This is a genomic window from Ruegeria sp. CDSB029 (assembly GCF_059611125.1).
The window spans coordinates 57,672-112,657 of the sequence record NZ_JBXWOX010000009.1; the positions used below are offsets into that span (position 1 = coordinate 57,672).

The window sequence follows — 54,986 nt, forward strand, 5'->3', positions numbered from 1 at the left end:
TATGTTCGCCTAAGGCGATCACAATTTAGGAGACAGTAAATGCTCAAAGGACTCGGCGGTCTGGGCGATATGGCCAAGATGATGAAATCCGCACAGGATTTGCAGACCAAGATGACGGATATGCAGGAAGAGCTGAACAACATGATGGTTGTGGGCGAATCCGGTGCGGGGCTGGTGAAGGCTACCGCCACCGCAAAAGGCGAGCTGAAGGGTTTGGACATCGATCCGTCGATCTTCAACGGCGACGATAAGGAGGTTGTCGAAGATCTGATTCTGGCCGCTATCAAGGACGCGCAAACCAAAGCGGCCGAGCGTTCTCAGGCCGAGATGGCAAGGCTGACCGAAAGCATGGGTCTGCCCGCAGACATCAAGCTGCCGTTCTGATAGACACTCCTGACGACCCAAAGGCCGGGCACCCCTGTCCGGCCCTTTTGCAGGAGCACACGCCGTGAGTTCGAACAGCGATATCGACAATCTGATCGACCTGATGGCCAAACTGCCCGGCCTCGGCCCCCGCTCGGCCCGCCGCGCAGTGCTGCACCTGATCCGAAAGCGCGCCCTGCTGCTGACGCCCCTGTCGGACGTAATGCAGCAGGTGGCTGCCACCGCCCGCGAATGCCTGAATTGCGGCAACGTAGGCACGACAGATATCTGTGACATTTGCGATAGCGAGGATCGTGCAACCGGAGAGTTGTGCGTGGTCGAAGATGTGGCTGATCTCTGGGCGATGGAACGCGCTGCAGTTTTCAAGGGTCGCTATCACGTTTTGGGCGGCACATTGTCGGCTCTGGATGGGGTCGGACCGGACGAACTGCGCATTCCCCGACTCAAGGATCGGGTGATGGCCGAAGGGATTTCTGAGGTCATTCTGGCCCTAAATGCCACTGTCGATGGCCAGACCACCGCCCACTACATCGCGGATCAGTTGGAGGGACAGGTCCGCCTGACCTCACTGGCGCAGGGTGTTCCGATTGGGGGCGAGCTTGATTATCTGGACGACGGGACGATTACGGCGGCGCTGAGGGCACGAAAAGAACTCTGAGTCTTGCGATACGGCGACAACCGGAAAGGATTCGCCTCTTCCGGTTGCACACCAAGGTCTGTTCCGATTGTCAGGTGTAAGCACCCGACGAATACGTCAATTCATAGGAATGGCTGTATATCTCGAAGACGATACCAAATGGGTCTTCGACGTAGACCATGCGATAGGGTTTCTCACCGGGATAATAGTATCGGATCGGCATCCGTTGTTTGCCGCCAGCCGCCACGATTTTTTCTACCAAGCCTTCGACATCCGGGTCCTGGACGCAAAAATGAAACGTACCGTTCTGGCGAAAGTCGATATTGTTTTCAGGCACATAGTTCCCGTGAAACTCGAAAAGTTCAAAACCAACGCGATCAGCGGTCGCGAGATGCGCAATACGCAGTTTTTTCCATTCCGGACCAAACACATCAGTGCACATGACACCGATATCCGTGTCATCCTCTACCACGTCCGTTGGCGGCATGATTACGTAAAAACCAAGGACTTCAGAGTAGAACTTTACAGCCTCGTCAACGTTTGGGACGGACAATCCGATGTGAGAAAATGTTCTTGGATGTTGCGGCATGGCACGCTCCTTAATTTTATGGGGCGAAAACTATTGTGCCACAGCCGAGTTTCAAGCGTTTGCCCTGTGAGGCATAGCCGGGTTCCGCTGTGCACATAGGTCTTTGTTCGCGGCCGCATTAATCAAGAATGGCCTTTGCCTCTTGCACGCGGCGTGTACTATGGCTGCGACCTTATCCATTTGATATTGGAAACTGTTATGAAACGCCTATTTGCCCTCGCGCTTGCCACCTTTACAGCCACCGCCGCGTTTTCGCAGGAACTGATTGACAAAGGCTTTGTCGAGGGCTGGAACATTATGATGGACCCAGCGCTCGGAAACGGCTGTCTGATTCAAACGATCTACCAAGACCTCTCGGTCGTGCGGTTGGGCTATGATGCGCTGGATAATCGCGGGTATTTCGCCGTCTACAACAAGGCGTGGGGCGATATCAAACAGGGCGAGAGTTATCCGATCCGGTTCGATCTGGACGGCAAAAGCTATGACGCCACGGCCATCGGCTTCAATCAGCGTGACGTGCCTGGCGCGACTGTGTTTTTCACCGACCGCAGCTTCGTCAACGCAATTGCCCAGAACAAGACCATGACGGTTTACAACCCTGCGGGTGAGACGGTGATGGCGATTGATCTGAAAGGTACGGCCAAAGCGCTGGAATATGCGCGAGAGTGCCAGAACAGGAAACTCTAACGAATCGGATCGAAAAGCGCGTCTTTGGCCGTACAATCGCGGATCACGTCACGACCACAGGGAACGGGTTCAAGGTCGCGCGACAGGCACAGTCGGACCTCTTCTATATAGCCCTGCTTGCAGGTCACTGTGATCATATCGCGCTCAAGGCCGGGGTTGGCTTTCAGAAAGGCTTCTTCCACGACCGATGCAGGCAGTTTGACCGAGGCGTCCAGCTTGCGGAATACCTGAGGACGCTCAACCGCCTCATACGCCTGCCGGGACAGCGCATAATAGTCGGACGCACTGAGGCCCGAGCAGGTTCCATGCTTTTTCCATTGATGCCACGCCAGACCGGAACTGCCCTGAATATCGGTCATTTTGCGTGACATAGCCCGCGATGGCGGCGCCTCGGGCGTACGGCAGAAGGCGGGCCAGCCCTGATGGTACTGAGGCCACAGACCATGCAGGATCCAGCCATGGTCATGCCGGGTGTCGCATTGATCCGATCCGCGCGCGTCGCCTTCGCGGGCGCACCAGTTTGGCGACCAGCTAAGCGACAAGACGTAGTAGTCAAACTCGCCTGCCTTTTCGCCATCGCCCAGCGCCGCCATTGCACCGAAAATCCACGAAACCAGCCCCAAAACAACCCAGCGCATTCGCCTCTTCCCTTCTTGCCTTGGCGCGACTATATACGGACCAAGTTCCCCGACAACGGAAACCTGCCCCAAAAAAAGGGGCCGCCGAATTCCGGCGACGGGAAAGATGTATTTATAGGAGACGGGCTGATGGCAAAACCGCTTATGGCCAAGGCAACAGCCGTATGGCTGGTGGACAACACCACGATCAGCTTCAAGCAGATCGCGGATTTCGTAGGCATGCACGAGCTTGAGGTGCAGGGCATCGCAGACGGCGATGTGGCCGCTGGCGTGAAAGGCTTTGACCCCATCGCCAACAACCAGCTGACCCAGGACGAGATCGACACCGCGCAGAACAACCCGCTGCACAAGCTGAAGCTCAAGTTCAACCCCGCTGCAAGCGGCGAGGAAAAGCGTCGCGGTCCGCGCTATACCCCGCTGTCCAAGCGTCAGGACCGTCCGAACTCGATCCTGTGGCTGGTCAAGTTCCACCCGGAACTCAGCGACGGTCAGATCGCCAAGCTGGTGGGCACCACTAAGCCGACCATCCAGTCGATCCGTGAACGGACCCACTGGAACATTTCCAACATGCAGCCGATCGACCCCGTTGCCCTGGGCCTGTGCAAACAGTCCGAGTTGGACGCGATCGTGCAGAAGGCCGCAGCCAAGAAAGCTGCCGAAGGTGGCGTCATGAGCGATGACGAGCGCCGCAAGCTGGTCTCGACCGAACAGTCGCTGGAAATGGACGCGGCGCCGAAGATCCCGACTGCCATCGAAGGTCTGGAAACCTTCTCGCTGTCGGACGAGCCTGCGGAAGAGAAAGAAGAAGAACCAATCCTCGACGCGGACAGCTTCTTCAACCTGCCCAAAGGCGGTGCCGACGACGAAGACGAAGACGATCCGCGCCCCTAAAGCACAGACAGCCCCGGCCTGAACGGACCGGGGCTTTTTTACGAGAAAACCATGCTGAACGTTCTTTCCAAACTATTTGGACCGCATCGCGCCGTTTCGATCTATGCCTTCCTGAAGACCTGGGGTTTGCCCATGGCAGGCGGTGTTGGTCTTGTTGCCGTCGCTGCTGGTTTGCTGATCTTCAACGACAGCGGCGAGCACGAGCATGAGGCATTCATGACCGTCAACGTCTTGTCAGCGACACCCATCAACGGGGACCTCAAGAACGGCGTCATTGCTTCGGTCCGGCTGCCGGACGGGTCTGCGACCTCGGTCACTTCGACCGAAGCTCCGATCTCACAAACCGTTGGCACGACAGCCTGCATCGAGAAACGTGTGTACGTGGACAGTGGCGAGGCCCGGTATCGGTTCAAACTGCCACGCCACTGCGAAGCAGGATAAGAAAAGCCGCCCGATAAGAACACCGGACGGCTTTGGTTTCAGATCATCTGGAACAGGATGCCGGCGGTGATGGCCCCGATAATCCCCAGTCCCAAATAGGTCGCAAAAACCCTCGGTTTGACCAATGACCAGACGGCGGCCATCGCTGGGATCGAACTGACGGCACCCGCGACCATGAATGACATCGCGGCCCCAGCGCTCATCCCCTGTTCCATCAGGCCTGCCAGCAGCGGCGGCGCGACGTAGGAGTTCAGGTAAGCGGGCATCCCGACCAACGCGGCAATGACAATGGGTACAACACCGTCACCGCCGACAACGCGCGCGATCAGATCGGCGGGCACATAGCTGACCAACAGCGCCTCAAGCACATAGGCCAGAGCCAACCATTTCAACAGAAACAGGCTGTTGTGAATGAACTCGGACCGGAAGCGCTGACGGCGCTCTGGCTCCTGCCAGAACTTCCAGACAGGTTTGTCCTCTGTCTTAGGTCCACAGCCGCAGCCAGTCGGTTTATATTCGCGCAGAGGCTGGGCGAACGCACCACGTCGCATCAGGGCACGGACGGCAAAGCCACCAAACAGACCCAATGCGACCGCTGCAATGGCCTTGCCGATTGCAAATGGCCAACCCAATGCGCCTGCCGTGATCAACAAGGTCGGTGGGTCAATCAGTGGCGAGCTGAGCCAGAACGCCATGACAGCCGACAATGGCGCACCAAGCGCCAGCAGACCAGCAATGAACGGAATGACTTCGCAAGAACAGAACGGTGCGAGGCCGCCGAAGACTGCGGCCAAAAAGATCATCCGCGTTTCGCGCCCCTCAAAGGCGCGCGCAACCATCACTTCGGCACCGGTCGCCTTGAGGTAAGACAGCAGCAAGACGGCGAACAGAATATACTGGCCGGTATGTGCAAGGGCTTTGCCCGCAAAGGTTACAACCTCTCCCCAATTGCCGGGGTCAAGGACGGCCACAAGCGCCAAAATGGCCACGATCACCGCCCATGGGGTTTTGATCAGATCAACGGCCACCTTTGCCGGTGCCTTTGGGTTTTGTGTCAGCTCAGCCATCGTTCGCAGCCTTTCCCACTTCGTCCGCGCAGCATTCGCTAAGAATGAACTGCGCGAGGTCTCTCAATTCTTCGTAATTTGCGCGGTTGATGGTGGCGCGCCCGATTTTCTCTTGCTCGACGACCCCGCCGGCCGCGAGGAACCGCAGGTGATGGGCCAATGTCGAAGGGGCAATGCCTGTGCGGTTCTGGATTTCCCCAACGGTCAACCCAGCCTCACCAGCCCGAACCAATGTCTTGAGAACCTTCAGTCGCGCTTCAGAGCCCATGGCCGAGAATCCTGCTGCAGCTGTTTCCCACATTTGACTTCTCCATTAAACTAGATTTCTAGTTATTTAGGTGAGTCGTTCTTTTTCGTCAAGCGCCTTGTTCACGAATTCTCGAGACGAGATTAAGTCCAGATTGCCCTCACCTTAAGTCCACCCTATAAGGCGCTATGGGAATATCGGTCGACACATTCTTTCTGGAATTGAACGGACAGGGCACGCTGCAGGCGCAGATCCAGCAGATGATTGCCGAAGGCATCTTGTCTGGCCGGTTCCACGTTGGGGAAAAGCTGCCCTCGTCTCGCAAATTGGCGGCGCATCTGGGTGTTAGCCGGATCACGGTGACATTGGCGTATACGGAACTTCTGGCCAATGACTACCTGACTGCCAAAGGCCGGTCGGGGTATTTCGTCTCGCAAAACGCGCCCGTGCCACCCAAGTATTCGCCTGTGCAAAAACGCGATGAAAATGTCGACTGGGACACGGCACTCGCACGCAGGTTCTCGGACGGGGACGTGCTGCCCAAGCCCAGTAATTGGCGCGATTACAAATACCCTTTCATCTATGGTCAGGCAGATCGGAAATTATTCGACCACGCCAATTGGCGTCTCTGCGCGGTCCGTGCACTGGGTCACAAGGATTTTGCATCCCTGACCGGGGACTACATGGATCAGGATGATCCGCTGTTGATTGAATTTATCGCCCGTCACACGTTGCCGCGCCGTGGAATCGCCGCCCGTCCCGAAGAGATCTTGATCACTATGGGCGCGCAAAACGCACTGTGGCTGGCCTCACGCATCCTGTTGAACCACAACCGCACAGCGGTGATTGAAGACCCCTGTTACTATGCGCTGCGGGATCTGTTGAATCACTCCGATTGCAAGGTGTCGCCACTGGCCGTCGACAGCGACGGCCTGACCCCGGATGCGCTACCTGACGAAACAGACGTAGTTTTCACCACCCCCAGCCATCAAAGCCCGACAACGGCAACCATGCCCGTTGAACGCCGCTACGAGCTGCTGAAACGCGCCCGCGAACTGGACGCCATGGTGGTCGAGGACGATTACGAGTTTGAAATGGCCTTTCTGGGATCCCCGTCCCCGGCCCTCAAGTCAATGGATCGCGACGGACGGGTGATCTATGTGGGCAGCTTCTCAAAGTCGCTGTTTCCCGGATTGCGGCTAGGCTACATTGTCGGGTCCGAGCCCTTTATCCGCGAGGCACGAGCCTTGCGTTCTTTGGTGCTGCGCCACCCGCCGGGCCATATCCAGCGCACTGCGGCCTATTTCCTGTCCCTGGGCCATTACGATGCTCAGATTCGGCGTATGTCCAAGACTCTGGCCCGGCGCCGCGAGGCGTTGGATGCTGCAGTCGAACAGTACGGGCTTACCGCTGCCGGACGCGGAATCATGGGCGGCTCGTCTCTTTGGATGTCGGCCCCCGAGCGTGTGGACACGACCAAACTTGCCCAAAAGCTGCAGAGCCAGGGCGTCCATATCGAACCAGGCGCCCCGTTCTTCAATGGGTTGCACCGACCGCACAACTTCTATCGCCTTGGATACTCGTCCATTGGCCGGGACCGCATCGGGCCGGGGGTGAAACTGATCGCGGATGCCATCCGATCCGCCTAGCACGACTCTGGACATATCCCGCCTAACGTTCTGGCCCTAACGCCGCTTCGCCCCTTGCGCCAAAACCGTATCAAAGGCGGGTGCTGTGCCCGAACCTTTCTTCAATTGTGCGGAGAACACTCAGATGAAAATGACCACTGAAGAGGCCTTTGTTAAGGTTCTGCAAATGCACGGTATCGAACATGCGTTCGGTATCATCGGCTCGGCGATGATGCCGATCTCGGATATCTTCCCGGCTGCAGGCATCAATTTCTGGGACTGCGCCCACGAAGGTTCGGGCGGCATGATGGCGGACGGCTACACCCGTGCCACCGGCAAGATGTCGATGATGATCGCGCAGAACGGCCCCGGCATCACCAACTTTGTGACTGCCGTTAAAACCGCATACTGGAACCACACCCCGGTTCTGCTGATCACTCCGCAGGCAGCCAACAAGACCATCGGCCAGGGTGGCTTTCAGGAAATGGAACAGATGCGCATGTTTGCGGACTGTGTTGCCTACCAGGAAGAACTGCGTGACCCCAGCCGTGTCGCCGAAGTTCTGAACCGCGTCATCCTGCAAGCCAAGCGTGCTTCGGCCCCTGCTCAGATGAACATCCCGCGTGATATGTGGACCCAGGTTATCGACATCGAACTGCCTAAGATCGTCGAATTTGCCGCAACTGCTGGCGGCGACGAAGCGCTGGACGAAGCGGCAGCCCTGTTGTCCGACGCCAAATTCCCGGTCATCCTGAACGGTGCTGGTGTTGTTCTGTCCGGCGCGATCCCTGCGTCAGCCGAATTGGCCGAACGTCTGACCGCACCGGTCTGCGTTGGCTATCAGCACAACGACGCCTTCCCCGGCTCGCACCCGCTGTTTGCCGGTCCGCTGGGCTATAACGGCTCGAAAGCCGGTATGGAGCTGATCGCCAAAGCGGACGTTGTTCTGGCTCTGGGCACTCGTCTGAACCCGTTCTCGACCTTGCCTGGTTACGGCATCAACTACTGGCCGACCGATGCCAAGATCATTCAGGTTGACCTGAACCCTGATCGTATCGGCCTGACCAAAGACGTGACCGTTGGCATCGTCGGCGACGCCAAGAAAGTGGCCGAAGGTCTGCTGGAACGTCTGGGCGACAACGCCGGTGAAGCAGGTCGCGAAGACCGCAAGAACCTGATCGCCACAACCAAATCGGCTTGGGCGCAAGAACTGAGCTCGCTGACCCACGAGAACGACGATCCGGGCACCACCTGGAACGAGCGTGCACGTGCCGCTAAGCCAGACTGGATGAGCCCCCGCATGGCATGGCGCGCAATTCAAGCGGCGCTGCCGACCGAGGCAATCATCTCGTCCGATATCGGCAACAACTGCGCCATCGGTAACGCGTACCCGTCCTTCGAAGAAGGCCGCAAGTACCTGGCACCTGGTCTGTTTGGCCCCTGTGGTTACGGCCTGCCTGCCGTTGTTGGCGCGAAAATTGGTTGCCCGGACGTTCCGGTTGTCGGTTTCTCGGGTGACGGCGCATTTGGTATCGCTGTGAACGAACTGACCGCGATTGGCCGCGAAGAATGGCCCGCCGTGACCCAGATCGTTTTCCGCAACTACCAGTGGGGCGCTGAAAAGCGTAACTCGACCCTGTGGTTCGACGACAACTTCGTTGGCACCGAACTGGACCAACAGGTCTCTTATGCCGGTATCGCAACCGCATGTGGTCTGAAAGGCGTCGTTGCACGCACTCAGGACGAGCTGACCGCGGCCCTGAACCAGGCGATCATCGACCAGAAAAATGGCATCACCACTCTGATCGAAGCCATGATCAACCAGGAACTGGGCGATCCCTTCCGTCGCGACGCCATGAAAAAGCCGGTCCGTGTTGCCGGTATCGACGCGGCTGACATGAATACGTCGGCCGGGGCATAATCGCGTGAAGCCACTACGCACAATTCTCGGAGCTGCTAGCAGCTCCGACAAGATCATCGCCCTCGCTGAGGGCGATGATCCACGTGTTGTTGAAGGTGCTTTGAAGGCCCGCAAGGAAGGTGTCGCGCGCATCATTCTGGTTGGTGACAAAGCCAAAGTAACTGCCCTGCTGGCCGAACAGGCTGGTCAGGATGTCGACGGCATCGAAATCCACGATCCATCGGACTCTCCCCTTGCCGAAGCGTTTGCAGCTGAGCTTTTCGAGCGGCGCAAGCACAAGGGCATGACGCCTGAAAAGGCCGCTGACGAAATCAAACGCCGCCTGAACTATGCCGCGATGCTGGTTCATACCGGTAATGCCGACGGAACTGTCGGCGGAGCTGTTGAGACCACGTCGGCCACAGTGCGCGCCGCTTTGCAGATCATCGGCAAAGCCCCCGACGCGGCCATGGTTTCCAGCTTTTTCCTGATGCTCTACTGCCGCGATCACCACACGGTCCGCGGAGCGCACATCTTTGCCGATTGCGGCCTGGTTGTTGATCCGAACGAACAGGAATTGGCCGAAATCGCCCGGGCATCTGCCGCGTCTTTCAAGGCGCTGACGCATGAGACACCCCGCGTTGCGATGCTGTCCTTTTCCACCGGCGGCAGCGCCAATCATCCGAAAGTCACGAAGGTCAGCGAAGCCACGCAGATTGCAAAATCGGCTGACCCCGATCTGTTGATCGACGGCGAGCTGCAGTTTGACGCCGCATTCGTCCCCGAGGTGGCTGCAAAGAAAGCCAAGGATTCGCCCCTGCGCGGCGAGGCAAATGTCTTTGTGTTCCCGAACCTCGACGCAGGCAACCTTGGCTACAAGATCGCGCAGCGTATTGGGGGTGCCGAAGCAATTGGTCCGGTCCTTCAGGGACTGGCGAAACCGGCCAACGACCTTTCACGCGGATGCTCCGCCGAGGACGTTCTGCACATGATCGCGGTAACGGCCGTGCAAGCAGAAACATCCAAAACCCGGACAGACTCCTCGTAAATCCGGCTAAAGCGAAATACTGTTCCGATTGATCTCTGCTCATGAGAATTATCGGATCAAAAGCCACAGGGACCAGAAATGAACCAGCCAATCATAAATACCTCTCCCAAGGTCTCTGACGAGGTCAGAAAAACAACGTGCTACATGTGCGCCTGCCGCTGCGGCATCAACGTACACATGAAGGACGGCAAGGTTGCCTATATCGAAGGCAACCGCGATCACCCGGTTAACAAGGGCGTCTTGTGCGCCAAGGGTTCGGCAGGGATCATGCAGGTCAATGCCCCGTCCCGCCTGCGCGCGCCACTGAAACGTGTCGGTCCCCGTGGTTCGGGCAAATTCGAAGAGATCAGCTGGGACGAGGCGTTGGACGTCGCCGTTGGCTGGCTCAAGCCGATCCGCGAGGATAATCCCGAAAAACTGGCGTTTTTCACAGGCCGGGACCAGAGCCAGAGCTTTACCAGCTTTTGGGCGCAGAATTTCGGCACCTGTAACTATGCAGCCCATGGTGGATTTTGCTCGGTCAATATGGCCGCAGGCGGCATCTACACGATGGGCGGTGCGTTCTGGGAATTCGGCCAGCCTGACTGGGATCACACCAAGCTGTTCATGCTGTTCGGTGTTGCCGAAGACCACGACAGCAACCCGATCAAGATGGGCATCGGCAAGATCAAAGCCCGTGGCGCACGGGTGATCGGCGTCAACCCGATCCGCTCGGGCTATAACGCGGTTGCTGACGATTGGGTCGGGATCACTCCTGGTACTGATGGGTTGTTCATCCTGTCGATGATCCACGTGCTGATGAAGGCCGGCAAGATCGATCTGGACTATCTCAGCCGTTACACCAACGCGCCGGTTCTGGTCGACGCGTCCGAAGGCCCCACAAAGGGTCTGTTCCTGCGCGATGAGGACGGCAAACCGCTGGTTGTTGATCGCAACACGGGCGAACTGACGGCGTTTGACAAACCGGGCGTCCGCCCTGACCTGTCGGCGACCTTTGAGAAGGATGGCGTCACCCACCGGCCCGTGTTCCATCTGATGGCCGAACGCTACCTCAGCGACGAATACGCGCCCGAGAACATCGCCGAGCAGTGTGGCATCCCCGCCACCCGTATCCGCGCCATCGCGGGCGAGTTGGCCCGCGTTGCCTTTGACGAGGCGTTCGAGTTGGAGCGCGAATGGACTGATTTCCGCGGCGAAAAACACACCAAGATGATCGGTCGCCCGGTTGCAATGCACTCGATGCGCGGTGTCTCGGCTCATGCCAACGGTTTCCAGACCTGCCGCGCACTGCACGTGTTGCAGATCATCCTTGGCACAGTCGAAGTCCCCGGCGGCTTCCGCTTCAAACCGCCCTATCCCAAACCGGTCGAGGCGCACCCGAGACCGCACTGCAAGGTGACCCCGAACACGCCGCTGGACGGCCCGCATCTGGGCTTTGTTCAAGGGCCAGAGGATCTGGCGCTGAAGGCAGACGGCAGCCCGGCGCGGATCGACAAGGCATTTACGTGGGACAACCCGATGTCCAGCCACGGGCTGATGCATATGGTGATCTCGAACGCACATGCGGGCGATCCCTACAAGATCGACACGCTGTTCATGTACATGGCCAACATGTCCTGGAACTCATCCATGAACACCAAAGGTGTCATGGAAATGCTGACGGACAAAGATGAAAACGGCGATTACGTAATCCCGCATATCATCTATTCCGACGCTTATTCGTCGGAGATGGTGGCCTATGCCGACCTGATCCTGCCGGATACCACGTATCTGGAACGGCATGACTGTATCTCGCTGCTTGATCGCCCGATCTGCGAAGCGGATGCCGCAGCCGACGCAATTCGCTGGCCGGTGATTGAGCCCGACCGGGATGTCAAAGGTTTCCAATCAGCGCTGGTCGAACTGGCCAACCGCATGGGCCTGCCGGGCTTCACCAACGAAGACGGCAGCGCCAAATGGACAGATTACGCCGACTATATCGTCAACCACGAGCGCAAGCCCGGCATCGGCCCGCTTGCCGGTTTCCGTGGTGAAAACGGCGACAAGGAAGGCCGCGGCGAGGTCAACCCTGACCAGCTGAACCGCTATATCGAAAACGGCGGCTTCTACGTGGCCCATATCCCCGAAGGCGCGGATTACTACAAACCATGGAACACTGCTTATCAGGATTGGGCGGTCGGCATGGGCATCTATGACAGCCCACAGCCATACCTGTTCCAGCTCTATTCCGAGCCGATGCGCAAGTTCCAGCTTGCCGCCGAAGGCCATGGCGAACGTCAGCCCCCGGAACACCTACGGGAACGCATCAAAGAGACATTGGACCCGATGCCCATCTGGTACGAAACCGACCAGACCGGCAACGAAGGCTTCACTGTCAACGCTCTGACCCAGCGCCCCATGGCAATGTATCACAGCTGGGGAACCCAGAACGCATGGCTGCGCCAGTTGCACGGGCGTAACCCACTTTATGTTCCGACCAAGCTGATGCGCGAGAATGGCCTGAGCGACGGTGATTGGGCCAAGGTGACCTCGCCGCATGGCGAAATCACGGTACCGGTCATGGAAATGGCGGCGCTGAACGAAAACACCGTCTGGACCTGGAACGCGATTGGCAAACGCAAAGGTGCCTGGGCTTTGCAGGACGACGCACCAGAAGCCACCAAGGGCTTCTTGCTGAACCACCTGATTCACGAGCTGCTGCCGCCCAAGGGCGATGGTCTGCGGTGGGCGAACTCTGACCCGATCACCGGTCAGGCCGCATGGTTCGACCTGAAAGTGAAGATCGAAAAAGCTGACCCACCAACGGATGCGGAAAGCCAACCGGAATTCCCACCGATTGAATCTCCGGTCGGAACTGGACCGAAAGATTTGGCGTGGAAGGTAGGCAAATGATCCGATCCCTGCTTCATCTGGCTAAAAATATCCCCGGGTCTGGGGCAGCGCCCCAGCCCGCCATCACCACAAAAGCGGAGGCAAGGTAGTCATGACCCAGCTCCCCACATCCACCGACCGCAAGATGGGTCTGGTCATCGACCTGGACACCTGCGTTGGCTGCCACGCCTGCGTCATCTCATGCAAAGGCTGGAACACGGAAAACTACGGCGCGCCGCTATCCGATCAGGACGCGTACGGCGCCAACCCGTCCGGCACGTTCCTGAACCGGGTGCACTCTTACGAGGTGCAGCCTGCGGAAGGTCATGCCCAGCTGATCCACTTCCCCAAATCCTGCCTGCACTGCGAGGACGCACCTTGCGTCACCGTTTGCCCCACAGGGGCCAGCTACAAGCGGGTCGAGGATGGCATCGTTTTAGTCAATGAAAGCGACTGCATCGGTTGCGGCCTGTGCGCTTGGTCCTGCCCCTACGGCGCACGTGAACTGGATCAAGCCGAAGGTGTGATGAAGAAATGCACCCTCTGCGTTGACCGGATCTATAACGAGAACCTGCCGGAAGTGGACCGAGTCCCATCCTGCGTACGCACCTGCCCCGCAGGCGCGCGCCACTTCGGTGATCTGGGCGATACGGACAGCGATGTCAGCAAACTGGTCGCCGAACGCGGTGGCATGGACCTGATGCCGGAAATGGGCACCAAGCCCGTCAACAAATACCTGCCGCCCCGGCCCAAGGATAATGTCGAAGATCAGATCGACATCCTGGCCCCGCTGCTGGCCCCGGTCGCTGAAGAACCCAAAGGGTTCCTTGGCTGGCTCGACAAGACTTTGGAGAAGCTCTGATGCATCCAGCACCTTCCGTTATCATCTTCACGACACTGTCGGGCCTTGGCTTTGGACTGTTGCTCTTTCTGGGGCTTGGTCTGCCTGACGTCACTGGCTGGGTCGCTTTTGTCTTTTTCGCCATCGCCTACGCCCTGTCCGTTGGCGGCTTGATGGCGTCCACCTTTCACCTTGGCCACCCCGAGCGGGCCTGGAAAGCGTTTACGCAATGGAAGACCAGCTGGCTCAGCCGCGAAGGCTGGTGCGCGGTCATCGCTCTGATCGTCATGGGGCTTTATGCGATTGGCGTGATCTTCCTAGGCCAGCGCTGGAGCCTTCTTGGCTGGATCGGTGCGCTGTTTTCGCTACTGACCGTATTCACCACGTCGATGATCTACACGCAGCTCAAAACCATTCCCCGCTGGAATATGAACCTGACTCCGGCCATGTTCCTCAGCTTCAGCCTGGCAGGCGGTGCCCTGCTGGCCGGACAGGCACGTGTTGCGCTGCCGCTATTGCTGATCGCTGCTTTGGTGCAGATCCTGTACTGGAAAAAGGGCGACAAAGCTCTGGAGGAGTCCGGCACAAATCTGGGCACCGCAACAGGATTGGGCGATCGCGGCACCGTGCGTGCATTTGAGCCTCCTCATACCGGCACCAACTATTTGCTGCGTGAATTCGTTCACGTCGTTGGCCGCAAACATGCCGAAAAGCTGCGCATCATCTCGTTTGTGTTGGCGTTTGTCCTACCGGTTGTCCTGCTGCTGTTGCCATTCGGCCATTTCTTCGCGCTGCTGGCAGTGCTCTCCCATCTGGCCGGTGTAGCGACGTCACGCTGGTTGTTCTTCGCACAGGCCGAGCATGTCGTCGGACTGTATTACGGAAAACGATAGGGGCTCTGCCCCCCGTCGCGACAAGCCGCGACTCCCCCAGGATATTTTGGTCCAGATGAAGCCTGGATCCGGAACAAAAAAAGGCGGCGCTCGAAGTTCGAGGCCGCCTTTTTTCTCTTTTGAATTCTTTCTAGATGAGACCTGCGTGCTGAAGCGCCGCGTCTATCGCGGATTTGGTGCTGTTTTCCAGCCCGGACAGGGGCGAGCGGACTTCTTCGCTGCACAGACCCAATTTGCTGAGCGCGTATTTGGCACCGACGAGGCCGGGCTCGATAAAGATCGCTTCGTGCAGGGGCATCAGTCGATCCTGAAACTCCAGTGCCTTGGCATAATCGCCGTTCAGCGTCGCCTGCTGGAATTCGGCACATAGTTTGGGCGCGACGTTCGCGGTGACCGAAATACAGCCCACACCGCCATGCGCGTTGAACCCTAGCGCAGTCGCGTCCTCGCCAGACAACTGACAGAAGTCCGGGCCGCAGGAGGCACGCTGCTGGCTGACACGTGCCAGATCGCCGGTCGCGTCCTTTACACCGACGATGCGCGGCAGTTTCGCCAACTCACCCATGGTTTCAGGGGTCATGTCGATGATCGAACGGCCGGGAATGTTGTAGATAATGATCGGAATATCCGCGCAATCATGCAGCGCGCGAAAATGCATCAGCAGACCCTTTTGCGTGGGCTTGTTGTAATAAGGCGTCACGACCAGAGCTGCATCCGCACCCACTTTCTGCGCGAATCGCACAAACCGGATGGCCTCAACAGTGTTGTTTGACCCAGCACCTGCGATCACGGGAACACGGCCAGCTGAAGCCCTTACAACCGCATCCACAACAGTTTCATGTTCTTCGTGGCTCAAGGTGGGGCTTTCGCCGGTGGTGCCAACGGGAACCAGTCCGGTGGAGCCTTCCTGAATCTGCCATTCCACCAAGTGTTTGAGCGTCTTCAGGTCCAACTCGCCGTTGCTAAACGGTGTGACGAGGGCTGGCATAGAGCCTTTGAACATGACACGCTCCTTAGGTGCAGTTTGTAATTTTTACGCCTCGGTTTGCCAGAAATCTGTCTTTCTTGAGTTGAACCCGACGGCGCAAGCTTTATCCTGAATGGCTGTATCCTTGGTTGGTTGGGAAATGCAAGGGATGACACGCTTTCTGGCGTTTTTGACGGTCGTAATTCTGATTTCGGGCACACAAGTGCGGGCCGACGCCGCAGGTGATCTGCGGGCCGGTATGAATGAAATGCGCAAGGGGGACTGGAATGAAGCCCTGCGTGTTTCTGGTGCGCGGGGCTCAGTGTCTCGTGACATCATCGTCTGGCATTGGCTTCGCGAAGGGTTTGGCAGTTCGGGTGACGTTCTGGTGTTTTTGGATCGTCGTCCAGACTGGCCTGGTCTGGCTTGGTTGCGGCGTAAAAGTGAGCCCGCCTTTACTGGCGCCGATCCGGACCGCGTTCTTAGATTCTATGCCGAACAGCCACCGCAAACCGCAGAGGGTGCGTTGAACTATGCAGTCGCATTGAAGGCAAAGGGTCGTCAGGGAGATGCCGAGGCCGATATCGTCGCGGCATGGCGGACCATGCCCATGGGGTCTGGTCTGCAGAAGGACTATCTTGAGAACTTTGGCAAGCTGCTGAAACCCCATCACGCCGCACGCCTGGACCGGATGCTATGGGACAATCATCTTGTCAGCGCAGGTCAGATGCTGCCGCTGGTCGGCGCTGATCAGCGCAAACTGGCTGAGGCGCGGATCGGTCTTCAGAAACGGCAACCCGGTGTAGACACCAAGGTGGCGGCAGTTCCGAAATCGCTGATCGATTCTCCGGGACTGGCTTTTGACAGGTTTGTTTGGCGCGACAGGAAAGAGTTGGACGACAGCGCGATAGACTTGATGCTGGCGCGTTCTTCCGGTCCTGATGCGTTGGGGGAGCCTGACAAATGGGCCGAAGGCCGCCGCCGGTTGGCCCGGCTTGAGATGCGAAATGGGGACCAGAATCGCGCTTATCAGATTGCAGCCAATCACCACATGACTCCTGAAATGGGCTATGGCTATGCCGATCTGGAGTGGCTTTCCGGGTTTCTGGCCTTGCGGAAGCTGAATGATCCTGCGACCGCGATCCGGCATTTCCAGAACTTCTCGGACGCGGTGAAATCGCCGATCTCGAAAGGACGCGCCGGGTATTGGTTGGGTCGTGCCTATGCGGCCCATGGTGACGCCGAAAACGCCTATGACGCTTATGCGATGGGTGCAGATTATCAATCCTCTTTCTACGGCTTGCTGGCGGCAGAGCAGATCGGGCGTCCTTTCGATAGTGAGTTGGCCAACCCACGCAGGGCACCCCATTGGAAACAAGCTGAGTTCTCCAATTCAAGCGTACTGGAAGCCGGGCTACTGCTGCTGAAGGCTGACGAAGACACCCTGTCTGAACGGTTCCTGACCCATCTGGTTGAAGGGTTGGACCCGGTTCAGGCCAATCAGTTGGGCGATTTGGTGATCGAGTTAAAGCAGCCGCATCTGGCCGTGATGATCGCCAAACGCGCTGCAACAGTCGGCCTGGTTTTGCCAGCCGCCTATTACCCGGTGCATCCGGTGGCCGACATGGGTTTGCCCATGGCTAAGGAAATGACGCTGGCCATTGCCCGTCGGGAAAGTGAGTTTGACCCCGTTGTGATCAGTGGAGCCGGCGCGCGCGGGCTGATGCAGGTCATGCCGGCCACGGCAAAGCTTGTTGCCAAGGAATTGGGTATCCTAAGCGGCCACAAGACGATCAAGCTGACTTCGGACTGGCAATACAACGCCAAGCTGGGTGCCAATTACCTGTCCGGTCTGGCCGCTGATTTCAACGGAAACGTTGTGATGATGGCTGCAGGATACAACGCAGGTCCACGTCGACCGATGTCGTGGATGGATCGCTATGGCGACCCGCGCGCAGGTGAGATCGACGTGGTCGACTGGATTGAGACGATCCCGTTCAGCGAGACCCGCAACTACGTGATGCGTGTGTCGGAAAGCCTGCCGGTCTATCGCGCCCGTCTTGGCCAACCTGCCTTGCCGATCCCGTTCTCGCAGGAACTGGTCGGGTCAACGCTGGCGTCTTTCGCGCCATAGGGTGAACAGCCCGGCGGCGACAACCAGCGCTGCGCCTATGACCACTTCGGGGCGCAGCGTTTCACCAAAGACCGAGATTCCCAGGATCGCGCTCCAGACCAGGTGGAAATAGGCGAAGGGCTGCACCGCGCTGGCCTCGGCCATCTCATAGCATTTGATCAGCAACCAATGCCCCAGAACGCCGCTCACGCATAGCAGCGCCATCCAGGCCCAGTCCGTCTGGGCCATCGGCTCCCAGAACCACATTCCCACGAGCGTCATGGCGACGGCACCGCTGACGCCTGTCCAGAAAAAGCTGGTGGCGGAATTGTCCCGGCGGGATACGTAACGGGTCAGCAAACCATAGACTGCAAACATGAAAGCCGAGATCAGCGGTACAATGGCCCAAGGGTTAAAGACCCCTACACCGGGCTGCAGGATGATCAGAACACCGATGCACCCAACGCCGATTGCGGCCCAGCGTCGCCAGCCGAACTGTTCGCCCAATACCGGCCCGCTGAGAGCAGCGATCAACAACGGGTAGCAGATGAATACGGCCATCGCGTCAATCAGGCCCAGAACAGTGAAACTGAACACAGCGACGCAGATCTCGGCCGCCAACAGCAGGCCACGAAATATTTGCAGCTTAAGTTGGCTTGTCTGGGTGGTGGGTTTCAATCCGCCGGGCGCACGTGCGGCCAAAGCGATGACAAAGGCCGCAAAGAACCAATACCGGATCATCACTACCATGTAGGTGTTGTAGGTTCCTGCCAGATGGCGCGAGATACCGTCCTGCAGTGCAAAGACGATGGTCGCCCCGATCATCAACGCAATCCCGGCGCGCGTATTGTTCTGTTGCGTCATTATTTGACAGCGCAGGTCATGTGGCGCTTGCGGCCATAACCGGGTGCGCGTGTAACTATGAAACCGGCATCCTCAAGCCCCCGTCGCACGAACCCGGCGGCTGTATACGTCGCCGCCGTCCCACCAGTGGCCGTGTGGTCGGCGACCTGCTGCATCAGGTCTGCGCCCCATAATTCGGGGTTTTTAGCCGGAGAGAACCCATCCAAGAACCACGCATCGGCGGCACCTTCCCATTCTTGCAGGGTTTGACGTGCATCGCCTTCAACAACCTCAAGCCGCAGGGTGCCCAAATCACATGTGCCTCCCTCCCATTGCGCAAGGAACCGGTCAGACCAAGGCGCAAGTTCAGGAAAGGCTGCCAGCGCTCGGGACATGTCCACGGGTGCCATCGGATAGGCCTCAAAACTGGTAAAGGACAGGGGCGTCGTCTGGCCGGAATTCTCCCACTCTGACCAGACAGTCAGCATGTTCAAGCCGGTGCCAAAGCCCAATTCAGCAATGTGGAAACCAGATGCGAACCGCGCAGGCAGCTCATTACCCGCCAGAAACACATGCCGCGTCTCTTCCAGCCCGTTCTGCAACGAGTAATACGGATCGTCGAAACGATCCGAGACCGGGATCTGATCCTCAGTCCATGTCAGTTCGGCGCGCTGGTCTGCCATCGGGGAATCCTGTAGCTAAGCGGCGCGACACTGAACAAGGTAAAGGGGAATGGCAATGGTCGATGTGACGGTGCGCGGTGCAGGGATTTTCGGCCTGTCTATCGCCTGGATCTGTGCCCGGCGCGGCGCAAAGGTGCAGATCGTCGATCCCTTTGGCCCCGGCGCTGGTTCCAGCGGTGGCCTGGTTGGCGCACTGGCACCGCATGTGCCTGAAAACTGGAATGCCAAGAAGGCGTTTCAGTTCGACAGCCTGATCATGGCCGAACCATTCTGGAAACAGGTCGAGGCCACAGGCGGCGTCTCACCCGGATATGCGCGGCTGGGACGGTTGCAACCTATCATCGACACCCGAACGCTGGAACTTGCCCATGCCCGCGCCATCACAGCAGCGGAACTGTGGCAGGGTCGCGCTGAATGGTGGGTCGTCGAAACAGCCGCGGTCGGTACATGGTGTCCGCCCAGTCCTACCGGTTTTGTCATCCATGATACGCTGAGCGCTCGCATGCATCCGCGCCGGGCCTGTGCGGCCTTGGTTGCGGCATTGGCTGTGATTGGCGTCGAGGTCGTAGCCGACGCACCAGATCGCGGACAGGTTGTCCATGCCACCGGGCTTGCCGGACTGCAGGAACTGAGCGAGGCTTTTGGCAAAACCGTTGGCAACGGCGTCAAGGGTCAAGCCGCACTTCTGCGGTTTGATGCGGGAGAGGTTCCACAACTGTTTGCGGACACAATCCACTTCATACCGCATGCGGACGGGACGTTGGCAATCGGTTCGACCTCGGAGCGTGGCTATGACGACCCGACCAGCACGGATGCAGCTCTGGATGACGTTCTGGACCGGGCGATGCGGGCCGTTCCCGTCCTGCATGGCGCAGAGGTCATCGAACGATGGGCGGGTGTACGGCCGCGCAGCAAAAGCCGCGCACCAATGCTGGGCGCGCACCCGCTGTACGAAGGGCAGTTCATCGCCAATGGTGGCTTCAAAATCGGCTTTGGCATGGCCCCGAAAGTGGCCGAGGTCATGGCGGATCTGGTTCTTGAGGACCGGGATGCGATCCCGGGTGACTTCAGACCCGAAGCATCACTCTGATCGCGGGACAAACTCGGCGGACATGCATTGCCGCCCATCGGGTCCGCGCACCCACATCGCCTGGCCATACCGGCACAAGGTTGCCGTCTCAAAGTGCATCAGCGGCGATGACGCGCGAAAGGAGAACTGAGCCAATGGACCTGCCAGATCCTCAGCAAACAGCATCAATAGTTGTGCCAGCAGCGGGCCATGAACGACCAGACCGTCATACCCTTCGACATCCCGCGCGTAGTCCAGATCGTAATGGATACGGTGCCCATTGAAGGTCAGCGCCGAGTATCGAAACAGCAATGTGCTGTCGAAGGTGACGTCTCGCCTGTCGGTTTCATCGGTACGGGCCATAGGTGGCTTGGGCTTTATGTCGGAACTCGAAGGGTCTGGTCGATAAACCAGATCCTGCCATTCGCTCAGACACAATTGACCGTCCTGAGAAATCTCGTGTCGCAGTGTAACAAACCCCAGCGGTCCCGTCCGTCCGTTTTTTGCCGCCTCACTTTCAAGAACAGACCGGCGCACGGCTTTTGAGCCCGCGACCAGCGGCGCGTGAAACTGCAACCGTCCCCCGGCCCACATCCGACGTTGCAAGCCCATATCGGGAATCAGACCGTCCCCAACCTTTGGATGCCCGTCCCGCCCCAAATTGGCAGGCGGCTGAGGCGACCAAAAATACAGCTGGTGAAAGAACAGCGGCAGTTGATCGCCTGCTGCGACCCTGTCGTTGGATCCAAGCGCTACCAATAGCGCAGAGGCGCGGGCCGGGTCCATCACATCGGTCTGTATTTCGTCAGTCATGGCGGCAGACTATGCAGACCGACCAGACCCGGCAAGCAGCCTCTCGATCTTAGAACCCAGCCTCAGCACGCAGTTTCTGCATGAGTGTCCGCAGAGAACTTTCGTAACGGTCGCTCAGCAATTTGCCGTGCTCGTCAAACTCGTTCGAACTGCTGGCGAGATGAATCTCTGGCCCCTGCAGGATGCGCGGTTGGAAGGGAACCATATAGCCGCGCAGAACCATCTGCGCCCGCTCACCACCCGCACGCCCTGCGGCGGCGGACATCACGGCAACCGGTTTGTCGGCCCATGGGCGACCGTCGGTTCGACTGACCCAGTCCAAAGCGTTTTTCAGAACTCCCGACGGGCCTTTGTTGTATTCCGGGGTCGAAATGATCACTGCATCAGCCTGCGCGATCTGATCGGACAAGGTTTGCACTGCGGCAGGAATGCCCTCGCCATCCTCAAGATCACCATCGTAAAGCGGCAGGTTCAGATCGGCTTCGATATGTGTCCCCGGCTCGAACAGCCGGGCCGCTTCGCGCAGCAATTTGCGGTTGGTCGCGCTTTGGCGCAATGAGCCGGACAGGCTCAGAAGGATCGGGTCAGACATTGGGAAACTCCGGTTCAGGTGTTTCCCAATAGCTAGCGTAACTTTCGCGCGCACCAAAGACCGGATGACGCGCAGTCAATGTGCGAAAAATGGGCACCCGAAAGTGACCATGTCGTTAAGTGTTTCCGTTAGGGATAATCTCGATATCAACCCGGCGGTTCTGCGCCTTCCCCTCGGGCGTCAGGTTTGACGCAATGGGGCGGTTTTCACCCTGACCGATGGTTGAGATGCGTGCACCGCTTACGCCATTTGCCTGAAGAATATCCGCGACAGACCGCGCACGGCGTTCGGACAGGCCCTGATTATACGCAGCATCGCCATCACTGTCGGTATTGCCGATGACCTGCACGTTCGAGTTGGGATAGTTTACCAGATTCTGCCCCACCCGGACCAGATCGGCCCGCAGTGCGGGGCGCACGGTCGCGCTGTCGGTGTCAAAGGTGATGTCATTCGGTACGGTCACAATCAGGCGGTCGCCCGCGTTGGTAACGATGATGCCTTGATTGGCCAGTTGCTGACGCAGTTCTGCGGCTTGCCTATCCAGTTGGTTGCCTATCAGGCCGCCTCCTGCTGCACCGATTGCTCCGCCGGCCACGGCACCCAAAAGTGGATCAGATCCATTGGCAATAGCGCCAACACCCGCACCAATCAGACCGCCAAGGATTGCACCCTGCTTGGTGTTCTGGTTCGGGTCTGAGGGCAAGTTCAGCGTACCGGGGTCCATACAGGCCCCCAAAAACAGGGCCGAACACAGCCCGGCGGCAAGAACACTCTTGGAAATCGTCATGAATTCACCTTCTGCTCTGGGGTCCGTTCACCGGACCCGCTTTGTTTGGCGCAGTATATCGCGTCACCTCAACATAGGCTCAAGCAACAATCGGGTGAAGTCGGCAAATTACCGCCGTTCGGCAGGATCCCATTGGTTTTGATCCTGCCAGATCGCCCGCAGGGGCTCTCCTTGTCCGCAGAAATGATCGTCTGTCACCTCGCAGGCCCAAATGCGATCCGTGCGAAAATGGCGAAACCCATTCCTCATCTCGCACCACGCGGCGAGCATCGTGCATTCGATGTGGTAGATCAGGGCGACGGGCCTGACGACCCGCTCGGTTCGCTCACCTTCGGCATTCACATAAGTGATGCGAATTTTGCGTTCAGAGCGGATGGCCTCGCGATAGTTCACGACGGGTACGCACCCCTTGGCCGGATCGTCCATTGGCGCCCCCCATGGGGCGACCTGCAGCCAATCCGCAGGCGCGCGCAAAGCGTCGATCTTGCGGCAAACACGGTCCGCAGCTTGTTGCAGGGTGCTATCACCGGTGCGCGCCAGCATCGACAACCCGACCCACAGCGCCTCGACCTCTTCAGCGTCAAAATTCAAGGGGGGCAGGTCATATCCCCGCCGCATCAAGTATCCCACGCCGGCTTCACCCTCGATCGGGGTTCGCTGTGCCTGCAAAGCGGCGATATCGCGATAGACGGTACGCGCTGACACTTCGAGCTTTTCTGCCAGTGCCTCCGCCGTCACAGGCATTTCGGCCGAACGCAGGATCTGGATGATTTCAAAAAGGCGGGTCGAGCGGCGCATAAGGTTCTCCGGGCGGTCTGCTGACATCCTAGCACACCCCACTGACAGGGTGGTGTCAGGAGTGATCTGCGATCTTTGGGAAACAAACCAAAGGAGGTCGACCATGCCATACCTCGACAATCACGTGATGATGACATTGAAACTGGACCGCTGGGCACAGGATCACACCTTGCGCGCGTTCGAGATCGAACGTGAAATTATGGCTGCCCGTCAGCCCTGCGCACCGCGCAAACGGACCAAGCGGTTCTCGCTGGGCAACCTCAAGATGCTGTGGACAAGCACGGCCTGAGGTCAGAAATCAGCCGGGGCGCGGAATTTCATTGAAACTCCGCCCTCGGGGCTTTTTAGGCGCAGTTCCTCAGAATGCAGCATCAGACGCGGGAATTCGAGCGCAGGTCCGTCGGCGTAGAACGGATCGCCCAGAATCGGGTGGCCCAGCGCTTGCATATGAACGCGTAGCTGATGAGACCTACCTGTTTTGGGGAACAATCGGACGCGCGTCGTCTCACCCTCGTGTTTTACAAACCGCCAATCAGTGACGGCGGGTTTGCCAGTCTCGTGACAGACCATCTGGCGAGGGCGGTTGGGCCAATCCACGATCAACGGCAGATCGACGGTTCCGGACTTTTGCTCGATGCGCCCCCAAACACGCGCAACATAGGTCTTGCGGGTCTGGCGTTTTTCAAACTGCATGCTCAGATGCCGCTGTGCGTGCGGTGACTGGGCAAACACCATGACACCCGACGTATCCCGATCCAACCGATGCACCAGCAAAGCTTGCGGAAATGCCGCCTGCACGCGGGTCAACAGGCAATCGGCCAGATGCGCGCCACGCCCCGGCACAGACAACAACCCCGAGGGCTTATTCACCACGATCAGCTGTGCATCCTCATGCAGCACATCCAACGGCGTATTCGGGGGATCATAGGTCTCGCTCATGCGCGCCTGCCTAACGCACCGCGTAGGTTCCCGCAACGTCGGGCTTGCCTGAACGAAACGGTTCAGCAACTCTCAGACCCAAAGCGGAGGAGAACCCATGCACCCCACAATCGCGCGCATGCAAGACGTTGTCGCCAAGGGCGATGAAACCCTGATCCACGAATTGCTGGCCGAAGACGTACGGTTTTCCCCGCCAACTTACTACAGCACCTGGACCGGACGCGAACCGGTGGCGGCTGTTCTGGGTCACGTGGGACAGGTGTTTTCCGACTTCCGCTATCGCCGGATTATGGGTGAAGGCAAGGATTGGGCGCTGGAGTTTCAATGCAAGGTCGGGGATCTGGACGCGGTCGGCGTCGATCTGATCACGTTGAACGATGAGGGTTTGATACAGGAATTCGAGGTCGTCATGCGCCCTTACAAGACCATCGGTGCCCTGCGCGAGGCGATGATGGCTCGGGTTATGACGGACGCCCGCTTCCTCGAATACAAAAACGCGCTCAGCTAACCATGACTGCCCCGATTGCCGCCGATCAGATATTGCGCGTCCCGCTGTTGCCGGTTCTGGCAGCACAGGCGATTTCCGTGCGTCGTAACGCTCAGCTGCTGCCCGAACCGTCCGGCCCGCGCCAAGGGCGCGAAGGGCGCGGCCCCCGATTGCGGCTGCTCATCGCTGGTGACAGCTCGGCCGCGGGTGTGGGGGCTGGGCGACAGCAACAGGCACTATCGGGGTTTCTCGTGGCGCGGTTGGCCCGCCATTACAGCGTGGAGTGGCGGCTGGAAGCGACGACGGGTCACACAACACAGGATACGCTGGAACGATTGAACCGCCTTGAAGGCAGCTATGACGCCGCCGTGACTGCCTTGGGTGTAAACGACGTCACGCGTGGAGTATCCCGGCAAAAGTTCACGGGTTTGCAGACCCAGCTTCTGGATCATCTGACGAGCAATCTGGGTGTTCGACGTGTCGTGGTTACCGCCGTGCCACAAATGAACCGTTTTCCGGCCCTGCCCCAACCGCTGGCCTGGGCACTGGGGCGACAGGCGGCCCGGCTGGATCGGGGTTTGCAAAAGGCCGCTGCGACATTCCCGCAAGCCCGGCACCTGTCATTGGAGTTTCCGGATGACCCGGCGCTGGCTGCTCCGGACGGATATCACCCAAGCCCCAAAGCCTATCGCTTGTGGGCAGAGGCCGCGGCCGACTTATTGCATCAGCGCTGACCCCGCATCTGACGAATCATCGGGATCGTATAGACCACCAAAGCCGCCCAGATCAGTGGGAAGGCGATCATCCGGCCCCGATCGATCTGTTCCCCGAACACGGTAATCGCAGTGATAAAGATCATCGTCGGCGCGATATACTGCAGGATTCCCATTGTGGACAACCGCACCAATTTGGCCCCGTTGGCATAGACCAGCAGCGGAACAGCGGTGACAATGCCGGCACAGGCCAGCAGCATGGTGTCCCCAGCGGCTGCGCCAAAGTGGCCGGTTCCTTTTGCCCCCAACCAGGTGATGTAGACCAAGGCTGGGATCAGCAGGATCAGAACCTCTAGCAGAAAGCCCTGATTGGGGCCGATGGGCAGCGAGCGTTTGAAGAAAGCATAAAACCCCCAACTGACCGTCAGGGCCAGCGCGGCCCACGGCAGCCGACCCGCTTCGACGATCAATACCAGCACACCCAAAGCAGCTAACCCCACTGCCGCCAATTGCGTACGATTCAAAGGCTCACGTAACAGGATCGCCCCTAGCGCAATGCTGAACAGCGGGTTGATGTAATAGCCCAACGCTGCGTCCAATGCGTTACCGCTGGCAATCGCCCAGACGTAAATGGCCCAATTCACCGAGATCAAAGCCGCTGTTAGACAGGCCATGCCCAGCATCTTCGGGTTTTGTAAGGCAGCCTTCAAATCCCCGGTTCGCCCTAGCGCCACCAGCAACAGCCCGGCCACAGGCACCGACCATACAATCCGATGCGCCACGATCTCGACCGGCCCGATATGCGCCAGAGCTTTCATGTACAGCGGCAGGAAACCCCATAGAACGTAGGCGGTCACCGCCAGAGCCAATCCTTTTGGCGTGTCCTCATTGTGGGGTGATGTTGCGACGTCCGCCATCATGGATCTCCGGGTGATACCGTTTGTCTATACGGCTGTTCCGGAGGGTTTGGAAACTGCGAAAACCGTGAACGGTCGCATCAAGAAAATTGATATGTACCAAGAAAACGGGGCGCCGCAGCGCCCCGTGTGTCGAACCTTGGCGCTAAACTTTAACGCGCTCGGATTTTGGATCGTACATCGGCTTGAGTGATGCCTCGGCTTTCACCTTCACACCGCAGACATCGATCTCGTAGGTCGAAGCCAAAACGTCAGCCGCTTTTTCGCCTTCGCAGGGCACATAACCCAGACCGATCGCACCGCCCAGCGTGTGGCCATAGTTGCCCGAGGAGAGGTATCCCACATACTCGCCATCCCGAATGATCGGCTCATTGTGGAACAGCAGCGGTTCCGGATCGGTCAGCTTGAACTGAACCAAGCGGTTATGCGGTCCGCTTTCCTTACGCGTAATCACCGCTTCGCGCCCGATGAAATCGCTGCCCTTATCGACCTTGACCGCAAAACCAAGACCGGCATCGACGACGTGGTCCTCGCAAGTGATGTCGTGGCCGAAGTGGCGGAAGCCTTTTTCTATCCGGGCGCTGTCCATCATATGCATGCCGCATAGTTTTAGCCCCATGTCCTGTCCGGCCTCGTGCAGGGTTTCGAACACATGTCCCGCCATGTCGGACGAGACATAGATTTCCCAACCAAGCTCACCGACATAGGTCACACGGTGGGCTCGAGCCAGACCCATGCCGATCTCGATATCCTGCGCGGTGCCAAACGGGTTGGTCGCGTTGGTGAAATCGTTGGGCGAGACCTTTTCAAGCAGCGTACGCGCATTTGGACCCATAATGGCCAGAACGCCCTCACCCGCAGTAACATCGGTGACAACGACGTTGAAGTTGCCCGCATGGCGCTGCATCCAGGTCTGGTCAGCCAAGCGGGTCGCTGCCGGGGTCACCACCAGATAAGCGGTCTCGGTCAGGCGGGTAACGGTCACGTCCGCCTCAATCCCGCCTGCGCGGTTAAGGAACTGAGTATAGACGATCTTGCCATTCGGGACCGAGTAATCGCCGCCACCGATGTAGTTCATGAATGCTTCGGCATCCGGGCCGTCAACGCGGATTTTGCCAAAGGACGACATGTCATACATGCCGACATTCTCGCGCACGGCTTTATGCTCGGCAGCCGAGTTCTCGAACCAGTTCTGGCGTTTCCAGCTGTACTGGTACTCGCGCTCCTGCCCCTCGTTCGCGAACCAGTTGGCACGTTCCCAACCCGCCAACTCGCCCATGACCGCGCCCTGTTCCAGCAGGTGATGGTGGAACGGCGTCCGGCGCACGCCACGTGCGGTGGCCTTTTGGCGATAGGGATAATGGTCGGCGTAGAGCAAGCCTAACGTCTCTTTCGAGCGCTCGAAAAGGTACTGCTTATTGCCCTGGAACGGCTGCATCCGGCTGATGTCCACGTCGCCCAGATCGAAAGGCTTTTCACCGCTGTCCATCCATTCGGCCAGCGCCATGCCAGCGCCACCGGCGGACTGGATGCCGATCGAGTTGAAGCCCGCTGCGACCCAGACGTTGTCCATCTCGGGTGCCAGACCCAGATGATAGGCGTCATCAGGGGTAAACGATTCGGGCCCGTTGAAGAAGGTATGGATACCGGCCTCGGCCAGCATCGGCATACGTTCACACGCGGCTTCGAGAATCGGTTCGAAATGGTCGAAATCCTCGGGCAGCTGGTCGAATTCAAAGGTGTCAGGAATACCGTCCATCGCCCAGGGCTTGGCATTCGGTTCAAATGCACCCAACAGGATTTTGCCTGCGTCCTCTTTGTAATACGCGCATTCATCGGGAACGCGCAGAACCGGCAACTGAGTTAAACCGTCGATATTTTCGGTAACGATGTAGAAGTGTTCGCAAGCGTGCAACGGAACATTGACGCCAGCCATCTTGCCGACCTCATGCCCCCACATACCGGCACAGTTCACCACCATGTCGCATTCGATATGACCAGATGCGCTGCCGTCATCTGCGACCCAGTCAACACCGCTCACCTTGCGGTCTTGTTTGACGATGTCGGTGACCTTCACGCGTTCCTTGACGATACCGCCCCGCTGACGGGCGCCCTTGGCCAATGCCAAGGCGATGTTGGCCGGGTCACCCTGACCGTCCAGCGGTAAGTAAACAGCACCCTTCACGCCTTCGAGGTTGATGTGGGGATACAGCTCCTGAACACGTTCATTCTCGATTTCTTCGACCTCGACGCCGAAAGCGCGCGCCATGGCCGCCTGACGGTAGATCTCTTCTTTGCGCTCTTCGGTTAGCGCAACAGTGATTGATCCACAGCGTTTAAAGCCTGTGGCCACACCGGTTTCTTCTTCGAGCGAACCATAGAGTTCCTGGCTGTACTTCGCCAGCTTTGTCATGTTCGCCGTTGCGCGCAGCTGGGCGATCAGACCCGCCGCATGCCAGGTCGTGCCGCTGGTCAGCTGCTTACGCTCCAGCAGGACAACGTCTTTCCAGCCTTTCTTGGTCAGGTGATACGCCACCGAACATCCGATGACACCACCACCGATAATGACAACACGGGCCTTGTTTGGAAGATCAGCCATTCTCATGATTCCGCTTTATGAGTTTCCACCCAAAATGACACGGAAGAGCGACACAGAATGCACGAAAAACGTCAGACCATTTGCAAAAATCAACGTTGTTTGACTTGCCGTTTTTCACGTCTCAGCACAAAGGGGGTTACGCCGAAAAAGCTTTTGTAGACTGACGAGAAACCGTTGGGAAACCCGCAGGCAAGACCAATTTCGCGAACACTCATCGTTGTGTTCAGCAGCAGGTTATTGGCCTTGGCCAGCCGCATTTCGCGGTAAAAGCCGTTTGGTGTGGTTCCGAAATAGTTCTTGAACTTCCGTTCCAGCGATCGGTTCGAAAGCTTTAGCGCTTCGACGATTTCGTTAATCGGCAGCGGGTCTTCGATATTGGCCTGCATCACCTTGATGCACTGGTCCAGTTTGGCGTCACCTGTAGCGGTGGTCTTTGATCCGGAAAATGGCTGGAGAGACGAGAAATCCCGAATGTTTTCGTGCAGCATGATGTCGGCCACGGTCATTCTTGTTGGCCCGGAAACATGACGCCCGATCACAGCCAGCGCGACATCGGTAGTGGCCTCCATCCCGGCGCAGGTCACCACGGCGCCCTGTTCTGTTGCAATCGACAGTTTGGCCTCGAACTGGGCGCGACGTTCACGCAGGAAGGACGCGTTTTCCCAGTGGGTCGACATGTCCTCGGTCCCCTGCTCGTCGATATACCGGCTTGCAGCTTCGGACAACAAAAAGACCTGTGCACCGCGGAAAGTATAATCCGACACAACACGCCCCAGCGATAGATCAGGATGATCGGGGTCGGAATTTCCGATGACGAACAAATAGTCCGCGTTGGGCTGCGACGGAATGCGCTCAGTCTGGATCGTCGCCTCGCTGCTGCTGGCGACCGGGCCACCCCTCAGAGAGCGATAGGCATAGGTGAATGGCGGGCTCGGGCATACGCGGTTGGCCAGCCGCAGCACCTCAACCAATGACGCCAGTTCCAGCAGCACATAGCCCGGTGCGACAACGATGTCGAAATGTCGCTGCGCGTTAGAAGCCGGGATGTTCGACGGCGATGGCATCACTTTCCTTTCAGACAATCCGGTGCCCGGCGGACCGCAATCGATCGGCAAGGACCTCAATGTGGTCCGGCCCGACTTCGCAGCATCCGCCAACTATTGTTGCCCCCTGTGCTACCCATTCCATCGCATGATCGGCATAAGCCTCGGGTCCAAGATCGTGGCGCTGTGTCAACACGTCGACAGTCGGCGCGTCTTTCAGGAAATCCTGTGCAATCCCGGTGAACCCATTTGCATAGGCCCCAAATGGCCGCCCCATCGTGGCGATGACCTTCAGCGCGGCGGGGACGGCCTCGGGGCGCGAACAGTTTATCAGAACAGCGTCAGGGTTAAACCGATCCACAAGAGGCGCAATATCGGCAAGCGGTTCACCGGATCGCAGCCGTGTTCCGTCATCATCCATCACAGAAAGCGCCAGCCAAACCGGTTTGCCTGCCTCCGCCGTACCACGCAGGGCCCCTTCGGCCTCTTGCACCGAGGAAACGGTTTCGATCAGGAAAAGGTCGACGTCATCGGACATGAGGTTAACCAACTCGGCAAACTTTTCGGCGGCGTCTTCCACATCAGGATTCAGATCGGGGCGATAAGACGCCAGCAAAGGACCCAGCGCCCCGGCGATGCGCCCGGAACCGCCCGTGCGCGCACGGTTCGCCTGAGCAACCGCAGCATGGACCAGGTCGGGCAGTTGATCCTCCATATCCAGACGCTCCAGCCGAGAACGATGGACCGCGTAGGTGTTGGTCGTTGCAACCGTCGCGCCACGGCGGAAATATTCGGCGTGGACCTCTTGCACCAATTCGGGATGGTCGATCATCACGCGCGTCGACCACAGCGGCGTGGGCTTGTCCCCGCTGCGTTTGACCAGTTCCTGCCCGATCGAACCATCCAGAAGCGTGATATCCGCCATTTGCCAACCTCCCTACGGAATTAGAACGAGTTTTCCCGGCAGCGCCTTGGATTGAAAGTCCTCCTGCGCCTTGGCGATGTCTCTTAGTGGATAGGTCTTGGAAACCAAAGGCTTGATGCGGCCCGTATTCATCATCTCGACAAGGCGGCCAAAGACTTCAAATGCCTGATGTGTGCAGCCATGAATCGTGATGTCGCGCAGGTAGATCTCACGCAGGTCAGCCGAAACGATTGGTCCTGCGATTGCTCCGGAAACGGCATAATGACCGCCGGGTTTCAGGGCCAGGATCAGGCCGGGCCAAACCGGGCCTCCGACAACGTCGATCGCGACGTCGAACATGTCCTTGGGCAGCGGCGCGTTGCGATCAAAGGTGTCCACGGCCCCCTGCGCTTTGACCACCTCGGCCTTGGCTGAACCCGTAACGCCCCAAACCGTCGCCCCACGCAGCGCCGCCAGTTGCACGGCAGCAAGACCCACGCCACCCGAGGCACCGGTAACCAGCACCTTATGCCCGGCAGTCACGCCAGCACGGGTCAATAGATTTTCGGCTGTGCCAAATGCACAGGGGATGGCGGCGATTTCGACATCTGACAGAGGTGAGGTCGTCACGTCGTACAGGTCGTCGGCCTGAACCAGACAGTATTGCGCAAATGCTCCGTCGATTTCAGAGCCTAATGCGATAAAGCCAGTCGGATTGCCGGGGCGTGGGCGCGGCAAGTTGATCGGGCAAGTCACCCGTTGCCCGGCTTGAAACCCGGTCTCTTGCCCTGCCAATTCGACTATCCCACATAGATCGCCACCCTGAATGCGCGGAAACGCCAACGCACCTCCCCAGCCTCCGGCATCAACATCCTGATCAACGGCGTCCGTTGCCCCGGTCACGTCCGAGGAATACCAGCCGACCCGTGTATTGATGTCGGTGTTGTTTACCCCTGCAGCCGCGACCCGAACCAGAACCTGCCCCGGACCAGGCGTTGGGACCGGAATATCCTCGCGCCATTCCAGCGCTTCGGGACCGCCGTGGCGCGTCAGGTAAACGCCGGACATTTTCGTGGGCGTGGTCATCTTTAGACCCTGTCTTCCGGATGGGCTGGAACCGGCCCCATCGGCACAATGTCGTAACGCGCGTTCAGCTCGGCCATTTTCGCCTCATCTGCAAAGTCAGCCTCGGTCATTTTTGCCAGTTCAGCCAGAAACCCGTCGAACCCCGAGGGCTGAAAGATCATCAGCATTCTGGCGGGCGCGCCATCGGCGACGCGACACGCATGGGGTACTCCGGGTGGCACATGCATGGTTGTGCCGGGCGTACAGCGATGCCAGTCGCCATCAACGTAGAATTCCACCGCGCCTTCCAGAAAGTAAAAAGTCTCAGCGTGGGTATCATGGCGATGAAGGCCAAGCGCGAAGCTGGCCTTCAGATTGTCTTCCATAAGCGTGTATGCGCCATCCGTGTCCTGGCCGGAAACTTTCACAAAAGTGTGGTCGTTTTCCCAGTCATAGTTGGGACCCTCACCGGGTCCCAGTTTGGCGTATCGTTTGCTCATGGTGGTCTCCGTGAGAGTTTAAGCGCGCAACCGCTCGTTCTCAGGATCCCAGAGCGGCTGATCCTGCTCTACCACGGCGCGGCACTTTTGGCCGTAGATTTCGACTTCAAGCTCGGTGCCGGGGTTGGCAAGCTCGGCCTTGACCATGCCCAGCGCGATGGACTTGCCGACGCGGTAACCCCATGCGCCCGAAGTGGTCTCGCCCACGATCTCGCCGTTCTGCCAGATGCAGGACATGTAGGGCGCGTCGCAGTCTCCTGCATCCACTGTAATGGTGACAAAGGCCTTTTTTGCGCCCTGCTGCTTTTCGTTCAGGATCGCGGCCTTGCCGGGGAAGTCCTGCGGCTTGTCGAGTTTGACGAACCGCTCCAGCCCACCTTCCAGCAGAGAGTAGTCGGTCGACAGGTCACCCTTCCATGCCCGATAGCCTTTTTCGATACGCAGTGAGTTCAGGGCATACATCCCGAACGGCGTGGCACCGGCGCCGATGATCGCGTCATAGATCGCAGGCATATGCTCGTTCAGGGCATGCACTTCCCAGCCCAGTTCACCGGCAAAAGAGACGCGGATCAGGTAGGCGGGCTGGCCAGCAACGGTGGCGGACTGGTGGGTCAGCCAACCAGTGGTCAGATCGGCGTCCGTCAGGTTCGACAGGATCTCGCGCGATTTCGGGCCCGTGACGATCAGAGTATCACGCGAGGTTGTCACGTCCTCGATCGACACACTGGCAGGCATTGCGTTCATCAGGATGTCACGGTCATGCCATTGCGCAGTGGCGGCGGTGATCATGACGAATTCGTCCTCGCCCAGACGGATACAGGACATCTCGGTCAGAATGCGGCCACGATCATCAGAGACATAGATGAGGTTCATCCGGCCAACCTTTGGCAGCCCTCCGGTTGCGAGACCGCGCAACGCCTCAGCGGCGCCCTCTCCCTTGACCACGAAGCGCGAGAAGCCTGGCAGATCCAGCACTCCACAATCATCTCGCACGGCCTCGCATTCTTCTTGGATCCGCTGCTCCCACGGGCCGGACCGACCCCAGGTATGGGTTGCATCAAGCGACGTGTCATCGCCCGGCTTCGCGAACCAGTTGGCCCGCTCCCATCCGTTATAGGCACCCATCACGCCGCCCAGCGCTTTGACCTTGTCATGCACCGGTGACAGTTTCTTGTCGCGCGCCGCGGGCCATTCATGATGAGGGAAATGCATGGCGTATTCGTTGCCGTAAACTTCCAGACCTTTCTGGTTGCAGTAGTCCTGATCTGTGTAATCGGTGTAGCGACGCGGGTCGACGGCCCACATATCCCATTCGGTCGCGCCATCGACGATCCATTCGGTCAGCACCTTGCCTGCACCACCGCCCTGAGCGATGCCGAAGGTGAATGTGTGTGCCTCGAACGCGTTTTTCACACCGGGCATTGGGCCGATCAGCGGCAGCCCGTCCGGCGCATAGGGGATCGGGCCGTTGATCACACGGCCAACGCCGGAGGTCGCCATCAACGGCACCCGCTCCATCGCGTCAGTGACGATATCCTCGATGCGGTCGAGATCGTCATTCCACAGCTGGAACGAGAAATCCTCGGGCATAGCATCGTCTTCAGTCATCCAGTGGCCCTTGCAGTTAGGCTCATACGGACCAAGGTTGAAGCCATTCTTTTCCTGCCGCAGGTAGTACGAGATATCCACGTCGCGCAGCAGTGGCAGTTTCTTACCACCGTTCGCTTTGGACCATTCTTCAATTTCTGGAACTTCGTCCGTCAGCAGGTACTGGTGGCTCATCACCATCGCGGGAACTGTGCGGCCGCCAAAGGGCTTGAACCACTCTCCCACGCGCTGCGCGTAATACCCAGCGGCGTTCACAACATAGTCGCAGGCTATATCGCCTTTGTCGGTGTGTACGGTCCAGGTGCCGTCGTCGTGCTGAGTTACGCCAGTTGCCGGGCAAAAGCGGATGATCTTCTGGCCCATGTCACGGGCACCCTTGGCCAGTGCCTGTGTCAGCTGCGCCGGATCAATATCACCATCGGTGGGATCGTACAGAACGCCTTCAAGATCGTGCGTCTCCAGGAAAGGATAGCGCTCTTTAGCTTCTTCCGGGGTCCACATCTCCATCGGGATGCCTTGATAGCGTCCCATCGCCATGGCGTGTTCGAACTCTTGCATCCGCTCCTTGCTGTGCGCAAGACGGATCGAGCCTGAAACGTGGTAGTTCATCGGATAGTCGACCTCTTCGCCCAAACGCGAATACAGCTCGGTTGAGTACCGCTGCATGTTCATGATCGCCCATGAATTCGAGAAGGTCGGAACGTTACCCGCCGCGTGCCAAGTCGAGCCAGCGGTAAGTTCGTTCTTTTCCAGCAGAACACAATCAGTCCAGCCCTTCTTGGCCAGATGGTACAGCGAGGAGGCCCCCACCACACCGCCACCGATAACAACCACGCGGGCTTTTGTCGGAAAATCGCTCATTGGTCTTGATCCTTGTTACTGTGCCCGTTGGGGCAGATCGTCTGTGATGTCGTAGTAATCGCCCTTGTCGGCGACAAAGATATGCTTCGAGAGCGTTAGACCCGTGGGCTCGCTGAGCGCACCCATGGAAATTGAAATCGTGTCCTCGTCATTGTGCTGCCAGAAGAGGAACGAGCCGCAGGAACGGCAGAAACCGCGGCGGGCGGTGTCCGAAGCGCGGAACCAAGTCAACGTATCGCTGGCGGTGAAGCTCAAGTTATCCTGATGTGTCCAGGTCGAAGACCAAACATGGCCGGACTGCTTGCGGCATTGACCGCAATGGCAGGCCGAAGGCTGTGAAAGCTCTCCGTCAATCGTGAACGCGACTGCGCCGCAGAGGCAAGAACCGTTTTGCATCTGATTACCCCCTAGCTGCGGGCGTGGAGCTGGCACCCAGCAACACGCCATAGATGATGAAACAGGCGGCCATGACACGACGCACCCAAGTGTTGAAAACCGCTCCCAGCGCCGCTTTGCCCATCAATGTGCCCATCAGGGTGAACCCGGTATAGCTGAGCGTGGTAATGACCAGCGCCGTGGGCATGATGACGACCATCTGCTGCCAGATCGGCACATCCGGTTGCACAAATTGCGAAAAGGCGGCGAGATACCCTGCCACGCTTTTAGGATTGATCGTCGCAACCGCCAGTGCGTGTAGATACACGTGACGCGCAGGGCGTTCGGTAACTGGTGCCGGACGCGTGGCATTCATCCAACCGCGAACCCCAACCCAAATCAGGAACCCTGCACCAACCAGTTTGGCGATGAAAAACCCGGTTGGGGAGGCTGCGATCAACGCGGTCACACCTAGTGCTGACAGAATCAAAAACGTGCTGGCCTGCGTCAGAATCGCCAAAACACCTAGCATCGCCTTGGGAAACGGCAGGCTCATTCCGTTCGAGATGCAGTTTACCGCATTCGGACCCGGAGTGGTGACGAACACCACCCAAAACAGCGCGAATATGGTCCAGGCTTCAAAGCTCATCAGTACACCGGCGGAGCGATAACCCAGATGGCCACTGCGGGCTCATCATAGGGGTTCGACCATTGATAGGGTTCATGTTTGATCCGAAAGCTGTCGCCGGGGCCGACCGAAAACTGGCGCCCACTGATCGTCAGTGCCAACCGCCCTGACACCATGTACCCTACCTCCTGCGTTGGTCGGTTGGCCAGGGTTTGCATTTTCGATCGGGGCTTGAACGTGGAATGCACCATTTCGAAATCATCGGTCAGATCGGGCGACAGCAGTTCTTCGATCAACCCTTCCTCACCGGACCCCATCGGGCGGCGCGTTCCGGCGCGCACCACATACCCCTGCTCATCTGCCGGAGCGGAGGAATGCGCGAACAGCATCGACATCGGCACGCCCAGACATTCGGCAATCTGGCGCAGGTCGGAAATTGAGGGGTCGGATTTGTCGCGCTCGACTTGGCTAAGCCAACCTACAGAACGACCCAGACGTGCAGCGATCTCGGTCAGCGTCAACCCACGCGCCTTACGCAAAGCCCGAAGATCGGCTCCGAGTGTGGCGCTGTGCGGGGCTTGGCTGTTCACTGAACGCTCCGAAGTTTGGTGAAATTTTCTCCTCGTTTTTCACGATGCATTGATTCCGTGAAAAATCCAAGATTTTTTTCACTTGGGTCCACGACATCGTTTGGATATCCGTCAACCATGTGGATTGCGGTGATTTATCTGTGGGTCGTCAACACCCTGACTTTGCTTGCCTTTGGCTGGGATAAGCTGCGGGCAAGACGGCGGAAAGGGCGTATCCCGGAACGAAACCTATTGTGGTTGGCGGCGCTGGGCGGCAGTCCAGGCGCATTGCTGGGGCGGTGGATTTTCAGACACAAAACCCGCAAGCGGCTGTTTTCATACTACATCTTTGGGATTTTCGGCGCTCAGGCTGTCCTGGCCTATCTTCTGGCGGCCTTGGAATTGCCCAGCCTAGTCTAACGCGAGAATTCCATCAGGGATTAGGTGCTAACCATTTGGGAAACTGTCTGCTACACTCCAATTCTATCTGAATATGATTATTCTTACGCATTCGCAAAGGGTTGAATGACAAATGGACAACGGCATCGGTTTCTTCGACATAGTCTGGTCAATCTTCTGGCTGTTCCTGATGGTGGCCTGGTTCTGGGTGATGATTTCGGTTGTGGCCGATGTCTTCCGCTCTAAGGACCTCAGCGGCGGTGGAAAGGCAGTCTGGATCGCCTTTGTCATCCTGATTCCTTGGATGGGCGTTCTGGCTTACCTGATCGTTCGCGGCGACAAGATGCACCAGCACAACACCGAGGCCATGAGCCAGATCGAACAGGCGCAAAAGGACTATATCCGCTCAGTCGCGACCGTATCTGCTGCGGATGAGCTGGAACGGCTTGCTGCGCTCAAGGAAAAAGGCGTTCTGACGGATGAGGAATTTGCAGCGCAGAAAGCCAAGCTTCTGAGCACCTGATAGGAAGCACACACTAATCAATATGGCCGGGGGTACGCCCCCGGCCATTTTTACTTGGCGAATACGCTGGACAGAATTCCGATCAGTTGCCTTGCGTCTTGTTCATTGAACGCGTTGGGTTGATCACTGTCGATATCGAACACCGCAATGACGTCACCGGCGGCGTTGTGCACAGGCAGCACCACCTCGGATCTGGTCGAAGATGCGCAGGCGATATGGCCCGGAAACGCATCCACATCCGGCACCAACTGTACCTCGCCCGTACGGGCGGCAGCGCCACAGACACCGCGGTCGAACGGGATGACCAGACAGCCGTGCCCACCTTGATAAGGTCCAATCTTCAAAAGCCCCGGCTCGGTGACCCGGTAGAAGCCTGTCCAGTCAAATCGATCATCGGAATGATGCACCTCGCACGCGACTGTAGCCATCAGGGCCACGTCATCGGTTTCACCCTCGGTCAGTGCGGCGATGGTCTTGGCAAGTGTATCGTAATCAGCTGTCATGTCGGAACTCGTGGCAGGGCTTTGCGCCGGAGTATTTGGAAAAAGGTGAAGCGTCAAACGCGTTCGATGGCGATCGCCGTTCCTTCGCCGCCGCCGATGCAGATGGCCGCCACCCCGCGTTTCAGGTTTCGCTTTTCCAACGCGTTCAGCAGGGTGACCATGATCCGTGCACCCGACGCACCAATCGGATGCCCAAGTGCGCAAGCCCCACCATTCACATTGACGATATCGCGGGGCAAGCCCATCTCGTTCATGAACGCCATCGGCACGACGGCAAAGGCTTCGTTAACCTCCCACAGATCGACGTCTTCTTTCGACCAACCGATGTTGGTCAGCAGTTTCTGGGCGGCTGGAACTGGTGCGGTCGTAAACAGCGCTGGAGCCTGCGCGTGGCTGGCGTGGCCGACAATACGGGCGCGGACGCTCAGGCCCTGCGCCTGTGACGCGTCCTCCGATGCCAGCACCAATGCAGCCGCGCCATCCGATATCGAAGAGGAGTTTGCCGCCGTAACAGTGCCATCCTTTCGAAAGGCTGGCTTGAGCGTTGGGATTTTCTCGGGCCGCGCCGAGAGTGGCTGTTCATCCGTGGCCTGAGTGACCTCGCCCTTACGGGTGCGGACCGTAACCGGCGTGATTTCATCCGCGAATGCGCCGTTTTCCTGTGCGGCCAGCGCATTTGATAAAGAACGCAGTGCATATTCGTCCTGCGCTTCGCGTGTGAACTGATAGGCCTCGGCACAATCTTCGGCGAATGTGCCCATCAGGCGACCTTTGTCATAGGCGTCCTCGAGCCCGTCCAGAAACATATGATCCATTGCCTGCGCATGACCCAATCGCGCGCCTTCGCGCATTTTGGGTAAAAGGTAGGGGGCATTCGTCATGCTCTCCATCCCGCCTGCGATCATTGTATCGGCATGCCCTAAAGCGATCTGGTCATAGGCCATCATGGCCGCTTTCATGCCCGATCCGCACATTTTGTTGAGCGTCGTGGCAGGAACGTCTTCGCCCAACCCTGCCGCAAAACCGGCCTGGCGCGCGGGCGCCTGGCCCTGTCCGGCAGGCAAGACGCACCCCATCAGAACTTCGTCGACAATCTCTGCCCCTGCACCCTGCAGCGCGGCCTTGATCGCAACGCCGCCCAGATCGGCTGCTGTCACTGTATCGAACATCCCCTGAAAACCACCCATCGGGGTACGTGCTGCGCCAGTGATAACGACTTGTTTCATTTGGATGCTCCTCCGCTTTTCTACTGAGATGGATACCGAATGGTAAGAATTGCCGTCTAGCGTATTTCTACGAGTGATTTTTAGTTTAGAGAGCCCGCGCGCATGGCCCTGACCAGTAAAACAACAGACGCAACGCAGATTATAACGGTGCATTCTGACCGTATTGATGCCGCAATGGCCATTCAGTTCAAGGAAGACATGCGCAATGAAGCCGACGGTGGCGCGCCGCGCGTTGTCCTGGACCTGACGGGTGTCGAATTCATCGATTCAAGCGGCCTTGGGGCCATCGTCGCGTCTATGAAGCAACTGGGCAGCAACCGCAGACTGGATCTGGCTGGGCTACACCCTTTTGTCGAAAAGGTGTTTCGGCTGACCCGTATGGATACGGTTTTCAATCTTTACCAGACCCTGGACGACGCCCTTGCACTGTCGGCGGAATGAATTCACGGATTGAATAGGCGCGATGTCCATGGGGAATGGGAACTGCTTGGATCTGAGCTTTGCTGCCACCGAAACCGAAGCCAGAGTTGGCATCGCCCAGCTTAGCAAAGGGCTTGAGGTGGAGGGCCTGCCGTCACACAAGGCGAGCGACGTTAAAATCGCGCTGGCCGAGGCGATCAACAATGTGGTCGAGCATGCCTATGCGGGCGTCACTCCGGCCAAGGTCAGGGTGCATTGTCGGCTGCATCAAAACTGGCTGGATATTCTGATCTCTGACACTGGGAATCCTCTGCCCGGATTTCGCGTGCCGGATGGTGTGCCTGCGCCTTTGGGATCGACGCTCGATGAGTTACCCGAAGGCGGGTTTGGCTGGTTCCTGATCCATGAACTGACCAGCGACATTCGCTATGAGCATCGCAATGGCTGCAACCGGTTGTCACTGCGGTTTGACTTCCCAAACCGCTCCGCCGGACTCAAAAAGGCCACATAAAGGCCCCGATCGCACCATTGGCGCGCCGCAAACAAAGGGCAAAAAGATATCTGTAGCTCAGATAGCTTCCCTCGGCGCCTAGTGTCACAGCCCCCACCCAGTGAACGGCGCCGAGGATCTCCCTTCCCGCTGATGTGACTAGACAATCCGTGACCGCGCTTTACGTTCGGCGTGTTCAAAAGGGGAAGGCAAACCTATGCGGGATTTTCACACTCCAGGCCGGTCCGAAGTTTTGGCTACCGAGGGAATGTGCGCCACATCGCATCCTCTAGCCGCGCAGGTTGCCGTAAATATCCTGCAGCAAGGCGGCAATGCCATGGACGCCGCCATCGCAGGCGCTGTGCTGCTGGGCATTTGCGAGCCGCAGATGACGGGCATCGGTGGCGATTGCTTTGTCCTTTTCAACCGCGCAGGCGAAGATCAGATACGCGCCCTGAATGGGTCCGGACGCGCTCCAGCCGCAGCCAATGCGGACAAGTTGCGGGCCAAGGGGCTGAATACAGTGCCGTTGAACACACCCGATGCGGTAACAATTCCCGGTGCGATTGATGCCTTTTGCCATCTGGCAGAAACCGAGGGCAGGCTTGGGCTGGATGTGATACTGGCACCTGCCATTCACTATGCCGAAGCCGGTGTCCCGGTCGCACCCCGGGTCGCCTATGATTGGAAAACGGGGGCCGACACGCTGCAGGGGGCTGCACGCAGGCATTATCTGACTGACGGCAAAGCACCAAATGTAGGCCAGATCTTTCGCGCGCCGGGGCAGGCAGAGGTCCTGCGCCAGATTGCACGCAATGGCCGTGATGCCTTTTATTCCGGTGAAATTGCGCAGGATATGATCGACGCCCTGACGGCATTGGGCGGAGTTCACACGGCTCAGGATTTTCTGGCCACGCAATGCACAGAAACCCAGCCCCTCAGCGGAAGTTACAACGGCATTGATCTGGTCGAACACCCGCCAAACGGACAGGGTGCGACGGCGATCCTGCTTTTGAATATCCTGAAAAACTTTGACCTAGCGGGCCTTGATCCGTTTGGCCCCGAACTCATACATCTTGAGGCCGAGGCTTCGAAACTCGCCTATGACGCGCGCAATCGGTTCATTGCGGACCCAGATCACACAACCCACGCTGAACGGTTCCTTGACCAGACGGTGGCCGATAAACTGGCCGCGTTGATTGACCCCAAGCGCGCCATGCCGGCGGCAGCCCCGCTACCCGAGTCCATTCACAAAGACACAGTCTATATCACGGTTGTTGACCAAGATCGGATGGCCGTCTCGCTGATCTATTCCATATTTCATAGTTTCGGGTCCGGTATCGCATCAGAAAAGTACGGGACATTGCTGCAAAACCGCGGCTCAGGCTTCAACCTGAGCGCCGGTCACCCAAACGAGCTTGGCCCAGGCAAACGCCCGATGCACACGATCATTCCCGGTATGCTCAAACAGGATGGCCGGGTGATCATGCCGTTTGGCGTGATGGGCGGAGCTTTTCAGCCAACAGGCCATGCACGCCTATTGTCCAACCTCACGGATCATGGGTTGGGTTTGCAGGCTTCTGTAGACGCCCCGCGCGCCTTTGCAGACGGCGGCGTTCTGAAACTTGAGCGCGGAATCTCGCACAGCACAGCTCAACAATTGTGCGATTTGGCGCACAAAGTTGAGATACCAGAAACACCCCTTGGCGGGGCGCAAGCAATCCGAAGCCGCACAGATGGCGTTCTGGAGGGCGCAAGCGACCCCAGAAAAGACGGTTGTGCGTTAGGCTATTGACCACCAAGGCGCGCAATCTGGCGCACCAAATTACTTAGTTCAAATTAAAGTGCAGCGGGTACGCGCCATTCTCAAAAGGACCGAACATGTCAGGAATATCAGGATGCTCAACCGGTTCCCCGGATTGGTCCGCAACCAGATTTTGTTCTGAAACATAAGCCACATAGAAGGATTGATCGTTTTCTGCCAGCAGATGATAAAACGGTTGATCCTTGATGGGGCGGCTGTCCTCGGGAATGGCCTGATACCACTCTTCCGTGTTGGAAAATTCCGGGTCCACGTCAAAAATCACCCCTCGGAAGGGATGCTTTTTATGGCGGACCACCTGTCCCAGGCGGTACTTGGCATTTGTCTTCAGCATTTTTTCAGCCCCCAGAGATCTTACTACCTCTTTCCGGGCCGGAATGCCAATCATTGATCGGAAATTAAAGGAAACAGTCTGTGAACATCCTACTGACAGTGTTCGAAATTGTGGCACCGGTCTTCCTGCTGGCAGGCATCGGATTCACCTGGGTCAAACTTGGTTTTGAGTATCGTTTGGAGTTTGTGACGCGCCTTGCCGTGACGCTGGCCGTGCCCAGCCTGATCTTTGTGGCGCTGATGCAAACCGAGATTCCGGCAGGAGAACTGACCCGTTTCACGTTAGCTGCGATTGCGGGTCATGTTGGGCTTGCCGTGGCGTTTGGCGTTTTTGTTCGCCTTTCAAACCTGGACCGTCGCACTTACCTTTCGCCGCTTATTTTTGGGAACACTGGCAATCTGGGCCTGCCGCTGTGCATTTTTGCGTTTGGCCAGGCAGGCCTTGGATTTGCAGTCATTTTCCTGGCCATTACCGCCCTGTTTTCCTTCACCTATGGAATTTATCTGGTCGCTGGAAAGGGTGCATTCGGCAAAGTTGCGCGCGAACCGATGGTTTGGGCGACCCTGCTTGGAGCTTTGTTTCTTTGGCAAGACTGGGAAACGCCACTGTTCCTGACCAATACGCTAGAGCTGCTGGGCCAAATGGCCATTCCTATGATGTTGATTACAGTTGGCGTGGCAATTGCAAGGCTGACAACGCGCAAATTGGGTCAGGCGATCTGGCTATCAGGCCTTAAACTTCTTGTCTGCTTTGGGCTGGGCTGGGCAATCGCGCGCGTCTTTGATCTGGATTCCATCGCCTTTGGAGTACTAGTCCTGCAGATGTGCACCCCAGTCGCGGTTACATCGTACCTGCTAGCCGAGCGGTTTGACGCGGATTCGGACGCGGTTGCCGGGATGGTCATGGTGTCAACGGTGCTGTCTGTGGGCGCTTTGCCCTTAATTCTAGCGATTGTTCTATAACGATTGTGATTTCCTAAACTCTCAATCTGCGCTAGAATAAAGAAAAAAGGCACGAGGCACATGAGCAGAATTTTCTTTGTACTCCTTGGGGTGCTGCTTTTGGCATCCTGTGGTGGCGGGTCCAAACAGCCACCGAGCAGACTGAACGACGCGTGCAGCATTGCGCGCGAACGGCCCGACTTTATCAAGGCGTTCAAAAGCACCGAGCGGAAATGGGGCGTCCCGATTCACGTCCAAATGGCGACGATCTATCAGGAAAGCCGCTACAAGCACGACGCACGAACGCCGCACCAATACGTTCTGGGTGTGATCCCGATGGGCCGTCAAAGCAGCGCCTACGGTTTCAGTCAGGCGCTGGACGGCACCTGGGATGAATATCGTAAAGAGACCGGCAAGCGTCGCGCCAAGCGGGACCGCATCCGCGATGCGTCAGATTTCATCGGCTGGTACATGAACAAAACCCATCAGCGGAACGGTATTCACCCCACAGATACGCGCAACCAGTATCTGGCCTATCACGAGGGGCACACCGGCTTTGCCCGCGGCAGCCATAACAGCAAATCCTGGCTGTTGAACGTCGCCAATGACGTGGATGCACGCGCCAAGCTCTATCAGGCGCAGCTGGCGAACTGCCGCTATTGACAAGATCGCGGGTCAGCGATTGCCTGACCCGCTTCTTTTTGATCTTGAAAACAGATCGTTGCTGAGATTCCCGCCGGTATTCAACTGACCCAGCAGAACGGTCGTCTGACTGCCGGCGTTGTCGTGAATAACCCATTTGCGCAGCTCAATCGGGTCCCCTGTGAACATCAGCTCAATCCGGCCCGATTCAGGGTTTTTCGGGTCCCGAGCCGTGACAACCGTAGCCGTTCCATCAAAGTCATGGGCGACCACCATATTCGCCTGCCCCAAGTTGACGTTGCGCGCCAGCACCAGCGACAGGGGTGTGCGTTTCAACGGATACTGTTCGGGGGGCTGGTTAGATTTCGGATCAAAGATCTGCACCGTACCTGCGCGCGCCAGAACCACAGCGCTGTTGGGCGGGTCATATTCGAACCGCATCTTACCGGGGCGTTCTATCCACAGCTTTCCGGTGCTCAGCGAGCCGTCATCGTTGACTTGTGTAAACGTGGTCTCAACGGTTTTGAGGCCATTGAGGTAGTTTGAGATTTGGGACAACGGCAGCTTATCAGCCGCCCAGGCCGCAGGCGCGGCGAGTGTCAAAGCAAGGGCAAAGGCAATCTGTTTCATAAGTTCCCAGATAAGCGCTCTGCCCTTGTTATTAAATATCCTATTGTTCAGGTACGAGGATTTCGCGTTTCCCGACATGATTTGCCGACGAAACAACGCCTTCATCCTCCATTTGCTCAACAAGTCGCGCAGCTTTGTTGTAGCCAATGGCAAGTTTCCGCTGAATGTACGAGGTCGAGCATTTGCGATCCTTAATCACGATCGCCACCGCCTGATCGTATAGCGCATCTTCCCCGTTGGTGTTGCCACCGGTGTTGAGGCCCAATACGGCATCGATGTTGTCGGCTTTATCCTCGGATGGGCCGTCCAGTACGGTGTTCACATAGTCCGGTGGGCCGAACTGTTTCAGGTGGTTGACGATTTCCTCGACTTCCTCGTCCGAAACAAACGGGCCGTGGCAACGGGTGATCTTGGCACCACCGGCCATGTATAGCATATCGCCCTGCCCCAGCAGTTGTTCGGCACCCATTTCACCAAGGATGGTGCGGCTGTCGACTTTCGAGGTCACCTGGAACGAAATCCGGGTTGGGAAGTTCGCCTTGATCGTACCGGTGATCACATCGACCGACGGGCGCTGTGTTGCCATGATCAGGTGAATGCCCGAGGCACGCGCCATCTGCGCCAGCCGCTGGATGCAGGCCTCGATCTCTTTGCCCGCGACCATCATTAGGTCCGCCATCTCATCAACGATGACGACGATGTAGGGCATCGCTTCGGGCGCGAATTCTTCTGTCTCGAACATTGGCTCGCCGGTTTCATCGTCGAACCCGGTCTGCACCGTGCGGCTGAACATCTCGCCCTTAGCCAAGGCATCCTTCACCCGACCATTGTAGCCGGCGATGTTGCGGACGCCCATCTTGGACATCTTGCGATAGCGGTCTTCCATCTCGCCCACGACCCATTTCAGGGCGACAACCGCCTTTTTCGGGTCGGTCACAACGGGCGACAGCAGATGCGGAATGCCATCATAGACGGACAGTTCCAGCATCTTGGGGTCGATCATGATCAAGCGGCATTCGTCCGGTGTCAACTTATATAGCAGCGATAGGATCATGGTGTTGATCGCGACCGACTTACCGGAACCGGTTGTCCCCGCAATCAACAAGTGGGGCATCTTGGCCAGGTTTGCGACCATGGATTCGCCGCCGATATCCTTGCCCAGCGCCAGTGGCAGCGCGTGGTTGCCATCGCCAAAATCACGGCTTGCAAGAATTTCGCGCAGCACCACCATCTCGCGGTTTTCATTGGGCAGTTCGATCCCGATCACCGAGCGCCCCGGTAGGGTCGAGACACGGGCCGACAGCGCCGACATCGAACGCGCGATATCGTCGGCCAGACCGATAACCCGGCTGGCTTTCAGGCCCGGAGCAGGCTCAAGTTCGTACATGGTAACAACCGGGCCGGGGCGGACGCTAGTGATCTCGCCCTTGACGCCATAATCGTCCAGAACGTTTTCCAACATGCGCGCGTTTTCTTCCAATGCCTCATCGCTGAGGTGATGGCGCTGAATGCTGGAAGGGTTGGACAGCAGGCTCAGCGGCGGCAGCTCAAAGTCCGAATGCCGGTCTTCAAAGGACAGCCCAGGCTGCGCTTCGGCCTGGGCACGACGCGACGGCGCAGGCGCGCGACGCACGGGCTGCGCCACCACGGGCTTGCGCGGTTCGGCCACTGGAATTTTCATCGCAGGGCGCGGGGCCGGTTCGGGCTCGGGCGTGTCTTCAAATACGGCCTCATCCTCATAGACGGGCTCGGGCGCAAAATCCTGATGCAGGGGTTCTTGCTGCCACTCGGGTTCAGGTTCTGCTGTCAGCATCGGCTCGGGTGGCAGTCCGTCCAAGGTCATCGGTGGTTCGGGCGGAAGCTCTTCCCCGCCTCTGGCGTTCAGAATCAACGGGTCCGGTCCGCGGCCACGCCCCTTGGTCAAAGGCAGGGTTGGGTCGACTTCAGGTTCCATCTCACCGGTAGCCACCTTACGGTTGCGCACGGCTGCGGAAATCTTGGACTTGATGCGATCTTCACCAGGCATTTCATCAAATCCGGCAACCGGGTCCCGGTCGAGCAGTTCCGGTTCCGGCATCGGATCCGGACGGCGGATCAGGCTGGGCATCCGTGCCAGAAGGCCTGGTTTGACGGGCTCGGGTTCTTCGAAATCCGGCTCTTCGAACATCGGATCGGCATAGGCCATATCATCGTCAAACACGGAATCGGCGGCCTCAGCGCGGGCGGCTTTACGCTCGTCCCACTGCGCCCGGCGATCGCGTGCGGCCTGCGCGGTGACTGATGCACTGCGACCCAGAAGGTTCATCAGCATGTCATAGGACATCACAAGACCCAGCAGGAAGGCGCGCAGACCCTTGCGCACGTCGGCCTTTGTGAACCCAAGAACGAATGTCCCTAATGCCAACATGCCAGCTGCCATCGCCAGCGACATCAGTTTGACCATGAAATGTGACGAAATCGGCAGCAGTGTCAGCAACGCTCCCATTACGGTATCACCGAACAAGCCCCCCAGACCAAAGCTGTGGGTCGTGCGCCAGGCCTCGCCCGGCACCAAAGTCGCGGCGTAGACAGAAACGATGGCAATCCAGATCGGCGCAAAGATAAGGCGGGCCACTGCGCGTTCCTCACCGAAGTGCCCCGCAAAGCGTACGCCCCAGCCAATCAACACCAGCGCGATGCTCCAACTGCCCCATCCGACGATCATGAACAGTGGCGCGGCGATCGACGCACCGATCCGCCCCATCCAGTTCTGCACTGGCGCGTCTGTCGACACCATCCAGTTCGGATCATCCGGCGTGTAGGACCAGATCATCGCGGCTGAAGCCAGCCCAAGCAGGATCAGGGCGATCCCGATCAGTTCCTTGCTGCGCCGTTCGATGGCGGCCTGTGTCGTGCTGTCCAGCAATGGATCGCGGTTGCGCGCGTTATATGATGCCATTTTGCCCTCGTACCTCACGAATAGATGCAGTCACGGAGCGTAATCAGCCCCTGCCGCAACTCTGTTTTTGGGGCCACCATTGCGACCCGGATAAATTGTTCGCCCGGGTTTTGCCCCGGATCACCTTGAGAAAGATATGCGCCCGGCAAGACCCGAACTCCGGTCTCCTGCCACAGCCTTAATGCCGTTTCTTCGCCATTTTCGACCGGCAGCCACAGGAAAAACCCGGCTTCAGACGGCATATAGCCCTGCACGCCCGCGAAAACCTCATCCGCAATGGTGTATTTTTCCTGATACAGCGCGCGGTTCTCGACAACATGCGCCTCATCTGCCCAAACTCTTGCGGCGGCAGCCTGCAAAGGTAGCGGTAAAGGCGCACCTGCGTAGTTGCGTAACTGCTTGACCCGTTTGATGGTCTCGGGACCACCAGCGATCAGGCCCGAGCGCAGACCAGCCAGATTGGACCGCTTCGACAGTGAATTGAACAAGGTGATCCGCTCCGGATTGGCCCCTAGTTCCTGCGCAACGGTCAGTACACCGGTTGGTGCCGTGTCACGGTAGATCTCGGAATAGCACTCATCCGCGAAGATGCGGAAATCATAGGTCTCGGCCAGTTGGATCAGTTCGACCCAATAATCGCGCGAGGCGACTGCGCCCTGCGGGTTCGCGGGAGAACAGATGTAGGCCGCCACGGTGCGGTTCAGAACATCCTTTGGTAGCCCCGAATAGTTCGGCAAGTGACCTGTGGCGGCAGTTGCGGATACGAATACAGGCTCGGCACGAACCGACAGCGAGGCCACCATATAGACCTGGTAGAATGGATTCGGGCACAGAATGGCGGGCTTTTCGCCATTTTTCTGCTCGGGGCACAGTGCCATCGCCGCGTTGTACAGGCCTTCGCGTGTGCCGTTCAACGCCATCACATTGGTGTCGGGGTCCATCGAAACGCCATAGCGACGATCAATCCAGCCTGTAATCGCTGAGCGCAATTCGGGCGAACCTTCATTGGGTGGGTATCCCTGAAACCCGGCCGCGTTTTCTGTGATCACATCGGTAACCCACGCCGGAAAATCATGCATCGGCGCACCAATGGTCATGTGAATCACTTCGCCACCCGGCTGGTGATGATCCAACAGGGTGCGCAGACGCGGGAATGCATATTCCGGTAGGTCCGAAAACCGTTCGGGGAAATTCATAACTACTGCCTCAATACCGGGATCATTTCGCCCCGTTTTAAAGACAGGTTACAGGTCGCACCCGGTTTCGTCCAGACAAAGAGGTGGCGAATCAGGGGATTGTGGCATTCAGGCCAACGCCACCTCGGCGGCTGATCCCAGCCGTAACAGGGCCTCTTCCGAGCCGGGATATCCCATCATCATCACGCCACACCCGGGTATTCCGGTCGGCAGTGTCAGTGCAGCCAGCCCCATCAGATTGCCGATACGAGTGTTGCGAAGAGCCAGCAGGTTTTCCGTGACATAGTAGTCATGATCATTCATCAAACGATCCAGATTCGGCGGCAGAATGGGGGCCGTGGGCGCAAGCACCGCATCAAACCCCGATGTTGCCGCATCCCATGCAGCCCTACAGGCTTTTAGCCTGGACCAGGCAGCGATGTAATCGGCACCCGTCGCGTTTTGACCCGACCGAAACCGTTCCAGAATCTCGGGATACATGGCATCGGGATTGGCTTCGATCACATCGCGCCACAGCCCATAGGCTTCGGTTGTGTAGAGAACGCCAGATAGCGCCATGGCGTCGTGCAACTCGGGGACGTCCAGCGGAACGATCTCGACACCGGCCTCGGTGAGTTTTTCCAACCCATCCTCAAAGGCCTTGCGCGGTTCATCCCTCAGGTTGTCCTGCGCCACGGTCTGAAGATTGGCAAAGCGGCGGCCTTTCAGGCTGACACCGCGAAGATCCGGCGGAGAGCGCCCCTCGAGCAAGGCCAGCATATAAGCCGCGTCCTCGACTGAGCGGGTCAGTGGACCAACAGTGTCGAACCGCAGACACAAGGGCACTGTACCCTCAAGGCTGACGCGCCCGGCGGTGGTTTTCAGCCCGACCAGATTGTTCCAGGCCGCTGGGATGCGCACTGACCCGCCCGTATCCGAACCGATCCCACAGGCGGCAAGGCCCCAGGCCACCGATGCGGCCGCGCCGGAAGAAGAGCCTCCGGATACGGCGTCTTCATCGTCAATGCATGGGGGCGTGCCAGTGATCGGGTTCAGGCCAAGGCCTGAGAAGGCCAGCTCGCTCATATGCGTCTTACCCAGACAGACCGTGCCCATGGCGGTGGCGTTACGCACAACGACCGCGTCCATTTCGGGAACCCGGCCTTTCAGCAAGGCCGAGCCTGCCTCAGTCGCTGTGCCGGCGGTGTCGAACAGATCTTTCCAGCTGATCGGCACACCATCCAGCAGGGACCGCCGCAGGCCCAGATTGGCGCGCTCCTGCGCAGCCAATGCCTCGGCCCTAGCACGATCATGCGTAACGCGGGCATAGATCCTGTCGCGGTGCGGATGCGCGTCGATGGCGGCCAGATAAGTCTCGGTCAATTCAACCGGATCGATCTGTCCCATGCCGATGCCCCGACCCAGATCACACGCCGTCATGGTCAGCCAGTCCTGCATCCCTGCCCCCTTGCGAAAAAAGCACTTTGAGGGACGGTAGCGACAGGACCGCACATGGACAATCCCGAAAGGGCGCGCATATTGCAGGCCATGGAACACAACTCGGATATCCTGATCGTAGGCGGCGGCCTGAACGGCCCGGCCCTGGCGCTGGCACTGGCCCAGACAGGGCATTCTGTCACCGTCATCGACGCATTGGCCGAAAAAGCCCGAAAAAACGCGGCTTTTGACGGGCGCGCCTATGCTCTGGCGCTGGCCTCGCAGCGGCTGCTGGATGCAGTTGGCGTCTGGGACAAAGTGGCAGACCATGCCCAGCCCATGCTTGAGATCAAGGTCACTGATGGCCATTCCGGCGTTGGTCCATCCCCGTTTTTCCTGCATTTTGACCATGCCGAGATTGAAGAAGGCCCGATGGGCTACATGGTCGAAGACCGCCACCTGCGCCGCGCGTTTCTGGATGCCATGGTCGAACAGGGCAGCATCACGCAGATCAGCGGCAAAACCGTTGTCGCGCAGGCCTCTGATGATACCGGCGTAACGCTGACGCTGGATGATGGCACGACCCTGACCGGCGGATTGTTGGTTGGCTGTGACGGGCGCCGCAGTGGCACCGCCGCGCGTGCCGGGATCAAGCGCACCGGCTGGGATTACGGCCAAACCGCGCTGGTTTGTGCCATTGAGCATGACCTGCCCCACAATGGCGTCGCGCATCAGTTCTTCATGCCCCCCGGCCCTTTGGCGATTCTGCCGCTGACTGGCAATCGCAGCTCGATCGTCTGGAGCGAGCGCACCGCAATGGCGCAGCGCATCAACGCGATGCCCGAAACGGATTACCTGCAGGTATTGCGCCCGCGATTTGGTGATTTTCTGGGTGATATCCGTCTGCAGGGTGACCGATTCACCTATCCGCTGAACCTGACCATCGCCAATTCCTTCATCGGTGACCGTATGGCGCTGGTAGGCGACGCCGCCCACGGCATGCACCCTATCGCAGGTCAGGGATTGAATGCAGGCCTTCGCGACGTAGGCGCTTTGGCGGAAGTTCTGACACTGGCTGGACGGCGCGGCGAGGATATCGCATCAGTTCTGGTGCTGGAGCGCTATCAGGAATGGAGACGGTTCGACACGGCGGCGCTGGCCATGGCGACCGATGTGTTCAACAAGCTGTTTTCCAACGACAACCCGATTTTGCGTTTCGGGCGCGACATCGGGATGGAGATCGTTGGCTCGGTCCCCGGCCTGCGCCGCGGCTTTGTGCGTGAGGCGGCCGGGCTGACCGGAGATCTGCCGAAACTCCTGCAAGGGCGCGCGATTTAATCCAGCTCGCGCGCTTCATCCACCAGCATGACCGGGATACCGTTGCGGATCGGAAAGGCAAGGTTGGCAGCTTTGGACACCAGTTCCTGCTTTTCGGCATCATAATGCAGCGTGGTGTGTGTCTGCGGACAGATCAGGGCCTCAAGCATGTGACGATCAAATGGGTGTTCGGCTTCGGTCATTGCAGTTTTTCCTCGCTCGATCCGCCCCGCATGGCGAATTCAATCAATGTCACCAATGTCTCGCGGCGCGTGCGAAGGCAAGGTGCCTCGAGCAACGCCTGTTTCTCTTCGGGATCGAAATCCAGCAGCATCGACAGGGAATTCACCAACAACTCGTCATCGGCATCCTTCAACGTGTCCCAGTCGGTCGACAGCTGGCGCGAGGGAAAAAACCGTTCGAGCAAATCCAAAAACCGCGACCGATCGAACGCATTGTCCGCTTCGGCCTTGCCGAGATCGCGGTCAAACCCGTCCCATGAAACTGCACAGCGGCGATAAGGTGTAAACGCATCCAACTCGGACTTGATCCGAAAACGTGAGACGCCGGACAGTGTGATCAAGTACCGACCGTCTTCGGTTTCAGAGAACTGCGTCACACGCCCGGCACAGCCGATTTGATGCAGTTTGCTTTCGTTGGACTGACATGGATTCGGCTGGATCATTCCAATTAGCCGTTCTGGCGTTTTCAGCGCGTCGTCCAGCATTTGCAGGTAACGCGGCTCAAAAATGTGCAGCGGCAAGCGGGACCGGGGCAGCAACAACGCCCCGGGCAATGGGAAAACGGATACCGTCTCCGGCAGGTCAGCGGGATGCATCATGTACCCGAGTGTAGCCCTGATCAGGAATTAGGCAAATATCATCGAGCTGAGCTTGCGCCGCCCGTTCAGAACAATCGGATCATTGGGCTTCAGCGCGTCGAAAATGGTGAACAGTTGCGCCTTTGCGGCACCGTCATCCCACTCGCGGTCGCGGCGGAACAGTTCCAACAATTGCGCTACAGCCTCTTCAACTTCACCATTGGCGTGCAGCGCCTGCGCAAGATCGAACCGCGCCTGATGATTGTCGGCATCCGCCTCGACCGCTGCTTTTAGCTCACCCACTGGGCCTGCATCGGCCGCTTGCTTCGCCAGTTCAAGCTGGGCATGGGCTGCTTCAACCTCAGCCGAGGTTGAAATCTCTGCGGGTGCGCCGTTCAAAATGGCCTCGGCCTGCTCCAGATCGCCTGCTGCAATATGGGCGCGCACCAGACCGCCATAAGCGGCGGCGTGGTTCGGGTCTTCCCCCAGAATGGCGGAAAAGGTCTGTGCGGCATCCACAGCTGCGCCATCGGCCAGCATTTCTTCGGCGGCCAGAACAGCGTCATCCAGCTGCCCCCCGGGGCTTTCACCACCGGCAGCCTCAATCACTCGGTCCACAAACGCCTTGATCTCGGACCCTGGAACGGCACCCTGAAACCCGTCGACCGGTTGACCTTTGTAGAACGCGTATACGGTCGGGATCGACTGAACGCGCATTTGCGAGGCGATCATCTGTGCCTCATCCACATTGATCTTAACCATCTTCACCGCCCCTTTGGCGGCGATCACAGACTCTTCCAACAGCGGCCCAAGCGTTTTGCACGGACCACACCAGGGGGCCCAGAAATCCACGATCACAGGGATTTCCTGCGAGGCCTCGACGACATCGGCCATAAAGGTGGCCTCGGATCCGTCCTTGATCAGATCGGCGGTATCGGGTCCGGCTGCGGCGTTCAGAAGGTCCATGGCATTCACTCTTTCGTTCGAATTTGGCCCCTATATGCAACTGCAAAGGGCAGAAACCAAGGGGAGAGTTGCAGGGTCAAAGGTCGAATGTCGCAAAGACTGGTGCGTGGTCGCTGGGTTTTTCCCACCCGCGCGCATCGCGCAGCACGCGGCTTGAGTGGCCTGCGTTGGAAATATCCGGCGTGGCCCAGACATGATCCAGACGCCGCCCCTTGTCGGCTGCGTCCCAATCGCGGGCCCGGTAGGACCACCAACTGTATAGCTGCCCGTCGGGGATGTCCTGACGGGTAATGTCCACCCATCCGCCTGCGTCCTGCGTTTCGGCCAGCGCCTCAACCTCGATCGGCGTGTGTGAGACAACCTTGAGAAGTTGCTTATGCGACCAGACGTCATCCTCGCGCGGTGCGATATTCAGATCGCCAACCAGAATGGACTTTTCGGGCTTTTCGGCATGGAACCAGTCGCGCATATCCGTGAGATAGTCGAGCTTCTGCCCGAACTTCTCGTTCTTTTCACGGTCCGGAATGTCGCCACCGGCGGGGACATAGAAGTTGTGAATGGTGACACCGTTTTCCAATCGCCCAGCGATGTGGCGCGCGTGGCCGAGACCTGCAAAATCCTTGTCACCGACTTCTTCCATCGGCAGGCGCGACAGGATGGCGACGCCGTTATACCCCTTCTGGCCCCTTGCAACCATGTGGGTGTACCCCAGTTCGGCAAATCCGTCGGTTGGGATCTTCTCAACCGGCGACTTGCACTCCTGCAAACACAATACATCGGGAGCTTCTTCCTGCAGTAATTTCAGCACGATAGGCTCGCGCAGGCGGACCGAGTTGATGTTCCAGGTAGCAAGAGTAAAGGGCATGGGGGATTCCTCTGTCGCGGTTGGGCGGAGGTTAGCGTGGTGAGGGATGGGGTGCCATAGAAAACGATCGAGGAAGAGCTGCTAAGCGGACGAAGCAGACACTCGCCGTGTCCTTAGTTTCTGGCAATCCCCAGCAGAATTTCGGCTACAACTTCTTTCGCCGGGCTCACTTCCATTAACTGATGCGGGCCTTCGACCGTGATCAGGTTCCAGCCGCGCTTTTCGACACGAGCAGGTGCCTCGACTGCGCGCATGTATTGAAAGAACGGGTTGCTGTCGTTGGCCACGATGATTGTGCCCTGAAAGTCCGGCGTACCATCGGGCAGCGCCAACCGATCAGTGTACGACTTGAAAGGATGCGGTCTCATCGTTGGCAGGGCTTCGCGTAATCCGTCTTTTGGAATAAGCCATCCATCCCCGTCTTTCTCGACCATAGCATACACTTCGTCTCTTGTGGCCTCGTCGAAAAAACTGGTCATCAGGCTTTCACCGTCATCCGTAGGCACAGTATCTAGATACACCAGGTGTTTGATACGATCCGGCTGTTCTGCTGCGGCACCGGTTATCACAGTTCCCCCATAACTGTGGCCGACGAGGATTACGTTCTCGAGGCCCCGCCAGCTAAGCACGTTTGCGACATCATGCACATGCGTAGACAAACCCGTTTCTTTTGAAAGAAGGTGCTCTCTCTCGCCAAGACCCGTCAGGGTTAATTCGACCACCTCAAAGCCCTCATCCCTAAGCAATATGCTCAAAGGTTCATACTGACCGGCCCACTGAAACGTCCCATGAACCATAACAAAAACAGGTTTGCTTGTGGACGCTCCCTCTGTTGCGGTCTGGGCGACGGTGAAATTGCCCAAGGAAAGCAAAGCGGTGAATGCCAACCAAAGTGTTGCTATG

General features: G+C 58.3%; 58 protein-coding genes (1 of these 58 only partly in view). 24 read left to right on the forward strand and 34 right to left on the reverse strand.

Features of this window, described 5'->3' with window-relative positions; genetic code table 11:
- Positions 1 to 39: 39 nt before the first annotated feature.
- Positions 40 to 384: a YbaB/EbfC family nucleoid-associated protein gene (locus AC2FI8_RS12585; protein WP_496726610.1), complete on the forward strand. Its 345-nt coding sequence runs from the start codon at positions 40 to 42 to the stop codon at positions 382 to 384.
- Positions 385 to 448: 64 nt separating this feature from the next.
- The gene (gene recR, locus AC2FI8_RS12590) at positions 449 to 1,042 is read left to right on the forward strand and encodes a recombination mediator RecR (RefSeq protein WP_496726609.1); all 594 of its coding nucleotides are present in this window, start codon (positions 449 to 451) and stop codon (positions 1,040 to 1,042) included.
- Positions 1,043 to 1,112: 70 nt separating this feature from the next.
- Here recR and AC2FI8_RS12595 read toward each other — a convergent pair whose 3' ends face one another.
- Positions 1,113 to 1,610: a lactoylglutathione lyase family protein gene (locus tag AC2FI8_RS12595; RefSeq protein WP_496726608.1), complete on the reverse strand. Its 498-nt coding sequence runs from the start codon at positions 1,608 to 1,610 to the stop codon at positions 1,113 to 1,115.
- 198 nt (positions 1,611 to 1,808) lie between these two features.
- Here AC2FI8_RS12595 and AC2FI8_RS12600 point away from each other — a divergent pair, with 198 nt between their 5' ends.
- Positions 1,809 to 2,297 (forward strand): hypothetical protein, encoded by a 489-nt coding sequence (locus AC2FI8_RS12600; protein WP_496779326.1) that lies wholly within the window; start codon positions 1,809 to 1,811, stop codon positions 2,295 to 2,297.
- Here AC2FI8_RS12600 and AC2FI8_RS12605 read toward each other — a convergent pair.
- Complete coding sequence (locus AC2FI8_RS12605; protein WP_496726606.1) at positions 2,294 to 2,935, reverse strand: ribonuclease T2 family protein; 642 nt, start codon at positions 2,933 to 2,935, stop codon at positions 2,294 to 2,296. The two genes, AC2FI8_RS12600 and AC2FI8_RS12605, sit on opposite strands and share 4 nt — an antisense overlap.
- A 129-nt stretch (positions 2,936 to 3,064) precedes the next feature.
- Here AC2FI8_RS12605 and AC2FI8_RS12610 point away from each other — a divergent pair, with 129 nt between their 5' ends.
- Complete coding sequence (locus AC2FI8_RS12610) at positions 3,065 to 3,826, forward strand: DUF1013 domain-containing protein (protein ID WP_108861163.1); 762 nt, start codon at positions 3,065 to 3,067, stop codon at positions 3,824 to 3,826.
- A gap of 51 nt (positions 3,827 to 3,877) precedes the next feature.
- Entirely contained in the window at positions 3,878 to 4,267 is a 390-nt protein-coding gene (locus AC2FI8_RS12615; protein ID WP_496779328.1) for a hypothetical protein, read from the forward strand.
- A gap of 38 nt (positions 4,268 to 4,305) precedes the next feature.
- Here the strand turns inward: AC2FI8_RS12615 and AC2FI8_RS12620 are convergent, their stop codons facing one another.
- Positions 4,306 to 5,334: a permease gene (locus tag AC2FI8_RS12620; protein ID WP_496779330.1), complete on the reverse strand. Its 1,029-nt coding sequence runs from the start codon at positions 5,332 to 5,334 to the stop codon at positions 4,306 to 4,308.
- Positions 5,327 to 5,635 carry an ArsR/SmtB family transcription factor gene (locus AC2FI8_RS12625; protein ID WP_108861160.1) on the reverse strand — a complete coding sequence of 103 codons (309 nt, stop codon included), beginning with the start codon at positions 5,633 to 5,635 and terminating at the stop codon, positions 5,327 to 5,329. The genes AC2FI8_RS12620 and AC2FI8_RS12625 overlap by 8 nt, the downstream gene beginning before the upstream one ends.
- A 134-nt stretch (positions 5,636 to 5,769) precedes the next feature.
- On the opposite strand from AC2FI8_RS12625, the gene pdxR reads away from it, so the two are divergent.
- The 6 genes from pdxR to AC2FI8_RS12655 all read left to right on the forward strand — a co-directional run bounded on the left by pdxR (position 5,770) and on the right by AC2FI8_RS12655 (position 14,762).
- Entirely contained in the window at positions 5,770 to 7,230 is a 1,461-nt protein-coding gene (gene pdxR / locus AC2FI8_RS12630) for a MocR-like pyridoxine biosynthesis transcription factor PdxR (protein ID WP_496779332.1), read from the forward strand.
- A 124-nt stretch (positions 7,231 to 7,354) separates the two neighbouring features.
- On the forward strand, positions 7,355 to 9,130 hold the full coding sequence (xsc, locus tag AC2FI8_RS12635) for a sulfoacetaldehyde acetyltransferase (RefSeq protein ID WP_496779334.1): 1,776 nt from the start codon (positions 7,355 to 7,357) through the stop codon (positions 9,128 to 9,130).
- A 4-nt stretch (positions 9,131 to 9,134) separates the two neighbouring features.
- Positions 9,135 to 10,157, forward strand: coding sequence for a phosphate acetyltransferase (gene pta, locus AC2FI8_RS12640; protein ID WP_496779336.1), 1,023 nt, complete (start codon positions 9,135 to 9,137; stop codon positions 10,155 to 10,157).
- Positions 10,158 to 10,235: 78 nt separating this feature from the next.
- Complete coding sequence (locus tag AC2FI8_RS12645) at positions 10,236 to 13,049, forward strand: molybdopterin oxidoreductase family protein (protein ID WP_496779339.1); 2,814 nt, start codon at positions 10,236 to 10,238, stop codon at positions 13,047 to 13,049.
- 91 nt (positions 13,050 to 13,140) lie between these two features.
- Positions 13,141 to 13,890, forward strand: a complete 750-nt coding sequence (locus tag AC2FI8_RS12650) for a 4Fe-4S dicluster domain-containing protein (RefSeq protein ID WP_496779341.1) — start codon at positions 13,141 to 13,143, stop codon at positions 13,888 to 13,890.
- Positions 13,890 to 14,762: a dimethyl sulfoxide reductase anchor subunit family protein gene (locus tag AC2FI8_RS12655; RefSeq protein ID WP_496779343.1), complete on the forward strand. Its 873-nt coding sequence runs from the start codon at positions 13,890 to 13,892 to the stop codon at positions 14,760 to 14,762. Before AC2FI8_RS12650 ends, AC2FI8_RS12655 begins: the two co-directional genes overlap by 1 nt.
- Before the next feature lie 130 nt (positions 14,763 to 14,892).
- On the opposite strand, the gene dapA is transcribed toward AC2FI8_RS12655, so the two are convergent.
- The gene (gene dapA / locus AC2FI8_RS12660) at positions 14,893 to 15,765 is read right to left on the reverse strand and encodes a 4-hydroxy-tetrahydrodipicolinate synthase (protein WP_496779345.1); all 873 of its coding nucleotides are present in this window, start codon (positions 15,763 to 15,765) and stop codon (positions 14,893 to 14,895) included.
- A 133-nt stretch (positions 15,766 to 15,898) separates the two neighbouring features.
- On the opposite strand from dapA, the gene AC2FI8_RS12665 reads away from it, so the two are divergent.
- Positions 15,899 to 17,863, forward strand: a complete 1,965-nt coding sequence (locus AC2FI8_RS12665) for a lytic transglycosylase domain-containing protein (protein ID WP_496779347.1) — start codon at positions 15,899 to 15,901, stop codon at positions 17,861 to 17,863.
- On the opposite strand, the gene AC2FI8_RS12670 is transcribed toward AC2FI8_RS12665, so the two are convergent.
- Together AC2FI8_RS12670 and mnmC2 are read right to left on the reverse strand one after the other, a co-directional pair.
- Positions 17,837 to 18,706, reverse strand: a complete 870-nt coding sequence (locus AC2FI8_RS12670; protein ID WP_496779349.1) for a DMT family transporter — start codon at positions 18,704 to 18,706, stop codon at positions 17,837 to 17,839. The genes AC2FI8_RS12665 and AC2FI8_RS12670 overlap by 27 nt on opposite strands.
- Entirely contained in the window at positions 18,706 to 19,368 is a 663-nt protein-coding gene (gene mnmC2 / locus AC2FI8_RS12675; RefSeq protein ID WP_496768493.1) for a tRNA (5-methylaminomethyl-2-thiouridine)(34)-methyltransferase MnmC2, read from the reverse strand. The genes AC2FI8_RS12670 and mnmC2 overlap by 1 nt, the downstream gene beginning before the upstream one ends.
- Positions 19,369 to 19,417: 49 nt before the next feature.
- Here mnmC2 and AC2FI8_RS12680 point away from each other — a divergent pair, with 49 nt between their 5' ends.
- On the forward strand, positions 19,418 to 20,458 hold the full coding sequence (locus tag AC2FI8_RS12680; protein WP_496768495.1) for an NAD(P)/FAD-dependent oxidoreductase: 1,041 nt from the start codon (positions 19,418 to 19,420) through the stop codon (positions 20,456 to 20,458).
- Here the strand turns inward: AC2FI8_RS12680 and AC2FI8_RS12685 are convergent.
- The 4 genes from AC2FI8_RS12685 to AC2FI8_RS12700 form a co-directional block, all read right to left on the reverse strand.
- On the reverse strand, positions 20,450 to 21,250 hold the full coding sequence (locus AC2FI8_RS12685) for an HTD2 family dehydratase (RefSeq protein ID WP_496779351.1): 801 nt from the start codon (positions 21,248 to 21,250) through the stop codon (positions 20,450 to 20,452). The two genes, AC2FI8_RS12680 and AC2FI8_RS12685, sit on opposite strands and share 9 nt — an antisense overlap.
- 49 nt (positions 21,251 to 21,299) lie before the next feature.
- Positions 21,300 to 21,842: an NADPH-dependent FMN reductase gene (locus AC2FI8_RS12690; protein WP_170563427.1), complete on the reverse strand. Its 543-nt coding sequence runs from the start codon at positions 21,840 to 21,842 to the stop codon at positions 21,300 to 21,302.
- Positions 21,843 to 21,957: 115 nt separating this feature from the next.
- On the reverse strand, positions 21,958 to 22,629 hold the full coding sequence (locus AC2FI8_RS12695) for a YiaD family glycine zipper/OmpA-like lipoprotein (protein WP_496779354.1): 672 nt from the start codon (positions 22,627 to 22,629) through the stop codon (positions 21,958 to 21,960).
- 108 nt (positions 22,630 to 22,737) lie between these two features.
- Positions 22,738 to 23,427 carry a helix-turn-helix transcriptional regulator gene (locus tag AC2FI8_RS12700; RefSeq protein WP_496779356.1) on the reverse strand — a complete coding sequence of 230 codons (690 nt, stop codon included), beginning with the start codon at positions 23,425 to 23,427 and terminating at the stop codon, positions 22,738 to 22,740.
- Positions 23,428 to 23,530: 103 nt separating this feature from the next.
- Between AC2FI8_RS12700 and AC2FI8_RS12705 the strand changes: the two genes are divergently transcribed.
- Complete coding sequence (locus AC2FI8_RS12705; RefSeq protein ID WP_058272537.1) at positions 23,531 to 23,716, forward strand: hypothetical protein; 186 nt, start codon at positions 23,531 to 23,533, stop codon at positions 23,714 to 23,716.
- A 2-nt stretch (positions 23,717 to 23,718) separates the two neighbouring features.
- Here the strand turns inward: AC2FI8_RS12705 and AC2FI8_RS12710 are convergent, their stop codons facing one another.
- Entirely contained in the window at positions 23,719 to 24,366 is a 648-nt protein-coding gene (locus AC2FI8_RS12710) for an RluA family pseudouridine synthase (protein ID WP_496779358.1), read from the reverse strand.
- A 97-nt stretch (positions 24,367 to 24,463) separates the two neighbouring features.
- Here AC2FI8_RS12710 and AC2FI8_RS12715 point away from each other — a divergent pair, with 97 nt between their 5' ends.
- Positions 24,464 to 24,874: a nuclear transport factor 2 family protein gene (locus AC2FI8_RS12715; protein ID WP_058279776.1), complete on the forward strand. Its 411-nt coding sequence runs from the start codon at positions 24,464 to 24,466 to the stop codon at positions 24,872 to 24,874.
- Between the two features lie 2 nt (positions 24,875 to 24,876).
- The gene (locus AC2FI8_RS12720) at positions 24,877 to 25,587 is read left to right on the forward strand and encodes an SGNH/GDSL hydrolase family protein (RefSeq protein ID WP_496768505.1); all 711 of its coding nucleotides are present in this window, start codon (positions 24,877 to 24,879) and stop codon (positions 25,585 to 25,587) included.
- Here AC2FI8_RS12720 and rarD read toward each other — a convergent pair.
- From rarD to AC2FI8_RS12770, 10 genes are all read right to left on the reverse strand, one after another.
- On the reverse strand, positions 25,578 to 26,483 hold the full coding sequence (rarD, locus tag AC2FI8_RS12725) for an EamA family transporter RarD (protein ID WP_496768507.1): 906 nt from the start codon (positions 26,481 to 26,483) through the stop codon (positions 25,578 to 25,580). The genes AC2FI8_RS12720 and rarD overlap by 10 nt on opposite strands.
- 145 nt (positions 26,484 to 26,628) lie before the next feature.
- Positions 26,629 to 29,082, reverse strand: coding sequence for a GcvT family protein (locus AC2FI8_RS12730; RefSeq protein WP_496768509.1), 2,454 nt, complete (start codon positions 29,080 to 29,082; stop codon positions 26,629 to 26,631).
- 89 nt (positions 29,083 to 29,171) lie between these two features.
- Entirely contained in the window at positions 29,172 to 30,146 is a 975-nt protein-coding gene (locus tag AC2FI8_RS12735) for a GlxA family transcriptional regulator (protein ID WP_496768511.1), read from the reverse strand.
- A 10-nt stretch (positions 30,147 to 30,156) separates the two neighbouring features.
- Positions 30,157 to 31,050: a homocysteine S-methyltransferase family protein gene (locus tag AC2FI8_RS12740; protein WP_496779360.1), complete on the reverse strand. Its 894-nt coding sequence runs from the start codon at positions 31,048 to 31,050 to the stop codon at positions 30,157 to 30,159.
- Positions 31,051 to 31,062: 12 nt separating this feature from the next.
- Positions 31,063 to 32,115 carry an alcohol dehydrogenase family protein gene (locus tag AC2FI8_RS12745; RefSeq protein ID WP_496779362.1) on the reverse strand — a complete coding sequence of 351 codons (1,053 nt, stop codon included), beginning with the start codon at positions 32,113 to 32,115 and terminating at the stop codon, positions 31,063 to 31,065.
- Positions 32,116 to 32,117: 2 nt separating this feature from the next.
- Positions 32,118 to 32,594 (reverse strand): cupin domain-containing protein, encoded by a 477-nt coding sequence (locus AC2FI8_RS12750; protein ID WP_496779364.1) that lies wholly within the window; start codon positions 32,592 to 32,594, stop codon positions 32,118 to 32,120.
- A gap of 18 nt (positions 32,595 to 32,612) precedes the next feature.
- A complete protein-coding gene (locus tag AC2FI8_RS12755) occupies positions 32,613 to 35,063 on the reverse strand; it encodes a GcvT family protein (RefSeq protein ID WP_496779366.1) in 2,451 nt (816 codons plus the stop codon).
- Between the two features lie 15 nt (positions 35,064 to 35,078).
- Positions 35,079 to 35,459, reverse strand: coding sequence for a GFA family protein (locus AC2FI8_RS12760; RefSeq protein ID WP_282120302.1), 381 nt, complete (start codon positions 35,457 to 35,459; stop codon positions 35,079 to 35,081).
- Positions 35,460 to 35,463: 4 nt separating this feature from the next.
- Positions 35,464 to 36,087, reverse strand: a complete 624-nt coding sequence (locus tag AC2FI8_RS12765) for a LysE family translocator (RefSeq protein ID WP_282170481.1) — start codon at positions 36,085 to 36,087, stop codon at positions 35,464 to 35,466.
- Positions 36,087 to 36,656 carry a helix-turn-helix domain-containing protein gene (locus AC2FI8_RS12770; protein WP_496779368.1) on the reverse strand — a complete coding sequence of 190 codons (570 nt, stop codon included), beginning with the start codon at positions 36,654 to 36,656 and terminating at the stop codon, positions 36,087 to 36,089. The genes AC2FI8_RS12765 and AC2FI8_RS12770 overlap by 1 nt, the downstream gene beginning before the upstream one ends.
- Positions 36,657 to 36,785: 129 nt before the next feature.
- On the opposite strand from AC2FI8_RS12770, the gene AC2FI8_RS12775 reads away from it, so the two are divergent.
- Both AC2FI8_RS12775 and AC2FI8_RS12780 read left to right on the forward strand, forming a co-directional pair.
- The gene (locus AC2FI8_RS12775; RefSeq protein WP_496779370.1) at positions 36,786 to 37,055 is read left to right on the forward strand and encodes a DUF1294 domain-containing protein; all 270 of its coding nucleotides are present in this window, start codon (positions 36,786 to 36,788) and stop codon (positions 37,053 to 37,055) included.
- A gap of 112 nt (positions 37,056 to 37,167) precedes the next feature.
- Positions 37,168 to 37,557: an SHOCT domain-containing protein gene (locus AC2FI8_RS12780; protein WP_282170483.1), complete on the forward strand. Its 390-nt coding sequence runs from the start codon at positions 37,168 to 37,170 to the stop codon at positions 37,555 to 37,557.
- A gap of 50 nt (positions 37,558 to 37,607) precedes the next feature.
- On the opposite strand, the gene AC2FI8_RS12785 is transcribed toward AC2FI8_RS12780, so the two are convergent.
- Together AC2FI8_RS12785 and AC2FI8_RS12790 are read right to left on the reverse strand one after the other, a co-directional pair.
- On the reverse strand, positions 37,608 to 38,060 hold the full coding sequence (locus tag AC2FI8_RS12785) for a GAF domain-containing protein (protein ID WP_282170484.1): 453 nt from the start codon (positions 38,058 to 38,060) through the stop codon (positions 37,608 to 37,610).
- 53 nt (positions 38,061 to 38,113) lie between these two features.
- Positions 38,114 to 39,286, reverse strand: a complete 1,173-nt coding sequence (locus AC2FI8_RS12790; protein ID WP_496779374.1) for a thiolase family protein — start codon at positions 39,284 to 39,286, stop codon at positions 38,114 to 38,116.
- Between the two features lie 102 nt (positions 39,287 to 39,388).
- Here AC2FI8_RS12790 and AC2FI8_RS12795 point away from each other — a divergent pair, with 102 nt between their 5' ends.
- The 3 genes from AC2FI8_RS12795 to AC2FI8_RS12805 all read left to right on the forward strand — a co-directional run bounded on the left by AC2FI8_RS12795 (position 39,389) and on the right by AC2FI8_RS12805 (position 41,991).
- The gene (locus AC2FI8_RS12795) at positions 39,389 to 39,727 is read left to right on the forward strand and encodes an STAS domain-containing protein (protein ID WP_496779376.1); all 339 of its coding nucleotides are present in this window, start codon (positions 39,389 to 39,391) and stop codon (positions 39,725 to 39,727) included.
- 28 nt (positions 39,728 to 39,755) lie between these two features.
- On the forward strand, positions 39,756 to 40,217 hold the full coding sequence (locus AC2FI8_RS12800; RefSeq protein WP_496779378.1) for an ATP-binding protein: 462 nt from the start codon (positions 39,756 to 39,758) through the stop codon (positions 40,215 to 40,217).
- Positions 40,218 to 40,413: 196 nt separating this feature from the next.
- On the forward strand, positions 40,414 to 41,991 hold the full coding sequence (locus AC2FI8_RS12805) for a gamma-glutamyltransferase family protein (protein ID WP_496779380.1): 1,578 nt from the start codon (positions 40,414 to 40,416) through the stop codon (positions 41,989 to 41,991).
- Between the two features lie 34 nt (positions 41,992 to 42,025).
- On the opposite strand, the gene hspQ is transcribed toward AC2FI8_RS12805, so the two are convergent.
- A complete protein-coding gene (hspQ, locus tag AC2FI8_RS12810) occupies positions 42,026 to 42,352 on the reverse strand; it encodes a heat shock protein HspQ (protein WP_108861127.1) in 327 nt (108 codons plus the stop codon).
- 80 nt (positions 42,353 to 42,432) lie between these two features.
- Here hspQ and AC2FI8_RS12815 point away from each other — a divergent pair, with 80 nt between their 5' ends.
- Both AC2FI8_RS12815 and AC2FI8_RS12820 read left to right on the forward strand, forming a co-directional pair.
- Positions 42,433 to 43,314 (forward strand): AEC family transporter, encoded by an 882-nt coding sequence (locus AC2FI8_RS12815; protein WP_496768542.1) that lies wholly within the window; start codon positions 42,433 to 42,435, stop codon positions 43,312 to 43,314.
- Positions 43,315 to 43,374: 60 nt separating this feature from the next.
- Positions 43,375 to 43,956 carry a transglycosylase SLT domain-containing protein gene (locus tag AC2FI8_RS12820; RefSeq protein WP_496726575.1) on the forward strand — a complete coding sequence of 194 codons (582 nt, stop codon included), beginning with the start codon at positions 43,375 to 43,377 and terminating at the stop codon, positions 43,954 to 43,956.
- 12 nt (positions 43,957 to 43,968) lie between these two features.
- Here AC2FI8_RS12820 and AC2FI8_RS12825 read toward each other — a convergent pair whose 3' ends face one another.
- From AC2FI8_RS12825 to AC2FI8_RS12840, 4 genes are all read right to left on the reverse strand, one after another.
- Entirely contained in the window at positions 43,969 to 44,565 is a 597-nt protein-coding gene (locus AC2FI8_RS12825; RefSeq protein WP_496779382.1) for a LolA family protein, read from the reverse strand.
- Between the two features lie 40 nt (positions 44,566 to 44,605).
- On the reverse strand, positions 44,606 to 47,503 hold the full coding sequence (locus AC2FI8_RS12830) for a DNA translocase FtsK (protein WP_496779384.1): 2,898 nt from the start codon (positions 47,501 to 47,503) through the stop codon (positions 44,606 to 44,608).
- 14 nt (positions 47,504 to 47,517) lie between these two features.
- A complete protein-coding gene (locus tag AC2FI8_RS12835) occupies positions 47,518 to 48,699 on the reverse strand; it encodes an aminotransferase class I/II-fold pyridoxal phosphate-dependent enzyme (RefSeq protein WP_496779386.1) in 1,182 nt (393 codons plus the stop codon).
- Positions 48,700 to 48,807: 108 nt separating this feature from the next.
- Complete coding sequence (locus tag AC2FI8_RS12840) at positions 48,808 to 50,136, reverse strand: amidase (protein WP_496779387.1); 1,329 nt, start codon at positions 50,134 to 50,136, stop codon at positions 48,808 to 48,810.
- Between the two features lie 54 nt (positions 50,137 to 50,190).
- On the opposite strand from AC2FI8_RS12840, the gene AC2FI8_RS12845 reads away from it, so the two are divergent.
- Positions 50,191 to 51,453: an FAD-dependent monooxygenase gene (locus AC2FI8_RS12845; RefSeq protein WP_496779388.1), complete on the forward strand. Its 1,263-nt coding sequence runs from the start codon at positions 50,191 to 50,193 to the stop codon at positions 51,451 to 51,453.
- On the opposite strand, the gene AC2FI8_RS12850 is transcribed toward AC2FI8_RS12845, so the two are convergent.
- From AC2FI8_RS12850 to AC2FI8_RS12870, 5 genes are all read right to left on the reverse strand, one after another.
- The gene (locus AC2FI8_RS12850) at positions 51,450 to 51,635 is read right to left on the reverse strand and encodes a Trm112 family protein (RefSeq protein WP_109310669.1); all 186 of its coding nucleotides are present in this window, start codon (positions 51,633 to 51,635) and stop codon (positions 51,450 to 51,452) included. The two genes, AC2FI8_RS12845 and AC2FI8_RS12850, sit on opposite strands and share 4 nt — an antisense overlap.
- The gene (locus AC2FI8_RS12855; RefSeq protein WP_496779390.1) at positions 51,632 to 52,273 is read right to left on the reverse strand and encodes an LON peptidase substrate-binding domain-containing protein; all 642 of its coding nucleotides are present in this window, start codon (positions 52,271 to 52,273) and stop codon (positions 51,632 to 51,634) included. The genes AC2FI8_RS12850 and AC2FI8_RS12855 overlap by 4 nt, the downstream gene beginning before the upstream one ends.
- A gap of 27 nt (positions 52,274 to 52,300) precedes the next feature.
- Positions 52,301 to 53,218, reverse strand: a complete 918-nt coding sequence (locus tag AC2FI8_RS12860; protein WP_496779392.1) for a tetratricopeptide repeat protein — start codon at positions 53,216 to 53,218, stop codon at positions 52,301 to 52,303.
- Between the two features lie 76 nt (positions 53,219 to 53,294).
- Complete coding sequence (locus tag AC2FI8_RS12865) at positions 53,295 to 54,083, reverse strand: exodeoxyribonuclease III (protein ID WP_496779394.1); 789 nt, start codon at positions 54,081 to 54,083, stop codon at positions 53,295 to 53,297.
- A gap of 113 nt (positions 54,084 to 54,196) precedes the next feature.
- On the reverse strand, positions 54,197 to 54,986 hold the 3' portion of the coding sequence (locus tag AC2FI8_RS12870) for an alpha/beta fold hydrolase (protein WP_472724564.1). 20 nt of this gene lie beyond the right edge of the window; the window shows 790 of its 810 coding nt (coding positions 21-810); its start codon lies off the right edge, out of view; its stop codon occupies positions 54,197 to 54,199.

What these genes read in the sequence shown, in the direction of transcription:
- AC2FI8_RS12585 (WP_496726610.1), top strand. Translation starts at nt 40, where the DNA reads ATGCTCAAAGGACTCGGCGGTCTGGGCGATATGGCCAAGATGATGAAA.
- AC2FI8_RS12595 (WP_496726608.1), bottom strand. Translation starts at nt 1,610, where the DNA reads ATGCCGCAACATCCAAGAACATTTTCTCACATCGGATTGTCCGTCCCA.
- AC2FI8_RS12600 (WP_496779326.1), top strand. Translation starts at nt 1,809, where the DNA reads ATGAAACGCCTATTTGCCCTCGCGCTTGCCACCTTTACAGCCACCGCC.
- AC2FI8_RS12605 (WP_496726606.1), bottom strand. Translation starts at nt 2,935, where the DNA reads ATGCGCTGGGTTGTTTTGGGGCTGGTTTCGTGGATTTTCGGTGCAATG.
- AC2FI8_RS12610 (WP_108861163.1), top strand. Translation starts at nt 3,065, where the DNA reads ATGGCAAAACCGCTTATGGCCAAGGCAACAGCCGTATGGCTGGTGGAC.
- AC2FI8_RS12615 (WP_496779328.1), top strand. Translation starts at nt 3,878, where the DNA reads ATGCTGAACGTTCTTTCCAAACTATTTGGACCGCATCGCGCCGTTTCG.
- AC2FI8_RS12620 (WP_496779330.1), bottom strand. Translation starts at nt 5,334, where the DNA reads ATGGCTGAGCTGACACAAAACCCAAAGGCACCGGCAAAGGTGGCCGTT.
- AC2FI8_RS12625 (WP_108861160.1), bottom strand. Translation starts at nt 5,635, where the DNA reads ATGTGGGAAACAGCTGCAGCAGGATTCTCGGCCATGGGCTCTGAAGCG.
- pdxR (WP_496779332.1), top strand. Translation starts at nt 5,770, where the DNA reads ATGGGAATATCGGTCGACACATTCTTTCTGGAATTGAACGGACAGGGC.
- xsc (WP_496779334.1), top strand. Translation starts at nt 7,355, where the DNA reads ATGAAAATGACCACTGAAGAGGCCTTTGTTAAGGTTCTGCAAATGCAC.
- AC2FI8_RS12645 (WP_496779339.1), top strand. Translation starts at nt 10,236, where the DNA reads ATGAACCAGCCAATCATAAATACCTCTCCCAAGGTCTCTGACGAGGTC.
- AC2FI8_RS12650 (WP_496779341.1), top strand. Translation starts at nt 13,141, where the DNA reads ATGACCCAGCTCCCCACATCCACCGACCGCAAGATGGGTCTGGTCATC.
- AC2FI8_RS12655 (WP_496779343.1), top strand. Translation starts at nt 13,890, where the DNA reads ATGCATCCAGCACCTTCCGTTATCATCTTCACGACACTGTCGGGCCTT.
- dapA (WP_496779345.1), bottom strand. Translation starts at nt 15,765, where the DNA reads ATGTTCAAAGGCTCTATGCCAGCCCTCGTCACACCGTTTAGCAACGGC.
- AC2FI8_RS12665 (WP_496779347.1), top strand. Translation starts at nt 15,899, where the DNA reads ATGACACGCTTTCTGGCGTTTTTGACGGTCGTAATTCTGATTTCGGGC.
- AC2FI8_RS12670 (WP_496779349.1), bottom strand. Translation starts at nt 18,706, where the DNA reads ATGACGCAACAGAACAATACGCGCGCCGGGATTGCGTTGATGATCGGG.
- mnmC2 (WP_496768493.1), bottom strand. Translation starts at nt 19,368, where the DNA reads ATGGCAGACCAGCGCGCCGAACTGACATGGACTGAGGATCAGATCCCG.
- AC2FI8_RS12680 (WP_496768495.1), top strand. Translation starts at nt 19,418, where the DNA reads ATGGCAATGGTCGATGTGACGGTGCGCGGTGCAGGGATTTTCGGCCTG.
- AC2FI8_RS12685 (WP_496779351.1), bottom strand. Translation starts at nt 21,250, where the DNA reads ATGACTGACGAAATACAGACCGATGTGATGGACCCGGCCCGCGCCTCT.
- AC2FI8_RS12690 (WP_170563427.1), bottom strand. Translation starts at nt 21,842, where the DNA reads ATGTCTGACCCGATCCTTCTGAGCCTGTCCGGCTCATTGCGCCAAAGC.
- AC2FI8_RS12695 (WP_496779354.1), bottom strand. Translation starts at nt 22,629, where the DNA reads ATGACGATTTCCAAGAGTGTTCTTGCCGCCGGGCTGTGTTCGGCCCTG.
- AC2FI8_RS12700 (WP_496779356.1), bottom strand. Translation starts at nt 23,427, where the DNA reads ATGCGCCGCTCGACCCGCCTTTTTGAAATCATCCAGATCCTGCGTTCG.
- AC2FI8_RS12705 (WP_058272537.1), top strand. Translation starts at nt 23,531, where the DNA reads ATGCCATACCTCGACAATCACGTGATGATGACATTGAAACTGGACCGC.
- AC2FI8_RS12710 (WP_496779358.1), bottom strand. Translation starts at nt 24,366, where the DNA reads ATGAGCGAGACCTATGATCCCCCGAATACGCCGTTGGATGTGCTGCAT.
- AC2FI8_RS12715 (WP_058279776.1), top strand. Translation starts at nt 24,464, where the DNA reads ATGCACCCCACAATCGCGCGCATGCAAGACGTTGTCGCCAAGGGCGAT.
- AC2FI8_RS12720 (WP_496768505.1), top strand. Translation starts at nt 24,877, where the DNA reads ATGACTGCCCCGATTGCCGCCGATCAGATATTGCGCGTCCCGCTGTTG.
- rarD (WP_496768507.1), bottom strand. Translation starts at nt 26,483, where the DNA reads ATGGCGGACGTCGCAACATCACCCCACAATGAGGACACGCCAAAAGGA.
- AC2FI8_RS12730 (WP_496768509.1), bottom strand. Translation starts at nt 29,082, where the DNA reads ATGGCTGATCTTCCAAACAAGGCCCGTGTTGTCATTATCGGTGGTGGT.
- AC2FI8_RS12735 (WP_496768511.1), bottom strand. Translation starts at nt 30,146, where the DNA reads ATGCCATCGCCGTCGAACATCCCGGCTTCTAACGCGCAGCGACATTTC.
- AC2FI8_RS12740 (WP_496779360.1), bottom strand. Translation starts at nt 31,050, where the DNA reads ATGGCGGATATCACGCTTCTGGATGGTTCGATCGGGCAGGAACTGGTC.
- AC2FI8_RS12745 (WP_496779362.1), bottom strand. Translation starts at nt 32,115, where the DNA reads ATGACCACGCCCACGAAAATGTCCGGCGTTTACCTGACGCGCCACGGC.
- AC2FI8_RS12750 (WP_496779364.1), bottom strand. Translation starts at nt 32,594, where the DNA reads ATGAGCAAACGATACGCCAAACTGGGACCCGGTGAGGGTCCCAACTAT.
- AC2FI8_RS12755 (WP_496779366.1), bottom strand. Translation starts at nt 35,063, where the DNA reads ATGAGCGATTTTCCGACAAAAGCCCGCGTGGTTGTTATCGGTGGCGGT.
- AC2FI8_RS12760 (WP_282120302.1), bottom strand. Translation starts at nt 35,459, where the DNA reads ATGCAAAACGGTTCTTGCCTCTGCGGCGCAGTCGCGTTCACGATTGAC.
- AC2FI8_RS12765 (WP_282170481.1), bottom strand. Translation starts at nt 36,087, where the DNA reads ATGAGCTTTGAAGCCTGGACCATATTCGCGCTGTTTTGGGTGGTGTTC.
- AC2FI8_RS12780 (WP_282170483.1), top strand. Translation starts at nt 37,168, where the DNA reads ATGGACAACGGCATCGGTTTCTTCGACATAGTCTGGTCAATCTTCTGG.
- AC2FI8_RS12785 (WP_282170484.1), bottom strand. Translation starts at nt 38,060, where the DNA reads ATGACAGCTGATTACGATACACTTGCCAAGACCATCGCCGCACTGACC.
- AC2FI8_RS12790 (WP_496779374.1), bottom strand. Translation starts at nt 39,286, where the DNA reads ATGAAACAAGTCGTTATCACTGGCGCAGCACGTACCCCGATGGGTGGT.
- AC2FI8_RS12795 (WP_496779376.1), top strand. Translation starts at nt 39,389, where the DNA reads ATGGCCCTGACCAGTAAAACAACAGACGCAACGCAGATTATAACGGTG.
- AC2FI8_RS12800 (WP_496779378.1), top strand. Translation starts at nt 39,756, where the DNA reads ATGGGGAATGGGAACTGCTTGGATCTGAGCTTTGCTGCCACCGAAACC.
- AC2FI8_RS12805 (WP_496779380.1), top strand. Translation starts at nt 40,414, where the DNA reads ATGCGGGATTTTCACACTCCAGGCCGGTCCGAAGTTTTGGCTACCGAG.
- hspQ (WP_108861127.1), bottom strand. Translation starts at nt 42,352, where the DNA reads ATGCTGAAGACAAATGCCAAGTACCGCCTGGGACAGGTGGTCCGCCAT.
- AC2FI8_RS12820 (WP_496726575.1), top strand. Translation starts at nt 43,375, where the DNA reads ATGAGCAGAATTTTCTTTGTACTCCTTGGGGTGCTGCTTTTGGCATCC.
- AC2FI8_RS12825 (WP_496779382.1), bottom strand. Translation starts at nt 44,565, where the DNA reads ATGAAACAGATTGCCTTTGCCCTTGCTTTGACACTCGCCGCGCCTGCG.
- AC2FI8_RS12830 (WP_496779384.1), bottom strand. Translation starts at nt 47,503, where the DNA reads ATGGCATCATATAACGCGCGCAACCGCGATCCATTGCTGGACAGCACG.
- AC2FI8_RS12835 (WP_496779386.1), bottom strand. Translation starts at nt 48,699, where the DNA reads ATGAATTTCCCCGAACGGTTTTCGGACCTACCGGAATATGCATTCCCG.
- AC2FI8_RS12840 (WP_496779387.1), bottom strand. Translation starts at nt 50,136, where the DNA reads ATGCAGGACTGGCTGACCATGACGGCGTGTGATCTGGGTCGGGGCATC.
- AC2FI8_RS12845 (WP_496779388.1), top strand. Translation starts at nt 50,191, where the DNA reads ATGGACAATCCCGAAAGGGCGCGCATATTGCAGGCCATGGAACACAAC.
- AC2FI8_RS12850 (WP_109310669.1), bottom strand. Translation starts at nt 51,635, where the DNA reads ATGACCGAAGCCGAACACCCATTTGATCGTCACATGCTTGAGGCCCTG.
- AC2FI8_RS12855 (WP_496779390.1), bottom strand. Translation starts at nt 52,273, where the DNA reads ATGATGCATCCCGCTGACCTGCCGGAGACGGTATCCGTTTTCCCATTG.
- AC2FI8_RS12860 (WP_496779392.1), bottom strand. Translation starts at nt 53,218, where the DNA reads ATGGACCTTCTGAACGCCGCAGCCGGACCCGATACCGCCGATCTGATC.
- AC2FI8_RS12865 (WP_496779394.1), bottom strand. Translation starts at nt 54,083, where the DNA reads ATGCCCTTTACTCTTGCTACCTGGAACATCAACTCGGTCCGCCTGCGC.